This window comes from Streptomyces kryoterrae, from assembly GCF_054072135.1.
This window is the reverse complement of sequence record NZ_CM133358.1, coordinates 1,949,131-2,006,801: the sequence shown is the minus strand read 5'-3', so window position 1 is coordinate 2,006,801 and position 57,671 is coordinate 1,949,131. Positions and strand designations below refer to the sequence as shown.

Annotated in this window: 45 protein-coding genes and 4 pseudogenes (2 of these 49 only partly in view); 34 read left to right on the top strand and 15 right to left on the bottom strand. The window is 71.5% G+C overall.

The window, feature by feature from the left end; all coding sequences use genetic code 11:
- The 8 genes from ACW4TU_RS08320 to mgtA form a co-directional block, all read left to right on the top strand.
- Positions 1-708: the 3' portion of an ATP-binding protein gene (locus tag ACW4TU_RS08320; RefSeq protein ID WP_457426164.1), read on the top strand. It extends 696 nt beyond the left edge of the window; 708 of the gene's 1,404 nt are visible here — the last part of the coding sequence; its start codon lies beyond the left edge, outside the window; the stop codon is at positions 706-708.
- Positions 709-934: 226 nt separating this feature from the next.
- On the top strand, positions 935-1,258 hold the full coding sequence (locus tag ACW4TU_RS08315; RefSeq protein WP_457426162.1) for a hypothetical protein: 324 nt from the start codon (positions 935-937) through the stop codon (positions 1,256-1,258).
- 248 nt (positions 1,259-1,506) lie between these two features.
- Complete coding sequence (locus tag ACW4TU_RS08310) at positions 1,507-2,640, top strand: MFS transporter (protein ID WP_457429980.1); 1,134 nt, start codon at positions 1,507-1,509, stop codon at positions 2,638-2,640.
- A 109-nt stretch (positions 2,641-2,749) separates the two neighbouring features.
- Complete coding sequence (locus tag ACW4TU_RS08305) at positions 2,750-4,510, top strand: glycoside hydrolase family 35 protein (RefSeq protein WP_457426160.1); 1,761 nt, start codon at positions 2,750-2,752, stop codon at positions 4,508-4,510.
- A complete protein-coding gene (locus ACW4TU_RS08300) occupies positions 4,507-6,876 on the top strand; it encodes a beta-galactosidase (protein WP_457426158.1) in 2,370 nt (789 codons plus the stop codon). Before ACW4TU_RS08305 ends, ACW4TU_RS08300 begins: the two co-directional genes overlap by 4 nt.
- Before the next feature lie 263 nt (positions 6,877-7,139).
- Positions 7,140-8,216: a LacI family DNA-binding transcriptional regulator gene (locus tag ACW4TU_RS08295; protein WP_457426156.1), complete on the top strand. Its 1,077-nt coding sequence runs from the start codon at positions 7,140-7,142 to the stop codon at positions 8,214-8,216.
- Between the two features lie 9 nt (positions 8,217-8,225).
- Positions 8,226-8,582: an ArsR/SmtB family transcription factor gene (locus ACW4TU_RS08290; protein ID WP_457426154.1), complete on the top strand. Its 357-nt coding sequence runs from the start codon at positions 8,226-8,228 to the stop codon at positions 8,580-8,582.
- Positions 8,572-11,100 carry a magnesium-translocating P-type ATPase gene (gene mgtA / locus ACW4TU_RS08285; RefSeq protein ID WP_457426152.1) on the top strand — a complete coding sequence of 843 codons (2,529 nt, stop codon included), beginning with the start codon at positions 8,572-8,574 and terminating at the stop codon, positions 11,098-11,100. The genes ACW4TU_RS08290 and mgtA overlap by 11 nt, the downstream gene beginning before the upstream one ends.
- Here mgtA and ACW4TU_RS08280 read toward each other — a convergent pair.
- Complete coding sequence (locus ACW4TU_RS08280) at positions 11,087-12,595, bottom strand: LCP family protein (protein WP_457426150.1); 1,509 nt, start codon at positions 12,593-12,595, stop codon at positions 11,087-11,089. The two genes, mgtA and ACW4TU_RS08280, sit on opposite strands and share 14 nt — an antisense overlap.
- 86 nt (positions 12,596-12,681) lie before the next feature.
- Between ACW4TU_RS08280 and tatA the strand changes: the two genes are divergently transcribed.
- From tatA to ACW4TU_RS08265, 3 genes and pseudogenes are all read left to right on the top strand, one after another.
- The gene (gene tatA / locus ACW4TU_RS08275) at positions 12,682-12,972 is read left to right on the top strand and encodes a Sec-independent protein translocase subunit TatA (RefSeq protein WP_457426148.1); all 291 of its coding nucleotides are present in this window, start codon (positions 12,682-12,684) and stop codon (positions 12,970-12,972) included.
- A 10-nt stretch (positions 12,973-12,982) separates the two neighbouring features.
- A pseudogene (locus ACW4TU_RS08270) lies at positions 12,983-13,120 on the top strand (peptidase E); the annotation flags it as partial.
- 124 nt (positions 13,121-13,244) lie between these two features.
- A pseudogene (locus tag ACW4TU_RS08265) lies at positions 13,245-13,811 on the top strand (Type 1 glutamine amidotransferase-like domain-containing protein); the annotation flags it as partial.
- A gap of 65 nt (positions 13,812-13,876) precedes the next feature.
- On the opposite strand, the pseudogene ACW4TU_RS08260 reads toward ACW4TU_RS08265, so the two are convergent.
- A pseudogene (locus tag ACW4TU_RS08260) lies at positions 13,877-14,293 on the bottom strand (DUF6114 domain-containing protein); the annotation flags it as partial.
- On the bottom strand, positions 14,293-15,024 hold the full coding sequence (locus ACW4TU_RS08255; RefSeq protein WP_457429978.1) for a DUF6230 family protein: 732 nt from the start codon (positions 15,022-15,024) through the stop codon (positions 14,293-14,295). The pseudogene ACW4TU_RS08260 and the gene ACW4TU_RS08255, both read right to left, overlap by 1 nt.
- A gap of 762 nt (positions 15,025-15,786) precedes the next feature.
- On the opposite strand from ACW4TU_RS08255, the gene ACW4TU_RS08250 reads away from it, so the two are divergent.
- A complete protein-coding gene (locus tag ACW4TU_RS08250) occupies positions 15,787-16,446 on the top strand; it encodes a Tat pathway signal sequence domain protein (protein ID WP_457426146.1) in 660 nt (219 codons plus the stop codon).
- 33 nt (positions 16,447-16,479) lie between these two features.
- On the opposite strand, the gene ACW4TU_RS08245 is transcribed toward ACW4TU_RS08250, so the two are convergent.
- On the bottom strand, positions 16,480-17,451 hold the full coding sequence (locus tag ACW4TU_RS08245; RefSeq protein ID WP_457426144.1) for a lytic polysaccharide monooxygenase auxiliary activity family 9 protein: 972 nt from the start codon (positions 17,449-17,451) through the stop codon (positions 16,480-16,482).
- A gap of 385 nt (positions 17,452-17,836) precedes the next feature.
- On the opposite strand from ACW4TU_RS08245, the gene ACW4TU_RS08240 reads away from it, so the two are divergent.
- A complete protein-coding gene (locus tag ACW4TU_RS08240) occupies positions 17,837-19,636 on the top strand; it encodes a S8 family peptidase (RefSeq protein ID WP_457426142.1) in 1,800 nt (599 codons plus the stop codon).
- A gap of 128 nt (positions 19,637-19,764) precedes the next feature.
- Here the strand turns inward: ACW4TU_RS08240 and ACW4TU_RS08235 are convergent, their stop codons facing one another.
- Entirely contained in the window at positions 19,765-20,640 is an 876-nt protein-coding gene (locus tag ACW4TU_RS08235; RefSeq protein WP_457426140.1) for an SDR family oxidoreductase, read from the bottom strand.
- Positions 20,637-21,278 (bottom strand): ScbR family autoregulator-binding transcription factor, encoded by a 642-nt coding sequence (locus tag ACW4TU_RS08230; protein WP_457426138.1) that lies wholly within the window; start codon positions 21,276-21,278, stop codon positions 20,637-20,639. The genes ACW4TU_RS08235 and ACW4TU_RS08230 overlap by 4 nt, the downstream gene beginning before the upstream one ends.
- Before the next feature lie 257 nt (positions 21,279-21,535).
- On the opposite strand from ACW4TU_RS08230, the gene ACW4TU_RS08225 reads away from it, so the two are divergent.
- The 5 genes from ACW4TU_RS08225 to ACW4TU_RS08205 all read left to right on the top strand — a co-directional run bounded on the left by ACW4TU_RS08225 (position 21,536) and on the right by ACW4TU_RS08205 (position 28,144).
- Positions 21,536-22,432: a ScbA/BarX family gamma-butyrolactone biosynthesis protein gene (locus ACW4TU_RS08225; protein ID WP_457426136.1), complete on the top strand. Its 897-nt coding sequence runs from the start codon at positions 21,536-21,538 to the stop codon at positions 22,430-22,432.
- A gap of 71 nt (positions 22,433-22,503) precedes the next feature.
- Entirely contained in the window at positions 22,504-23,154 is a 651-nt protein-coding gene (locus ACW4TU_RS08220; RefSeq protein WP_457426134.1) for a ScbR family autoregulator-binding transcription factor, read from the top strand.
- Positions 23,155-23,258: 104 nt separating this feature from the next.
- On the top strand, positions 23,259-24,464 hold the full coding sequence (locus ACW4TU_RS08215) for a damage-control phosphatase ARMT1 family protein (protein ID WP_457426132.1): 1,206 nt from the start codon (positions 23,259-23,261) through the stop codon (positions 24,462-24,464).
- A gap of 168 nt (positions 24,465-24,632) precedes the next feature.
- Positions 24,633-26,786: a germacradienol/geosmin synthase Cyc2 gene (cyc2, locus tag ACW4TU_RS08210; RefSeq protein ID WP_457426130.1), complete on the top strand. Its 2,154-nt coding sequence runs from the start codon at positions 24,633-24,635 to the stop codon at positions 26,784-26,786.
- Positions 26,787-27,490: 704 nt separating this feature from the next.
- On the top strand, positions 27,491-28,144 hold the full coding sequence (locus ACW4TU_RS08205) for a PDZ domain-containing protein (protein WP_457426128.1): 654 nt from the start codon (positions 27,491-27,493) through the stop codon (positions 28,142-28,144).
- Positions 28,145-28,154: 10 nt separating this feature from the next.
- Here the strand turns inward: ACW4TU_RS08205 and ACW4TU_RS08200 are convergent.
- Positions 28,155-28,905: pseudogene (locus tag ACW4TU_RS08200) on the bottom strand (metallophosphoesterase).
- A 190-nt stretch (positions 28,906-29,095) separates the two neighbouring features.
- Between ACW4TU_RS08200 and ACW4TU_RS08195 the strand changes: the two are divergent.
- Positions 29,096-30,223 carry a M24 family metallopeptidase gene (locus ACW4TU_RS08195; protein WP_457426126.1) on the top strand — a complete coding sequence of 376 codons (1,128 nt, stop codon included), beginning with the start codon at positions 29,096-29,098 and terminating at the stop codon, positions 30,221-30,223.
- Between the two features lie 56 nt (positions 30,224-30,279).
- Complete coding sequence (locus ACW4TU_RS08190; protein ID WP_457426124.1) at positions 30,280-31,212, top strand: aminoglycoside phosphotransferase family protein; 933 nt, start codon at positions 30,280-30,282, stop codon at positions 31,210-31,212.
- A 37-nt stretch (positions 31,213-31,249) separates the two neighbouring features.
- On the opposite strand, the gene treZ is transcribed toward ACW4TU_RS08190, so the two are convergent.
- Positions 31,250-32,995, bottom strand: coding sequence for a malto-oligosyltrehalose trehalohydrolase (treZ, locus tag ACW4TU_RS08185; RefSeq protein ID WP_457426122.1), 1,746 nt, complete (start codon positions 32,993-32,995; stop codon positions 31,250-31,252).
- Between the two features lie 184 nt (positions 32,996-33,179).
- On the opposite strand from treZ, the gene ACW4TU_RS08180 reads away from it, so the two are divergent.
- The 3 genes from ACW4TU_RS08180 to ACW4TU_RS08170 all read left to right on the top strand — a co-directional run bounded on the left by ACW4TU_RS08180 (position 33,180) and on the right by ACW4TU_RS08170 (position 35,675).
- Positions 33,180-33,731, top strand: coding sequence for an FHA domain-containing protein (locus ACW4TU_RS08180; RefSeq protein ID WP_457426120.1), 552 nt, complete (start codon positions 33,180-33,182; stop codon positions 33,729-33,731).
- 163 nt (positions 33,732-33,894) lie between these two features.
- Positions 33,895-35,220 (top strand): M14 family zinc carboxypeptidase, encoded by a 1,326-nt coding sequence (locus ACW4TU_RS08175; protein ID WP_457426117.1) that lies wholly within the window; start codon positions 33,895-33,897, stop codon positions 35,218-35,220.
- Entirely contained in the window at positions 35,217-35,675 is a 459-nt protein-coding gene (locus ACW4TU_RS08170) for an SSI family serine proteinase inhibitor (protein ID WP_457426115.1), read from the top strand. The genes ACW4TU_RS08175 and ACW4TU_RS08170 overlap by 4 nt, the downstream gene beginning before the upstream one ends.
- 61 nt (positions 35,676-35,736) lie before the next feature.
- Here ACW4TU_RS08170 and ACW4TU_RS08165 read toward each other — a convergent pair whose 3' ends face one another.
- The 3 genes from ACW4TU_RS08165 to glgX all read right to left on the bottom strand — a co-directional run bounded on the left by ACW4TU_RS08165 (position 35,737) and on the right by glgX (position 41,997).
- The gene (locus ACW4TU_RS08165; RefSeq protein ID WP_457426113.1) at positions 35,737-36,993 is read right to left on the bottom strand and encodes a M14 family zinc carboxypeptidase; all 1,257 of its coding nucleotides are present in this window, start codon (positions 36,991-36,993) and stop codon (positions 35,737-35,739) included.
- Between the two features lie 346 nt (positions 36,994-37,339).
- Positions 37,340-39,736 (bottom strand): malto-oligosyltrehalose synthase, encoded by a 2,397-nt coding sequence (gene treY / locus ACW4TU_RS08160; RefSeq protein ID WP_457426111.1) that lies wholly within the window; start codon positions 39,734-39,736, stop codon positions 37,340-37,342.
- 101 nt (positions 39,737-39,837) lie between these two features.
- On the bottom strand, positions 39,838-41,997 hold the full coding sequence (gene glgX / locus ACW4TU_RS08155) for a glycogen debranching protein GlgX (protein WP_457426109.1): 2,160 nt from the start codon (positions 41,995-41,997) through the stop codon (positions 39,838-39,840).
- A gap of 190 nt (positions 41,998-42,187) precedes the next feature.
- On the opposite strand from glgX, the gene ACW4TU_RS08150 reads away from it, so the two are divergent.
- The 4 genes from ACW4TU_RS08150 to ACW4TU_RS08135 all read left to right on the top strand — a co-directional run bounded on the left by ACW4TU_RS08150 (position 42,188) and on the right by ACW4TU_RS08135 (position 46,612).
- Positions 42,188-43,012 carry a Tat pathway signal sequence domain protein gene (locus tag ACW4TU_RS08150; protein ID WP_457426107.1) on the top strand — a complete coding sequence of 275 codons (825 nt, stop codon included), beginning with the start codon at positions 42,188-42,190 and terminating at the stop codon, positions 43,010-43,012.
- Positions 43,013-43,078: 66 nt separating this feature from the next.
- Positions 43,079-44,407, top strand: a complete 1,329-nt coding sequence (locus ACW4TU_RS08145) for a copper amine oxidase (protein WP_457426105.1) — start codon at positions 43,079-43,081, stop codon at positions 44,405-44,407.
- A gap of 114 nt (positions 44,408-44,521) precedes the next feature.
- Positions 44,522-45,760 carry an SAV2148 family HEPN domain-containing protein gene (locus ACW4TU_RS08140; protein WP_457426103.1) on the top strand — a complete coding sequence of 413 codons (1,239 nt, stop codon included), beginning with the start codon at positions 44,522-44,524 and terminating at the stop codon, positions 45,758-45,760.
- Between the two features lie 129 nt (positions 45,761-45,889).
- Positions 45,890-46,612: a 3'-5' exonuclease gene (locus ACW4TU_RS08135; protein WP_457426101.1), complete on the top strand. Its 723-nt coding sequence runs from the start codon at positions 45,890-45,892 to the stop codon at positions 46,610-46,612.
- Between the two features lie 129 nt (positions 46,613-46,741).
- Here ACW4TU_RS08135 and ACW4TU_RS08130 read toward each other — a convergent pair whose 3' ends face one another.
- A complete protein-coding gene (locus ACW4TU_RS08130) occupies positions 46,742-47,728 on the bottom strand; it encodes a DMT family transporter (RefSeq protein WP_457426099.1) in 987 nt (328 codons plus the stop codon).
- Positions 47,729-47,822: 94 nt separating this feature from the next.
- Here ACW4TU_RS08130 and ACW4TU_RS08125 point away from each other — a divergent pair, with 94 nt between their 5' ends.
- A complete protein-coding gene (locus ACW4TU_RS08125) occupies positions 47,823-48,725 on the top strand; it encodes a LysR family transcriptional regulator (protein WP_457426097.1) in 903 nt (300 codons plus the stop codon).
- Between the two features lie 113 nt (positions 48,726-48,838).
- On the opposite strand, the gene ACW4TU_RS08120 is transcribed toward ACW4TU_RS08125, so the two are convergent.
- Entirely contained in the window at positions 48,839-49,705 is an 867-nt protein-coding gene (locus ACW4TU_RS08120; protein WP_457426095.1) for a phosphotransferase enzyme family protein, read from the bottom strand.
- A 214-nt stretch (positions 49,706-49,919) separates the two neighbouring features.
- On the opposite strand from ACW4TU_RS08120, the gene ACW4TU_RS08115 reads away from it, so the two are divergent.
- The 3 genes from ACW4TU_RS08115 to ACW4TU_RS08105 are packed head-to-tail and all read left to right on the top strand — an operon-like array spanning position 49,920 to position 52,971.
- On the top strand, positions 49,920-50,858 hold the full coding sequence (locus ACW4TU_RS08115) for a carbohydrate ABC transporter permease (protein ID WP_457426093.1): 939 nt from the start codon (positions 49,920-49,922) through the stop codon (positions 50,856-50,858).
- Complete coding sequence (locus ACW4TU_RS08110) at positions 50,855-51,688, top strand: carbohydrate ABC transporter permease (protein WP_457426091.1); 834 nt, start codon at positions 50,855-50,857, stop codon at positions 51,686-51,688. The genes ACW4TU_RS08115 and ACW4TU_RS08110 overlap by 4 nt, the downstream gene beginning before the upstream one ends.
- Entirely contained in the window at positions 51,688-52,971 is a 1,284-nt protein-coding gene (locus ACW4TU_RS08105; RefSeq protein ID WP_457426089.1) for an ABC transporter substrate-binding protein, read from the top strand. The genes ACW4TU_RS08110 and ACW4TU_RS08105 overlap by 1 nt, the downstream gene beginning before the upstream one ends.
- A 152-nt stretch (positions 52,972-53,123) precedes the next feature.
- Here ACW4TU_RS08105 and ACW4TU_RS08100 read toward each other — a convergent pair whose 3' ends face one another.
- Positions 53,124-55,394 carry an MMPL family transporter gene (locus tag ACW4TU_RS08100; RefSeq protein WP_457426087.1) on the bottom strand — a complete coding sequence of 757 codons (2,271 nt, stop codon included), beginning with the start codon at positions 55,392-55,394 and terminating at the stop codon, positions 53,124-53,126.
- Between the two features lie 237 nt (positions 55,395-55,631).
- Here ACW4TU_RS08100 and ACW4TU_RS08095 point away from each other — a divergent pair, with 237 nt between their 5' ends.
- Together ACW4TU_RS08095 and ACW4TU_RS08090 are read left to right on the top strand one after the other, a co-directional pair.
- Positions 55,632-56,213 (top strand): DUF1697 domain-containing protein, encoded by a 582-nt coding sequence (locus ACW4TU_RS08095; RefSeq protein ID WP_457426085.1) that lies wholly within the window; start codon positions 55,632-55,634, stop codon positions 56,211-56,213.
- Positions 56,214-56,218: 5 nt separating this feature from the next.
- Positions 56,219-56,623: a nuclear transport factor 2 family protein gene (locus ACW4TU_RS08090; RefSeq protein ID WP_457426083.1), complete on the top strand. Its 405-nt coding sequence runs from the start codon at positions 56,219-56,221 to the stop codon at positions 56,621-56,623.
- 15 nt (positions 56,624-56,638) lie between these two features.
- Here ACW4TU_RS08090 and ACW4TU_RS08085 read toward each other — a convergent pair whose 3' ends face one another.
- The gene (locus ACW4TU_RS08085; protein ID WP_457426081.1) at positions 56,639-57,475 is read right to left on the bottom strand and encodes an aldo/keto reductase; all 837 of its coding nucleotides are present in this window, start codon (positions 57,473-57,475) and stop codon (positions 56,639-56,641) included.
- 49 nt (positions 57,476-57,524) lie between these two features.
- Between ACW4TU_RS08085 and ACW4TU_RS08080 the strand changes: the two genes are divergently transcribed.
- Positions 57,525-57,671: the beginning of a ketopantoate reductase family protein gene (locus ACW4TU_RS08080; protein ID WP_457426079.1), read on the top strand. It continues 876 nt past the right edge of the window; only the first 147 of its 1,023 coding nucleotides appear in the window; its start codon is at positions 57,525-57,527; its stop codon lies off the right edge, out of view.

Below are 57,671 nucleotides of genomic sequence, written 5' to 3'. Positions count from 1 at the left end.
CCGACTCCTGCCGCCGGGCTCGTCGCTGAGTCCGCCCCCGCTCTTCCGCCGGCAGGCGCTGCCGCTCTCGCCCCTGCGCCTGCCGCCGCTCTCGTGCCCTCCATTCCCCCGACTCCTGCCGCCGGGCTCGTCGCTGAGTCCGCCCCCGCTCTTCCGCCGGCAGGCGCTGCCGCTCTCGCTCCGGCGCCCGCCGCCGCTCTCGCGCCCGTTCCTCCAACGCCTGCCGCCGGGCTCGCCGCTGCCCCCGCACCCGCTCTTCCGCCAGCGAGCGCTGCCGCTCTCGCCCCGGCGCCCGCCGCCGCTCTCGCGCCCTCCATTCCCCCGACTCCTGCCGACGCGCTCACCGCTGCCCCCGCACCCGCTCTTCCGCCAGCGAGCGCCGCCACCCTCGCCCCGGCGCCCGCCGCCGCTCTCGCGCCCGTTCCTCCAACGCCTGCCGCCGGGCTCGTCGCTGAGTCCGCCCCCGCTCTTCCGTCGGCAAGCGCCGCCGCCCTCGCTCCGACTCCTGCCGCCGCCCTCACCCCCGCACCCGGACCCACCCTCCCCCCGACTCCACCCGCCCCACACGCTGTACAGGCCGCCGTACCCGCCTCCTGGCACCCGTCGGCCCCGCACCGCACCCGGCCCGTCCCCCACTCGGCCGAAGGAATCGCCTCCCATGGACCGTATGGAATGTCAGCACCGCACCCCCCGTACTCCCGCTCCTGACCCGCGCCCGCCCATCCCGCAGGGCCCGGGCACGCACCCGTCCCACACCCCCCACCCGTCCCACACTCCCCATGTACCTCGCCCCCTCCAGTCCGCCCCCCGCTTCACGCCCCCGCCGCTCCACGCACCCCCCTCGACCAGGCCCCCGCACGAGCACCTCGGCCGCCCCGGCCACCTCGTCCTTCCCACCCGGCTGGCCACCGGCCTCGGCTGTGACGCCGTGGGCATGCCCCGTGAGCTCGGGCAGCGGATCATGGACTCCCTGCCCCGCGTCGGCTGTGTCTTCGCCGACGACCGGCGCTGGTGGTGGATCGTCCCGTCCGGCTCCCACCTCGGCGTCACCTGGCCGCCGAGCACCCGTTACGTGATCGGTGCCCAACTGGCCGACCCGTCCTGGACCCGCACCCGGCCGGCGTCCCCGTCCGCCCGGCCCCGGCTGATCCACAGCCCCGAGGGCGACTCCCCGTACACCCCGCCGATACCGCTGTACGTCCTCGCCTGCCGACTGGCCGGCGGCGTTCCGAGCTGGTCGCCCGGCGCGGGCGGCTGATCCCGCCGACTCCTCTGTGAATCCCCCGGGGCGAAAGGCCTCGGGGGATCTTGACGGCACAAATGTTACCGGTAACATTTGTGCCGTCCCCGCACCGGAGCGAGGACCGGGGTCAGCCGCGTTCTCGACCACAGGCGACGGGAGTCCACGTGACCGATCAACCCATCGGACGACCGGCGGTCACCGAGCAGCAGGCCGTCTCGACGCGTCCCACGCCCCCGGACGTTCCGGTCTTCAGCCCCGTCGCCGTGGTCGCCTCCTGTGTCGGCTTCGTGCTGATCGGGGTCATCCAGGCCCTGTACGGTCCGTCGATCCCGGCCTTCCGCGACGAGTTCGGGCTGTCTCCGTCGGCCGCGGGCCTGGGGCTGAGCGCCCACTTCGCCGGCGGGGTCGTCGGGGTGCTCCTCTTCGACCGGCTGTACGTGCGGATCGGCAACCGGCGCGTCCTCGGCAGCTCGTACCTCCTGATGGCAACCGGTGCCGCGGGCTTCGCGCTGGCGCCGGACTGGCCCGTCGCGCTGGCCGCCGCCCTGGTCGCGGGGCTGGGCTTCGGCGGTATCGACTACGGCCTCAACCAGCTCTTCGCGGTCGGCTTCGGCAACCGTTCGACGGCGATGCTGAACATCCTCAACGCCCACTTCGGCGTCGGCGCGATCCTCGGCCCGGCGCTGATCGGCGCGGTCGGCGCCGAGCACTATCCGGCCGTTTTCCTCGCCTTCTCCCTCGCCAACCTGCCCCTGCTGCTGTGCCTTCGAGGCGTACGGGACCACGTGCCGCAGCCGGCCCCCGCGCCCGGGTCCGACACCTCCGGCAGCCCCGGCGGGCAGGTGCTCGCCCGCAGCCTGGGTTCCGTGCTCGGCGTCTTCGTCACTCTCTATGTCCTGCACGTGGGCATCGAGGCCGGCGTCGGCGGCTGGGAGCCGACACACCTGGAGACGGTCGGATACGGGGCCGCGGGCGCCGCCACGGCCACCTCCGTCTACTGGCTGATGATGACCGTGGGCCGATTCCTGGTCGCGCCGCTCGCCCTGCGCTTCTCGCCGCAGACGATCATCGCGGTGTCCTGCGCCGGTATGACCGTCTGCCTGCTGCTGGCCGCCGTACCCGCCCTCGCCCCCTACGCCTACGCGGGCGTCGGCCTCTTCATCGCGCCGATCTTCCCCACCGGGCTGCCCTGGCTGCACCGGGCCGCCCCGCGGGCGCGCAGAGCCGGTGCCGTGGTCATCGCCGCGTCGATGGCCGGGGGAGTGGCCGCGGGACCGGCGCTCGGCAAGGCCATCGAGTGGTCCGGCGTACGGGCCGTGCCGCTGCTGCTGTGCGGGGTGTCGGCGCTGTGCCTGGCGGCCACGCTCTGGCTGATCCGCGCGACCCGGACCCATTGACGCCCTTTATTGACCGCCGTCTGTTGAGCGCCCCCACTGAACGACCGCTGTCGATCACCTCACCTCCAGCGAACCGGCTGGAACCCGCGAACCGAAGGGAAACCCCAGCATGCCCGCCCTGACAACGACGTCCGACGGTTTCCTGCTGCACGGCGAACCGTTCCGGATCATCTCCGGCGCGATGCACTACTTCCGCGTCCATCCCGACCAGTGGGCCGACCGGCTGCGCAAGGCCCGTCTGATGGGCCTCAACACCGTGGAGACGTACGTCCCCTGGAACCTCCACCAGCCCGAGCCGGGCACCCTCGCCCTCGACGGCATCCTCGATCTGCCGCGCTATCTGCGGCTGGCCAAGGCGGAGGGGCTGCACGTCCTGCTGCGGCCCGGCCCCTTCATCTGCGCCGAGTGGGACGGCGGCGGGCTGCCCTCCTGGCTCACCACCGACCCCGGCATCAGGCTGCGCTCCAGCGACCCCCGCTTCACCGGCGCCATCGACCGCTACCTCGACCTGCTGCTGCCGCCCCTGCTGCCGTACCTCGCCGAGTCGGGCGGTCCCGTCATCGCCGTCCAGGTGGAGAACGAGTACGGGGCGTACGGCGACGACACGGCGTATCTCGAACACCTCGCACAGGCCCTGCGCTCACGCGGCATCCGGGAGCTGCTCTTCACCTGCGACCAGGCCAACCCCGAGCACCTGGCGGCGGGCAGCCTCCCCGGGGTGCTCACCACAGGCACCTTCGGCAGCAAGGTCGCCGCGTCCCTGGAGCAGTTGCGGGCGCATCAGCCCGAAGGGCCCCTGATGTGCGCGGAGTTCTGGATCGGCTGGTTCGACCACTGGGGCGAGGAGCACCACACCCGGGACGCGGCCGACGCCGCCGCAGACCTGGACCGGCTGCTCTCGGCGGGCGCGTCCGTCAACATCTACATGTTCCACGGCGGCACCAACTTCGCCTTCACCAACGGCGCCAACCATGACCACGCCTACCAGCCCATGGTCACCTCCTACGACTACGACGCCGCCCTCACCGAGAACGGCGACCCAGGACCGAAGTACCACGCCTTCCGTGACGTGATCGCCCGGCACGCGCCCGTCCCCGACGAGCCGGTCCCCGCGCCGAGCGTCAAACTCCCGCCCACCGTGGTCGAGTTGACGCAGCGGGCGCCCCTGCTGCCGAACGTGGGACTGCTCGCCAAGCCCGTGCGCACCGAGGACCCGGCCACCATGGACGAGCTGGGGCTGCGCGCCGGGTATGTGCTCTACCGCACCACCGCTCCCCTCGCGGGCGACGGGCTGCTGCACTTTGCGGGCGGGGTGGGCGACCGGGCGCAGGTGTTCGTCGACGGGGCCCCCGTCGGCGTACTCGAACGCGAGCGGCACGACGAGTCCCTGCCCGTCCGGATTCCCTTCGCCGGAGCGGCGGTCGACGTGCTCGTGGAGAACATGGGCGGGGTCAACTACGGGCCGCGCATCGGCTCGCCCAAGGGGCTGCTCGGAGCGGTCACCTTCAACGGCGCCGCGCTGCACGGCTGGGACAGCCATCCCCTCACCCTGGACGACCTCAGTGCGCTGCCCTTCGCCCCCTCGGACATGACCCCGGCCGCCCAACCCACCTTCCACCGGGGCACCTTCGAGGTCATCGCCCCCGCCGACACCTTCCTCTCGCTGCCCGGCTGGACCAAGGGCCAGGCCTGGATCAACGGGTTCCACCTCGGCCGCTACTGGAACCGCGGACCGCAGCGCACCCTCTACGTGCCCGCTCCCGTACTGCGCCAGGGCGCCAACGACCTGCTGCTCCTCGAGCTCAACGCCACCACCTCCGCGCAGGCCCTGCTCACCGACACCCCCGACCTCGGCCCGGTGAAGCCATGACCCGCCACATCCTCCGGGTCCCCGCGACCGCCGAACCCCCGCTCACCGGCCACCTCCCCTTCTCCGACGCACCGGGAGCCGCCGACCCGATCGGGGTGACCAACCGCTTTTTCACCCGTGGCGGACGCCCCTGGTTCCCCGTCTCCGGCGAGTTCCACTACACCCGCTGTCCGGCGGGGGAGTGGGAGGAGGAGCTGCTGAAGATGAAGGCGGCCGGGGTGACGGCCGTCGCCAGTTACCTCATCTGGATCCACCACGAGGAGATCGAGGGCCGGGTCCGCTTCGACGGCGACCGCGACCTGCGCCGCTTCGCCGAACTCTGCGCCCGCCACGGCCTGGACCTCATCCCGCGCATCGGCCCCTGGAGCCACGCCGAGGTGCGGGGCGGAGGCCTGCCCGACTGGCTGCTCGCCCGCACCGGCGCACCCCGAACCGACGACCCCGCCTACCTGGAACCCGTACGCGGCTGGTTCACCGCGATCGCCGAGCAGTTGAAGGGGCTCGACCGGGCACACGGCGGCCCGATCGTCGCCATCCAGATCGAGAACGAGCTGTACGACCGGCCGGGCCACCTCCTCACCCTGAAGCGGATGGCGCAGGAGGCCGGGCTGAGTGCCCCGCTCTGGACCTCGACGGCCTGGGGAGGGGTCCAGCTCCCGCCCGACGAACTGCTTCCGCTGTACGGCGGCTACACCGAGACCTTCTGGACGGAGTGGGACGGCGGCTGGTCCGACACCTGCCGCAAGCACTTCTTCTTCACCCACCAGCGCGACGACGAGGGCATCGGCGCCGATCTGCGCCCGACGCGCGTGCGGGGCGGCGAACCGGCGCCGACCGACCGATTCCCCTGGGCCACCTGCGAGTTGGGCGGCGGCATGGCCGTGGCCTACCACCGTCGGCCACGCGTCGACGCCGCCGACATCGGCGCCCTCGGGCTCACGAAGATCGGGTGCGGCTCGGTCTGGCAGGGCTACTACATGTTCCACGGCGGCACCAACCCGGCGGGCGAGCTGACCACCCTCCAGGAGTCCCACGCCACCGGCTACCCGAACGACCTCCCCGTCCTGACGTACGACTTCCAGGCACCGCTCGGCGAGTACGGGCAGTACCGGCCCTCCTACGACGAACTGCGTCTGCAGCACCTGCTGTTGGCGGACTTCGGCGAGCGCATCGCGCCCATGGAGTCCGCGCTGCCCGCGCGAGCGCCTGCCGGGCAGGACGACCGGGAGACGTTGCGGTGGGCCGTGCGGAGCGACGGTGACTCCGGTTTCCTCTTCGTCAACAACCATCAGCCGCACGAGCCGTTGCCGGACCACCCGGACACCTCGTTCACCGTCGAGTTCCCGGACACACCCGAACTGACCTTTCCCAGCGCGCCGGTGACGGTTCCTCGAGGGGCCTATTTCTGCTGGCCGTTACGTCTCGACGTGGCCGGACTCCGGCTCGACTGGGCCACCGCCCAGCCGGTGTGCACGGTCGACGTCGGCGGACGTACCGTCCTGGTGCTGGCCGCCACGGACGGGATTCCCGTCGAACTCGCCCTGGACATTGGCACGTTGAGGTACGTGCACACACCCATGGGGCAGGTTGTGTCCGCCGACGGACGCTTCCTCGTCACCGGACTGCGGCCCGGCACGGACGCCCTCGTCGAGGTCGGGACGCTGGACGGCGGTCAGGTCGGCCTGCTGGTGCTGGACGCGGCGACCGCCCGTACCGCCTACCGGGGCATGGCCTGGGGCGCCGAGCGGCTCATCCTGTGCGGCGCCGGGGACGGTGTCGTCTTCGACGAGCCGGCCGGCGAGGTACGGGTGCACAGCGTGGCGCCGAAGACGTCGTTCGCCGTGCTGCCCGCGCCCGAGAGGCCTCCCGGCGAGAACCCGGAGGTGGCCTCCGACGGCGTGTTCACCCGATACACACTCCCCACGGGCAGCGATCGCGGCACCCTCGACGTGTCCCTCGTCCGGGCCGCCGGGCCCGCGCCCGACACCGTCACCGGCGTACTGGACCGGGCCAGTGCCCCCGCCGACCCGTACTTCGACACCTCCGCAGCCGAGTACCTCATCGATGTTCCGGACGAACTACCGCGCACCGGAACGCTGTTGCGCATCCACTGGACCGGAGACGTGGCCCGCGCCCATGTCGGGGACACACTGGTCGCCGACCAGTTCTTCGCGGGGCGCGTCTGGGAGATCGGCCTCGACCGGCTGCCGGACGACGCACTGCGCGCCGAGGGCGGGCTGCGGGTGAGGGTGCTGCCGTTCGCCGCCGACGCACCCGTGCACCTGCCGGTGCCCGCGCCGGTGGGAGAGGCCGGGATCGCACTGGTGGAGTGGGTCACGGTCCGGACCCACGTGATCGGAGGGTAGGGCGTGTTGTCCGGATCAGGTCGCGGGGAATCGCCGGTGCCCTGTGCGCGCGGGTGAGCGGGGTGTGGTGCGTGCAACCGCACGGCGACGCGGCTGGGGGTCCCCCTCCGCGCGGAGTGCGTGCCACACCCCGCGGCTGCGGCATGATCCGAACAACAGGTCCTGAGAGCCCGTCGGCGGTGACGTCCGTCCGGCGGCCTATCCTGTGGGCCAGCCGGGCGGGGCACTACCGCCACGGGACGAAGCCGAAGGAAGCGACCCCCATGACCCGAAGTGCCGGTGGCGGCGCCGCTCCCAAGGGACGCAGCCGGCGCAACTTCGCGGGCACGAGGCCGGTGATGGACGACGTGGCACGCCTGGCCGGTGTCTCCAAGCAGACCGTGTCGCGGGTGCTCAACGACAATCCGGCCGTCCGGGCAGAGACCCGCGAGTCCGTGCTGGAGGCCATGCGGTCGCTCGGGTACCGGCCGAGCCGCAGCGCGCGTTCGCTGGCCAGCGGACGGACCCGGATGCTCGGGGTGATCTCCTTCGACGCGGCCCGCTACGGGCCCGCCTCCACGCTCACCGCGATCAACACCGCCGCCCAGGACGCGGGCTACCTGGTCAGCTCCATCGCCCTCGACACCGCCGACCGGAACACCGTCGTCCAGGCCGTGGACCGATTGTCGGCGGAGGGCGCCGACGGGGTCATCGCCATCGCCCCGCAGCGACGCGTCGGCAGGGCGCTCGCCGAGGCCCACCTCGACATCCCCCTCGTCGTGATGGACAACGCCCTCGGCGACGACACCCCCATGGTCACCGCCGACTCCCGGGGCGGGGCGCGCCTGGCCACCGAACACCTCCTGGGCCTCGGCCACCGTACGGTCCGGCACATCGCCGGACCGACCGGCTGGACGTCCGCCGAACGCCGGGCGGGGAGCTGGCGCGAGACCCTGGAGAAGGCCGGGGCCGAGGTGCCCGAGCCGCTCGCCGGCGACTGGAGCGCCGACTCCGGCTACGAACTGGGCCGACGGCTCGCCCGCGATCCGGACGTCACCGCCGTCTTCGCCTCCAACGACCAGATGGCGCTCGGCGCGCTGCGCGCCTTCCACGAGGCCGGCCGCCAAGTCCCGGACGCCGTCAGTGTCGTCGGCTACGACGACATCCCGGAAGCCGCCCATCTGCTGCCTCCGCTCACCACCATCCGCACCGACTTCCAGGAGATCGGCACCCGGTCCCTGCGGCTGCTGCTCGCGCGGATCGACGGCCGGGAGGAGCCGGGTGCGGCCTTGGGCGCCGTGGTCTCCGTCATCCCCGCCCACCTCATCGTGCGGCGCAGCACGGGTCCCGCACCGGCCTAAACTGGCTCGGTGGTGACAGGTACGGGCAACGCCGGTTTCGACGATCCGTCCGCCGAGGTGCTGACGGAGGCCGCCGGGGCCTTCGGGCTGCTCGCCTCGCCCGCCCGGCTGCACATCGTGTGGGCGCTGGCGCAGGGCGAGAGCGATGTGACGGGGCTCGCCGAGCGGGTCGGCGGCGCGCTGCCCGCCGTGAGCCAGCACCTCACCAAGCTGAGACTCGCCGGGCTCGTACGGTCGCGACGCGAGGGGCGCCGGCAGGTGTACTTCGTCGACGACCCGGACATCGTCACCGTCGTACGGCTGCTGGTCGGGCGGCTGACCGACCGGGCCGAGGGCACCCCCGTACGGCACCTCCGTGGAGTCTGATCTCCGGACGCCGCACCGGCTCGACAGCTTCCCGCGCGCTCTGACCGACAGCGAGGCCGAGGCGCGGCTGGCGGAGGCCGGGGAGAACGTCGTTCCGGCTGCCCGGACGATCGGCCGGCCCGTCCGGTTCGTACGGAGTCTGCGCGACCCCTTCACCGCCGTACTGCTCTGCCTCGGGCTTGTCTCGGCGGCCGTCACGGCCTGGGGGACGGCCTCGGTGATCCTCTCCCTGGTCGCGGTCAGCTGTGTGCTGCGCGCCTCCGGCGAGCATCAGGCGGAACGTTTCCTCAGTGAGTTGCGCGAGCTGGTCGCCGCTACCGCGACGGTCCTGCGCCGCCCGGCGGCGGGCGGGCCGCCGCTCGCCCGGGAGATCCCGGTCGCCGAACTCGTCCCGGGCGATGTGATCCGGCTCGGGCCCGGTGACCTGGTCCCGGCGGACGTACGGCTGCTGCGCGCGACCGGGCTGACCGTGCACCAGGCGCCACTGACGGGCGAGTCGGCGCCGGTCGCGAAGGACGTACGGCCGGGTGCGGCGGACAGGAGCGGGTTCGCGCGGCCCGAACTGTGCTTCCAGGGCAGTGCCGTCGCCTCCGGGAGCGCCACCGCCGTGGTGGTGGCCACGGGGGCGCGTACGCGTTTCGCGGGCGCGCACGGGGCCGTCGTACTCCGGGACAGGAGCGCCTTCGACCGGTCGTTGCGCGGCGTCTCCCGGGTACTGATCCGGTTCATGCTGCTTGCCCCGCCGCTCGTGCTGATGGCGAGCGGGGCGCTGCGCGGGCAGGGGCCTGAGACGCTGCCGTTCGCCGTCGCGGTGGCCGTCGGGCTGACACCCGAGATGCTGCCGGTCGTCGTCAGCACGTGTCTGGCGCGCGGGGCCTCGGGGCTCGCCCGGGCGCACGGGGTCGTGGTGAAACGGTTGCCCGCGCTGCACGACCTGGGCGCGGTCGACGTCCTGTGCCTCGACAAGACCGGCACACTCACCCGGGACCGGCCATTCGTCGAACGCTCCACGGACGCCGGCGGCCGGGACGACCCCGAGGTGCTCGCGCTGGCCGCCACGGCCGCCTGGTGGACCCTCCAGCTGGCCGACCCGCCCACCCCGGACGCCCTCGACGAAGCGCTGCTGGCGGCGGCGGGACCGGCCGACGAGCGGTACGACGGGGTGGCGGCGCTGCCCCTCGATCCGGTGCGGCGGCCGGCCACGGCGGTGGTTCGGGTACGGGGCCGGCTGGGCATCCATGTCCTGGTCGCCAAGGGCGCGGTCGCGGACGTCGTCGAGCGGTGCGCCCTGGACCCCGCCGAACGGGCCCGGCTTCTCGCCCGCGCCGACGAGGAGGCGGCGGGCGGGCTGCGCCTGCTCGCCGTCGCCACCGCCGAACGGCCCGCGCGCGCCCGCGCGTGGACCCCCGCCGACGTACGCGGCCTGACCTTCCGGGGTTTCGTCACCCTGCGGGACGACCTCGCGCCCACCGCCGCCGGGGCCCTGCGCGACCTCACCGCGCTCGGCGTCGGCGTGAAGATCCTCACCGGCGACCACCCGGGCACGGCCGCCCGCGCCTGCCACGAGCTGGGCCTCGATCCGGGGGAGGTCGTGGACGGGGACACGGTGGTCGGCCTCGGTGACGTCGAACTGGCGGACCTGGTCAGGCGTACGACCGTCTTCGCGCGCTGCGCGCCCGCGCACAAGGCCCGGATCGTCGCCGCGCTGCGGGCCGGCGGGTACACCGTCGGCTTTCTCGGGGACGGGGCGAACGACGTGCCCGCGCTGCTCGCCGCCGACGTGGGGATCGCGCCGCGCGCCGCCGTCGGCGTGGCCCGCGAGAGTGCCGACGTCGTCCTCGGGAAGAAGGACCTCGCCGCCGTCGCCCACGCCGTCACGGCCGGGCGGCACAGCGGCGGCAACATCGCCACGTATCTGCGCGTCACACTCTCCTCGAACCTCGGCAACGTCGTCGCGATGCTCGCCGCCGGGCTCCTGCTGCCCTTCCTGCCGATGCTCCCGGCCCAGGTCCTCGCACAGAACCTGTGCTTCGACACCGCCCAACTCGCCTACGCCTACGACCGGCCCGCGCCCGGCGCCCTGGCCCGCCCGGCCGTTCTGCGCTCCCGGGACCTCCTGCGCTTCCTCGGCGGCTTCGGCGCGCTCAACGCCGTCGCCGACCTCGCGACCTTCGCCGTGCTCGCCCTCGCGCCGCACGGGCCCGACGCCCTGGACGACCGGGCCGTCTTCCACTCGGCCTGGTTCACCGAGAACCTGCTCACCCAGGCTGTGGCCATGCTGCTGCTCCGTGGCGGCGGGGGCCGGGTCACGGGAGCCGTCGGCCGGGCGGCGGCCGGGCTCGCCGCCGTGGGGCTGCTGCTGCCGCTCTCGCGGCTCGGCCCGCCGCTGGGGCTGGCGGGGCTGCCGGGGCCGTACTACGCGCTTGTGGCGGTCGTGCTGGGGCTGTACGGGGGTGCCCTGGCCGTCGCCCGGCGGTGGCGGTTCCCGGCGCGGGCCGCCCGGGTCAGCCGTAGCTGAGGTTCGAGCAGGGGTTGTCGTCCGCCGAGCGGGCTCCCTCGCTGACGTCCTTCGGGATGGCGGTGGGCTGCGGGGCGACTGTGGAGCCGCCCTTGTACGACTGTCCGACGACCACGTTGACGCCCGGCGCCGTCACCGGCTGGATGGCCGCGCCGGGGAAGACCCGGGCCGCCGTCTGGGCGTCGGCCTTGTGCCCGGGGCCGTACTCGATGACGGTCGCCGCGTGGTCCTGGCGGCTCGCGGTCGCTGTGCCGGTGACCGTGAAACCGTCGGAGGTCAGCTCGGCGGCGGCCTTCGCGGCGAGGCCCGTGACGGTGGTGCCGTTGTAGACGGTGACGGTGATTCCCCTGCCGGACACGGGAGTCGCGGCGGGCGTGGGACGGGCGCTCGGCGAGGCCTTCTTCCTGCCGCTCGCGTCCTTGCCGTCCAGGGTGCGGTCCGCCTTGAGGGCGGCCCAGAGGTCGCTCGCGTCGGGTTCGACGATCGCGACGCGCGCACCCTGGTACCGCCAGGGGATGGTGACGAACTTCGTGTTGTGCAGGTCGATGTCCTTCAGCGTCATCGCGAAGGAGATCAGCTTCTGGGCGGAGCCGAGACCGGGGTCCACGGTCAGGGACTTGGTGGCCGCGTCGGCGAGCGGGAGCAGCTTGGCCGGGCTCAGACCGTTGCTCTTCACCTCCTTCAACAGGCTTGCCACGAAGGCCTGCTGGCGCTTGATACGGCCTATGTCGGAGCCGTCGCCGATGCCGTGCCGGATGCGGACGTAGTCCAGCGCCTTCTGCCCGGAGACCGTCTGCTCGCCCTTGCCGAAGAGGAGCTTGCCGCGCGTGGTGCGGTTGGGGTTCAGATCGCGTTGGTACACGTTCTGGGGGAGGCACACCTTCACCCCGCCCACCACCTCGGTCAGCGAGGCGAAGCCCTTGAAGTCGACGACGACGGTGTGGTCGACGCGCAGACCCGTGATGCTCTCGACCGTGTTCTGGGTGCACGCGGGGTTGCCCTTGGCGGTCTCGCCGACCGAGTAGGCCTCGTTGAACTTGACGCCCTGCCGGGCGGTCGTCCACTTGCCGTCGGGCAGCTTGCAGGGCGGGATGGTGACCAGGCTGTCGCGGGGTATGGAGACGGCCACGGCGTTCTTGTGGTCGGCGTAGATGTGCAGCAGGAACGCGGTGTCGGAGCGGCCGATGTCGTTCACGTCGCCGCCGCCGAGCCTGGCGTTGCCGTCGTTGCGTGCGTCCGAGCCGATGACCAGGACGTTCTCGCCCTTGGACGAACCCGCGGCGGGCCGGTTGTCCGAGATGCCGCCCGCGTCGAAGGTCTTGATGTCACCGTTCAGCTTCAGGTAGACCCAGCCGGCGCCGGCCGCGAGGAGCAGCAGGAGCGAGAGGAAGATCGCCAGTGCCAGCCGCCCACGCCGACCCGGCTTGCGCCGCCGGCTGCCCGCGGCGGACCGGGCTCGCGGGGGTACGGCAGGCCTGCTCGTGCTGGTGGTCATCGGCGCCCTTCTCACGTCTCACCCTGGTTGTACAGTTGCGCAAAGTGGCAACTGTTGTGTGAGACGAAGGAAAGGGCGGTGAGGTTGTGCTCCGGAACGGACTGGAACCCTGGCACCTGCTGGTCGTGGCGATCGTGGTCATCGTGTTGTTCGGCTCGAAGAAGCTGCCGGACACGGCACGCGCCCTCGGCCGCTCGATGCGCATCCTCAAGAGCGAGGCGCACGCGCTGAAGTCCGACGGGTCGGCGAGCGGGTCGGCGCGGGAGGAATCCTCGCAGGTGAGCGGCGGTTTCGCTGCCGAACCTGCCGACCATCGGACCGAGCCGGTTGTCGCCGAGCCGGTCGCCGACCGCCGGGAGCCCGTCGCCGATCGATAAGATCATCCGGATGCCCGCTTCTGAACCGACCATCCGCGCGACCTCCGGCGGACGCCGAACCGGCGGCCGGACCATGGTGGCGTTCGACGCCCTCGTGTATCACGCCGTCGACCTCTCCGGCGCCCACGGCCGCGGACCGCGTGTCCTGTAGGTCGGTACGGCCATCGGGGACGCCGAGCGTCACTCAGGATGCCTGGCTTCCCTCGCTGGTCAGGCCTGCTGACCTGCTTTTCTGCTGGGGGTCCGGGGGTCGTCCCCCGGGGGATTGCAGTACCGCCCGTATGGGCGAGGCCGCCCGGGTCGCGGGCTTCGACCTCACACCGCTGCAGCTCTTCCCCATGCCCAACCTGAACGACGTCGAGGGCACGGTGCTCGAACAGGACGTCGTCCGGGTCATGGGCGGCTCGGTGGCGAACCTGCTTGCGGTGTGGCGGGTGCACGGCCTCGACCGGATCATGCGGCGCGCCTGGGAGGCCGGCGTGGTGCTCAGTGGAGTGAGCGCGGGCTCCCTCTGCTGGTTCAGAGGGGGCACCACGGACTCCTTCGGCCCCGGACTCCGGCCGCTGACCGACGCGTTGGGCTTCCTGCCGTACGGCAACGGAGTGCACTACGACAGTGACGCGGGCCGCCGCCCGCTGGTCCACCGGCTCGTCGCCGATGGCACCCTGCCCACCACGCACTGCACCGACGACGGGGTCGGCCTCGTCTACCGAGGGACCGAACTCGTCGAAGCGGTCGCGGAGTTGCCGGGCAGGAGTGCCTACATCGTCAGGTGTGAGGGTGACGCGGCGGTGGAGGAGCGCATCGAGCCACGCAGGCTGCCTTCGCCGTCTTCGTGACCGTCGTCCGCCGCTGCCGGCCCGGTGGAATCCATGGATTCCGTCGCGTCAGGGGCCGCCATGGCGGCCTTGCCCTGCTGCTTCTCCTTGCGCCGCCGGCGGCGGCTGACACGCGGTTCCTGGTCGGGAAGCCAGCCGAAGGCCATGCAACTGCCCACGGCTCCCAGCGCGAGTCCCACGAAGAAGCCACCGAGGTTCGAGGTGACCCACGTGCCCAGCGTCAGCATGATGCCGACGATCGAGTAGAACAGGCGCTGCGCGGGGTTGAAGAGGATCAACAGACCGCACACGACCATCAGCGCCGGCAGCATGAAGCCGGCCAGGCCCTGCATGCCCAGGTGCACGACGATCTTCAGGGAGACCTTCATCGTGACGAGGATCTCCACCCCGCCCAGGGTGAGCAGCAGCCCGCCCAGGAACGGACGGTGGGCCCGCCAGTTTCTGAAGGCGGGCCCCACCCCCTCATGCTCGATGCCGGACATCAGCAACCCGACTCGCTGAAGCTGAGCTTCAGCCCGGGCAGCTTGAACACGGCTGCCGTGGTGGCGTAGTTGGTCGACACCAGGTTGGCGATACGGACGGTGTCCGCCTGCTGACTGAAGACGCCGGCCGGACCCTTGACGCCTGCCTTGCTGAGCGTGCTGGCGTCGTTGCCGATCTCGATGTTGGTGAAGGACGCGTCGCCCGCCTGCTCGGTGCCGTCGAGCGTCAGGTCGGTCGCGGACACCGGAGTGCCGTTGCCGCCCGCCTTGATCAGCAGGTTGATGCCGCCGAGGTCGACGCTCTGGCACAGCTTGGTGATCGTCGCGGTCTTGATCGCGGTGGTGATGACCAGGACCTGGCCGCCGGTGTCGCCCTCGTTCGGGCTGCCCTCGATCATGTGGTCGAGGGCGCCGAACTGCTCGAAGCCTTCGCCCTTCATCTCGGTGGCGGTGACCTTGAACGGCATGCCCGAGATGGCGAACTGAACGCCGAGGGCGCCCTGTGCGGTGAGAACCGCGAGCGTGGCGGCGACCAGGGTGGCCGGCACCGCCATCACGGCGGCACGCCGCGCACGGACCCGCCCGCGTCGTTCGGTGCCCTTTCCGGCACCTTCGAAGAATTCGGACACGTTGGTGGATCCCGCGTCCCCGGCGCCCTCGGAAGCGTTACCGCTTCCTGGCTGCTCGGGGCTGGATCCGGCGGACGACGAGGCGTCCGAGGACGAGGCCATGGCTGCTCCCAGTACATAGTCAACTGCGTCAATGCTGGTCACGCTTCAGTGGCACGTTGTCCTGGCGCGGACAGCGGCTGCGGCGTACGTCTCCTCGCAACTCCCGGCGGTTGCAAGGGCTTTCACGGTTACGCCCCAGTAGCCGCCGAGGAAGTTACCCGTGGTTACTTTCTAGGGTCAAGGGAGTTGTGGAAAAAGGGTGCGGATTATGCTCCACCTGTGACTTCACGGGGTGATCGAAGGCCGTTCGGGGGGTCCCAAGGGCCCTCGGGGGAGTACCGGAGGGGTGTCGCACGGGTCGAGGACGCGCGCCGAAGCCCAAGGGGAAGCCGGCCGGGAAGTTCGCCGGTAAGCATCAACTTCCGTCCAATGTCTTGACGTTGACGGTTCCTCAGGTCTAGAACTCGACCTGGTTTCCCCGGATCCGTGGCGCCGGATCCGCAGCGATGCCAGTCATCGCTCTTCCCGGACTCACAGCTCATTCCGCAGTCCGCCTCCGAGGCACCGGCATGGCCGTTTCCCCCCTGGGCCACCGCCGGTTCGCCCTGTCCCGCCCGGTCCGGCAGGAAGCCTCCCTCCAAGCCTTCCTGCCGGCTACCGGCCGGTTGTCGTTGCCGGTCCGTCACGTACGGAGAAGGCGTCACGGGCCGGCAACGGCGTCATTCCCGCGTCCTTCATGCGTTCCGCACGCGTACTTTCGCGTGCCCCGACCTCTTCGACCACCCCTCAACACCCCCAGTTCCAGAAAGAGGCACCCGCATCATGCGTACTCGCACCCGCTCCGCCCTCGCCCTCGCCGCCGCCGTCGCCGGGCTCTCGGTCGCCGCGGTCACCCCCGCGTCCGCCGCCGACACCGTCCTCACCATCAACAGCGCGGCCGGCGACGCCGTCGCCGTGGGCGATGTCCTCAACGCCTCGCTCGCCACCGGCACCACCGCCACGCTCTACTCCAGCGCGACCGGCACCAGCGGTGTCTCGTGTGCGGCGTCGACCTTCACGGCTGCGGTCACCGACAACCCCGCTGCGCCCGGCAGTGCCACCGAGTCGGTCACCGCGCACACCTTCGGCACGTGCACCAGCAATGTCCTGGGCGTGCTCGGGGTGACCAGCGTGACCGTCAACAACCTGCCGTACACCACCGTGGTGGGCTCCGACGGCTCCGTCTCCGTCACCCCGGCCGCGGGCTCCGTCATCCAGACGACCGTCGTGCTGCGCACCCTGCTGGGCAGCATCAACTGCGTCTACCAGGCTCCCAGCCTGACCGGTACGACCGGCGCCGCCGACAACAGCATCAACTTCACCGCCCAGGCGTTCACCAAGACGTCGGGTTCGTCGCTGTGCTTCAGCAGCGGCTACTTCACCGCCAAGTACGCCCCGGTGACGGACGTGACGCAGGGCGGCGCCACGGTCTTCGTCAACTGACGAACCGTCAATGAACGTCTGGGCTGCCGGTGTTCACCGGCGGCGCAGACGCAGAGCGAGGGCGGCGACCACGGCGAGCAGTACCGCCGCGGCGCCGGCCGCGACCAGGTGCCGTGACCCGGTGCTGTCGGTGGCCGACGCCACCGGCGTGCCGGCCACGGTGCTCCCGGTCTGTGGGGCGGCGGAGTCGGCGGACTCCGCCGCCCGTCCCGTTTCCCCGGTCCGTTCAGGCTGCGCGGTCGGATCGGCCGAAGCGGTGGGCGCGGCAGACCTGGACTGCGCCGCGGGGGAGGCGGTGGCGGTCGGCACGGAGGCGCCGGTGCCGCCAGAGGTGTTGGCAGTGCTCTTCGCTTTCGGGAAAACCACGTCCGAGCACGAGTAGTACGTGTCCGCCGTACTGGAGTTCTGCCAGATCGTGTACAGAACATGGTGGCCGGTACGGTCGGACGGCAGCGTCATCCCGATGCGGTAGGCGTCGCCCGTCATCGCGGGGTCCTTGACCTCGGCGAACGGCCGGTCCGGCAGGTCGGACCAGTTCAGCGGGCCCGACGGGTCGTACCCGGGCTTCGTCAGGAACATCCTGAACGTGCCGGTGTGCGGGATCGTCGAGCGGTACGTCATCGTCAGCCGCGCGCCCGGCGCCAGTGTGGTCGAGGGCCAGTCGGCGCGCGCGAGGTCGAGTCCCCGGTAGGCGGGCAGCCCGCCGCTGCACAGTCGGCCGTCGGGGATCACCGCGCGGTCCCGGCCGTTCACGTCCGCGACCCGCAGGTTGTCCCAGAAGGTGAAGGGCGCCCCGCCGTTCGCCGCGACCGCCGCCCGGCAGGCCGCCGTTCCGGCCAGGCTGCCGCCGTCGGGGGAGCAGGCGTAGGCGCGACTGACCGGCGAGGTCGGGGCGCCGTGCGCCTGGGCGGGACCCGCCGCCGACAACGTGAGCAACAGCGGCGCCGCGAAGGCGGCGGTGCCGGCGAGTACGGCGGCCGAGAGAGTACGGCGCTGGGCGGTCATCCGGGAATCTCCTCGACCAGGGGAAACAGGTCTGCTTTGGGGCAGTACGGGAAGCGGGCGGGCCGCGTTCAATCGGCGGGTGGCGCAGGCAATCCCCCGAAACTTGCCCAACCCGGTCAACCGGCCGTCATACAGGGTCGGTTTCCGGCGTTCGAGGGTGTGGATTTGGCCTGATCGAGGGTTTCCCCTGTATCCGGATGACCTCCTCTTTGCCTACTGTTCCACCACAGCCGCCCCACAGGTAACCCCGCACGGGCCGCTCGCGCTTGGCCGGCCGCCGCGCCGCTTTTCGAACCGCACCCCCCGCCGCTTCGACGACGAAGCGATTCGCCCGCCACTCCCCGCTGCCCGCGCCGCCCGGAGTACGGCCCCGAAAGGCAAGCCCTTGCGTACTTCACCCACCCGTGCCACGGGGCGGAAGCTGATATCCGTCGCCGCGGTCTCCGCCGCCCTCGTTGCCGCGGCCACCACCTCGGTCGCCGTGGCCCAGGAGCCCGTCGCCCCCGGCGCCACCCTGGACGCCGCGCAGGCGGTCGCCGCCCCGGCCGAGCGGCTCATCGTCGGCTACAAGACCGGAGCGGCCGAGGCCACGTCGAACCAGGCCGCCGACGCCGACGCCACCGCCAAGGGCAAGGAGGCCGGCGAGAACCTGGACTTCCAGCGCCGCCTGGGCACCGGCGCGGCCCTCGTCGACCTGGGCGAGGAGCTCAGCAGGACGGACGTCGCCGACGTCATCGCCCAGTACGAGGCCGACCCGCAGGTCGCCTACGTCGTGCCGGACCGCCTCAACAAGCCGATGGCGGACCCGAACGACACCGAGTACGCCAAGCAGTGGGACCTGTTCGAAGCGACCGCGGGCATGCGCGTCCCGGGCGCCTGGACCACCGCGACCGGCACCGGCGTGACCGTCGCCGTCATCGACACCGGCTATGTCACGCACTCCGACGTGGCCGCGAACATCGTCGCAGGCTACGACTTCATCGCCGACTCCGCGGTCTCCGTCGACGGCGACGGCCGCGACAGCAACCCGGCCGACCCCGGCGACTGGTACGCCGCCGGCGAGTGCGAGCAGACCGCGGGCAGCAACTCCTCCTGGCACGGCACGCACGTCGCGGGCACCATCGCAGCCGTCGCCAACAACAGCAAGGGCGTCGCGGGCATCGCGTACAACGCGAAGATCTCCCCGGTCCGCGCGCTCGGCAAGTGCGGCGGCTACGACTCCGACATCATCGACGCGATCACCTGGGCGTCCGGCGGCACCGTCTCCGGTGTCCCGGCCAACACCAACGTCGCCAAGGTCATCAACATGAGCCTCGGCGGGGGCGGCGCCTGCTCCTCGGCGACGCAGAGCGCCATCACCGGCGCCGTGAACCGCGGCACCACGGTGGTCGTCGCGGCCGGCAACGAGAACGCGAACGCCTCCACGTCCAACCCGGCGAACTGCAACAACGTCATCACCGTCGCCGCGACCGGACGCACCGGCGCCCGGGCCTCGTACTCCAACTACGGCTCCGTCGTGGACATCTCGGCCCCCGGTGGTGAGATGAGCACCGGCACCGCCAACGGCATCCTCTCCACGCTGAACTCCGGCGCGAAGACCCCGTCCACCGAGTCGTACGCCTACTACCAGGGCACCAGCATGGCCACCCCGCACATCGCGGGCCTGGTCGCGCTGATGAAGTCGGCGAACCCCTCGCTCACCCCGGCCCAGATCGAGACGGCCATCAAGAACAACGCCCGTGCCCTGCCCGGCAGTTGCTCGGGCGGCTGCGGTGCGGGTCTGGCCGACGCGGCCAAGACCGTGCAGGCCGTGAGCGGCACCGGCGGCGGCACGACGGGGACCGTCTTCTCCTCCAGCACCGCCGTCTCCGTCCCGGACAACGGCTCGGCCGTCGAGTCCTCGATCGCTGTCACCGGCCGGACCGGCAACGCCCCCTCGGCCCTCCAGGTCGGCGTCGACATCACCCACACCTACCGCGGTGACCTGGTCATCACCCTGGTCGCGCCCGACGGCACGACCTACCCGCTGAAGGCCTCCAGCACCTCGGACTCCGCCGACAACGTGAACACCACGTACACGGTGGACGCCTCCAGCGAGACGGCCAACGGGACCTGGAAGCTGCGCGTGCAGGACGTGGCCGCCTCGGACACCGGCAAGATCAACAGTTGGAAGCTCACCTTCTGAACCTCCGGGTTCTCCGGGTGAATCACCCGTCGGCGCAAGTGAACTGACGGTGTGACAGAAACGGGCGGGTCGGCCGGCGTGGATGGACGCCGACCGACCCGTCGCTCTATGTGTGCCCCCGCGCTTTGTCACTCGGCTGTCGGCGGCCACATCCGGTCGCGAAACTCCGCCAGATGCTCCGCCGCCCACTCCCGGTAGCCGCGCGCCGGTCGGCCGAGCAACTCCGCCACCGCCGGTTCCACCTGCCCCTTCGATCCGTCCCTCGCCCGCGCGGCACTCTCCGCGAGGGCGCGGGCCACCGGCTCCGGATACCGTGCGAGCAGCCCCTGCAGCACCTGATGCTCCGTCAGTTCGACGAACTTCAGCGGGCGTTGCAGCAACTCGCCCAGGATCTCCGTCTGTTCCGCCGCGGTGACCCCGGCGGGCCCGGTCAGCGCGTACGCCCGCCCGGCGTGCCCCTCCGGGTCCGAGAGCGCCCGTACCGCCACGTCGGCGATGTCCCGCGGGTCGACGTTCGCGTTCCGCGAGGTGCCGTCGGGGCCCCGGACGACCCCCTCCTCCCGGACGGAGCGGGCCCAGCCCAGGGTGTTGGACATGAAGGCGCGCGGACGCAGGAAGGTCCACGCCAGGCCGGAGGCGCGCAGGAGCTCCTCGTTGTACCGCTGCCACCGTGTGATCAGGTCGGTGGCCCCGGGGTCGGTCACCGCCTGGGCCGACAGCTTCACCACCTGAGGCACCCCCGCCGCCCGGGAGGCCGCCACGAAGTTCTCGTCCTGGGCCGGCGCCAGCGGGTTCGCGGTGACGAGCAGAGCGGACCGTACGCCGGCCAGCGCCGCGCGCAGCCCGGCAGGGTCGTCGAAGTCCCCGCGCACCACCTCGATTCCGGGACCGGCGAGGGTGACGCGGTGCGGGTCACGGGTGAGCAGGCGCAGCGGGCCGGTGCCCGCCAGGCGTTCGGCGACCAGCCGACCGACGGTGCCGGTGGCCCCCGTCAGCAGAATCACGGGACGGGGACCGCGGAGAGGATGCGGACGCCGCGGTCGGCCCGGCTGTCCAGGCCGAGCAGGAGCCCCGGTACCGCGATGCCGGGCAGGATGTGGGACCACAGGACCGAGATGCGGTGCGCGAGGTCCGCCCGGTTGGTCAGGGCCCGCGACATCAACTGGATGCCCGCGAAGCCGCCCACCAGCAGCTCCACCGTGTCCCGCGGCTTCACCGTGGGCAGCAGCTCACCCTGGGCACCGGCCTGTTCCATGAGCACGATCAGCCGCTCCCCCCACTGCCGGAACGGTCCGGTGTGGTCGACCCCGGGGGGTGTCGCCTGGTCCACCGTCAGCCGCACGCTGCCTCGCAGCAGGGAGTCGGTCAGCAGCCGCTGCGCCACGACGAACGTCATGTCGATGATCTCCTGCAGCTTGCAGGGCTGTTCCGGGACCGTGCCGAACGGCACTTGCTCGTCCAGTACCGCCTGCGCGAGCGATTCCTTGGAAGGGAAGTGGAAGTACAGAGCGCCCTTGGTGACATCGGCCCGCTCCAGCACCATCGAGATGGTGGTGGAGGTGTAGCCGTTCTCGTCGAAAACCGCGCCCGCGGCTTCCAGGATCACTCTGCGCGTCCTGATGGCGCGCTCCTGCTTCGCCATAAGAGCCCCTCCCCGGCGCCCGGTTGGCCGGTGTCCGTATCAGTGCCGAGTCGATGCCGTGCTGTTCGTGACGGCGTGTCGTCAGGTGCGCCGGAACCGCCGATCATAGGGCCGCGCCGACTGATCTCGTTGAAAACAAACCGGTCGCCTCGTACTCTATCGCTCACCTAAGCGGGCGCCTTTCCGTCTGCCACGCCATACGGGGGACCGAGGGAGAGACATTGCCTCCAGTGCCGCAGTCTGCCGAAATCCCACTCATGACGGCGGGTGTTCCGCGCCAGCTCGTGCACCGCGCGTCGATCGCGGAGACGTTCCCCACTGGTTGGTCCCGCACGGAAACCGACCGGTTCAGCGTCTCCGCACAGTGGCCGCGTGTCCACTGTTTACACGTGTCGCCGGACCGGACGACATACGATCCGCTGCTTGTCGTGGAGACCGTGCGGCAGGCCGGAACGCTGCTCAACCACACCGCGTACAAGGTGCCGTTGGACCACCGGTTCGTCCTCCAGGAGTTCCGGATCACCACGTTCCCCGAGCACCTGGGCGTGGGGTCGGTGCCGGCCGAGCCCACCGTCGACATCACCTTCTCCGACATCCGTCATCGGGGCAAGCGCCTGGTCTCGGCCCGCTACGAGGCCGACGTACGGCTGGGCGGTGAACCGGTCGCACGCGCCGACGTCGCCTTCACCTGCACCAGCGGCGCCGTCTTCAGCAGGCTGCGCGGTGGGCGTACGGCGGCCACCGTGACCGCGCTGCCCGTTCCGCCGGGCCTGCCCGCCGCCGACGTGGGGCGGGAGTCGGCTGCGGACGTGGTCCTGGCCCGGCCTCGACAGGGCGAAGGTCACTGGCAGTTGCGAGTCGATACCGGTCATGCTGTTTTCTTCGACCATCCCCTGGATCACATACCGGGCATGCTGCTCCTGGAGTCCGCCCGGCAGGCCGTGCTGGCGCGGACGGGCCCCGGCAGAGACCTGATACCCGTGTCCTTCGACACGACCTTCCACCAGTTCGCCGAACTGGACCTGCCCACCTGGATCGAGTCGACGGACGAAGGCGGCGGGGCCCTGAAGGTGGTGGGAACACAGGAGGGGCGCACGGTTTTCGAGTGTGTGGTGGGCGCCGTAGAACGGTCGGCTATCTTGTACAGGGAGTGAGAAACAAACGGCATATCCCGTTTTTCTCAGGGGAGTTCGGGAGCACCGGTAGGTGGGGAGGGGTGTCGCCGATGGCGAGGCAGTTACGCGCCGAGCAGACCCGCGCGACGATCATCACGGCCGCGGCCGACCTGATCGACCGCCATGGATACGAATCGACCAGCCTGAGTGACATAGTCGAGCACGCCCATGTCACCAAGGGCGCCCTCTACTTCCACTTCGCGGCGAAGGAGGACCTGGCCCACGCCATCCTGGAGATCCAGTCCAGGACCTCCCGGCGGATGGCCAGAGACATCGACGGCCGCGGCTACTCCTCGCTCGAAACGCTGATCCGCGTCACGTTCGGGATCACCAGGATGGCCGTCGAGGGTCCGATCGCCAGGGCGGGGCTGCGTCTGGCCGCCGGTGACGTCACCGTACGACCGCCGCTGCGACACCCGTTCCGCGAGTGGTCGGAGATGGCCTCCGGCAAACTCCTCGGCGCGGTCAAGGAGTCCGACGTACACCCGGACGTCGACGTCGACGCGATGGCGCACTCCCTCGTCAGCTTCTTCGTCGGCAGCCGCGTGGTCAGCCGGGCGGTGGAGCCGGTGGCGCGCCAGCCCCGCCGGACGGCGGACATGTGGCGGCTCACCATCCGGGCACTGGTGCCCACGCCCAGGCGGGCGCGGTATCTGGGCCTGGTGGCGCAGCTGGAGCGGGAGACACGGGCGATGGCGTGAGACGGGCGGGGCGGGCCCTCTGATCCGGTGGGGGTTTCGGACCGCCCCGCCTTCGCCCGATGATGTCCCGGGCCGCGTGTTTTCCGGACGGTACGGTGAGGCGCATGCCTGCCTCCGACTCCGTGTCCCCGCCCGTGATCCTCGGCAACGAGCCGGGCTCGTTCCCCTGGAGCGTGCTGGCCGAACGGCATCCCGCGCTCATCCAGAAGGTGCGGGACGCCTTCCCGTACGGCCCGGAGCAGCACCGCGCGCTCGACGCCCTCCTCAAGAACTGCGCCGAGGGTGTCGTCGAACCGCTCCCCGCCGGCGCCGAGGACCGGGAACAGTGGGAGGAGTGGGGCACCCGGGAGTACGCGGGCCGGTCCTGGTTCGACGTGCCGTGGCTGTGGGCGGAGGGTTACTTCTACCGCCAACTCCTCGAAGCGGTCGGATACTTCGGTGGCGGCGGGGGTGGCACGGGTGAGGGTGCCTGGCGTGGGATCGACCCGTTCCGCCCTTTCAAGCTCGCCGAACTGGACGCCCCCGAGACCGACGAGGAGCTGGCCGCGCTCGACGACCTGGTGGGCGGGCCGGAGGAGGAGCAGGCGCGCGCCCTGCTCCACGGGTCGCTGTGGGGCAACCGGGCCGACCTCGGCTTCCGGCTCTCCGGCGCGGACGAGGGAGGGGAGGCGGCTGGACTCGTCGCCGACGACAGCGAGGCCCTCTGGTCGCTGCTCCGGCCCGCCCGATCCGACGCCGGCACGGTGTGTCTGGTCGCGGACAACGCCGGCCGCGAACTCGTCCCCGATCTCCTCCTCCTGGACCACCTGCTGACCCGCGGGTACGCCGAACGCGCCGTCCTGCACGTGAAACCGCACCCGTACTTCGTCTCCGACGCGACCACCGCCGACGTGGTCGACGCCCTGCGCCGGCTGATCCGGGCGCCGGGGGAGGCCGCCGCGTACGGCCGCCGTCTCTGGTTGGCGATGGCCGAGGGCCGGCTCGTGGTCCGCGCCCACCCCTTCTCCTGCGCCCCGCTCCCGTACACGGCGATGCCCGGCGGTCTTCGCGAGGACTTCGCCTCGGCGACGGTCACCCTGATGAAGGGCGACCTGAACTACCGCCGCCTGGTCGGTGACCGTCTCAGGCCCCCCACCACGCCGTTCGCGGACGTCACCACCTACTTCCCCGGCCCGGTGGCGGCCCTGCGCACCCTGAAGTCGGACGTGATCGTCGGCCTCGACGCCCGTACCGAGTCGGCACTCGTCGCCGCGGAGGGGCAGCGCTGGCGGACGAGCGGTACGCGTGCGGTGATCCAGGTGGCGGTGTAGTCGTCGCAGTCGCAGTTGTTGAAGTCGTTGGAGTCCCCTCGGTCCTCGCATGTCGAGTGAACTCACAACGCCGGTCCGGAATCCCGGAATCGGTCCTGATTCACGCGATGGTGTGATCATGTCCTGCCCCGAGGATGGCGCGTCCGGGGCGCGGGTAGGGCCCCGCCCATGACACAGCCGTTCGTACTCCCGCACTTCTACATGCCGTATCCCGCGCGGCTGAACCCGCATCTGGACGAGGCGCGCGCCCATTCGACCGTCTGGGCACGGGAGATGGGAATGCTGGAGGGCTCAGGCGTCTGGGAGCAGTCCGACCTCGACGCGCACGACTACGGGTTGTTGTGCGCGTACACGCACCCCGACTGCGACGGACCCGCCCTCTCGCTCATCACCGACTGGTACGTGTGGGTGTTCTTCTTCGACGACCACTTCCTGGAGGTCTTCAAGCGCAGCCAGGACCGCGACGGCGGCAAGGCCTATCTGGACCGGCTGCCCCTGTTCATGCCGCTCGACCTCTCGACTCCCGTACCCGAGGCGCGGAATCCGGTGGAGGCGGGCCTCGCCGACCTGTGGGCGCGCACGGTTCCGTCGATGTCCGTGGACTGGCGCAGGCGGTTCGCGGTCGCCACCGAGCATCTGCTGAACGAGTCGATGTGGGAACTGTCCAACATCAACGAGGGACGGGTCTCCAACCCCGTCGAGTACATCGAGATGCGCCGCAAGGTCGGCGGCGCGCCCTGGTCGGCGGGGCTCGTGGAGTACGCGACCGCCGAAGTGCCCGTGTCCGTCGCGGAGTCGAGGCCGCTCAGGGTGCTGATGGAGACCTTCTCCGACGGCGTCCACCTGCGCAACGACCTGTTCTCCTACCAGCGGGAGGTCGAGGATGAGGGCGAGCTCAGCAACGGCGTGCTCGTCCTGGAGACCTTCTTCGGGTGCACGACCCAGGAGGCCGCCGACACCGTCAACGACATCCTCACCTCACGGCTCCACCAGTTCGAGCACACCGCGCTCACCGAAGTACCCGCGGTGGCCCTGGACAAGGGCCTCACGCCGGACCAGGTCGCCGCGGTGGCCGCGTACACGCGCGGGCTGCAGGACTGGCAGTCCGGCGGCCACGAGTGGCACCTGCGCTCCAGCCGGTACATGAACGAAGGGGCCCTGGAGGAGTCGCGGCCGTTCGGAGTCGGCGGGTTCGGCACGTCCGCCGCCAACATCGGCGCGCTCCTGGCCTCGGCCGGCGCCGAACGCCTGCGCGCCTACACGCACGTGCCCTACCAGAAGGTCGGTCCGTCCCTGCTGCCGGATTTCTACATGCCGTTCGGGCTCACTCTGAGCCCGCACCTGGACGGCGCCCGGTCCCGTCTCGTCGACTGGTCGCACGGCATGGGCATCCTCCAGGAGGGCGTCTGGGACGAGGACAAGCTCGCCGCGGCCGACCTGCCGCTGTGCGCGGCCGGCATCCACCCGGACGCGACGGCCGACGCCCTCGACCTCAGCTCCGCCTGGCTGGCCTGGGGCACCTACGGCGACGACTACTACCCCCTCGTCTTCGGCCACCGCCGTGACCTGGCGGCGGCCCGTCTGTGCACCGAGCGCCTCTCCGCCTGCATGCCCATCGAGGGCGACGGGTTCCCCGTTCCGGTCAACGGCATGGAACGCGGCCTGATCGACCTGTGGCGGCGCACCACGGTCGGGATGACCGCCGAGCAGCGGCGCACGTTCCGTGCCGCGGTGGACGTGATGACCGAGAGCTGGGTGTGGGAACTGGCCAACCAGATCCAGAACCGTGTCCCCGACCCGATCGACTACCTGGAGATGCGCCGCGCCACCTTCGGCTCGGACCTCACGATGAGCCTGTGCCGCGTCGGCCACGGCCGGACCGTCCCGCCGGAGGTCTACCGCAGTGGGCCCGTCCAGTCGCTGGAGAAGGCGGCCGCCGACTACGCGTGCCTGATCAACGACGTGTTCTCCTACCAGAAGGAGATCGAGTACGAGGGCGAGATCCACAACGGCATCCTCGTCGTCCAGAACTTCTTCGGCTGCGACTACCCGACCGCGCTCGGCATCATCCACGATCTGATGACCCAGCGCATGCAGCAGTTCGAGCATGTCGCCGCCCATGAATTCCCCGTCCTGTACGAGGACTTCAGGCTCACGGAGGAGGCGCGCGCGACCATGGACGGCTATGTGGCCGAACTGCGGAACTGGCTGGCCGGCATCCTGAACTGGCACCGGGAGGTCCCCCGCTACAAGGCCGACCACCTGGCCAACAGGTCCCACGGCTTCCTGCCGGACCGCAGTTCACCAGTGCCGGTCGGCTGAGGGCTCCCTGCCCGCCGGTCGGCAGTCGGCCGGGAGTCCGGGGCCGGTCCCGCGCGCGTGCCTCCCGGCCGGCGTCCGGGGCCGGCCCCGCTGTCCGTCGGCCGAGGTCGCGGATCCGCTCCGTCGTCTCCTCGGCGAGTTCCCGTACTCCCGTGGCGGCGGCGTTCCCCGAGAGGTCGCCGAGTGCCGCGTCGGCGGAGGTCGGCAGGGCGCGAGCCTCCTCCGGAAGTTCCGCATCGGCCGGCCGGCCGACGGGCGGGTCAGGGCGTAGGGCTTTTCGGCGATGGAACGGCCGAGGTTCACCCCGTGCAGAGCCGCAGGGAAGTGTCCCGGGGGCCGGTCGGTGTGGCGTGCGGGGTCCTCGACGCGGCCGTGGCCCGCGGCAGCAGACCCACCTCCCGCGTGAAGGGGGGCCGGCATCGGACGGGCCGACACCGGCCTCCGGGCCGGGTCCTGGAGGCCGGCGGACAGACGCCGGGCGCGGACGCGGCCCGTTCGGTGGCGGAACAGCTCTGTCGCCGCAGTCTCAGCCGCAGCCGGAGGGCGTGAGGCGGTCATTCCGCAGACCGCAACAGCGGACCGTCCTCTGGACGCGCCGTGTTCGGACGCCTATGGCTGCCCATGTCCGACCCCGCGTCAGTCTCACTCGTTCGTGGCTCGTGGTGCGCCTGTGCGCCGGGTAGAGCACCTGGCGGAGGCGAACCATGGAACAGACTGCGCTGCGTCCCAAGCCGATGCCCGGTCAGGAACCGGCCGGCGGCACCACATCCCGCCCGGCCCGGCGCCCGCATGCCGCGCGCCGGCGCGGCCGACGGGTGACGACCCTTCTGCTGGGCCTGTTCATCGCGACCGTCCTGGTTCTCGCGGGGGTCGGCCTCGGCACGCTCGGAGCCACGGTGATCGGCATGAGCAAGCTCGCGGACCTACGGCGAGAGGCGGGAGAGGGCGGGGACAAGGGGCGGCCGGGGGAGCGGGCAGGTGCGCGGGGCGGCGCGCCCGCAGGGGCCGATTCCCCTTCCCGGCCCGCTTCCGGTGCGGGCCCTTCCAAGTCGCCCTCGGGCAGCGCGAGCTCGGCCTCCTCGCCCTCGGCCGTGACCTCGACGCTCGGTGTCGAGGCCGTGGACGCCGAGAAAGCGGGAGCCCTGCTCGTCGGCGTCCATGTGCCTGGCCCGGGCTACACCGCCGGCCTTGTCCGGGGCGACGTACTCCTCGCGTTCGGCGGGACCCGGATCGACTCGGCCTCCGATCTCGCCCGTGTGGTCGCCCACGCCCGTCCGGGTTCGGGGATCACCCTCACGGTCCTGCACCGCAGCGGCGGCTACCAGCAGCTGGTGGCGATTCCGGGCGTCGTCATCTGACCGCCCTCCCTCACGCGGCCATCCTGAAATGGCTGGTCAGCCGCCCGCTGTCGTCCAGCTCACGAAAGGCGAGGCCGACCGGCGCGTCCCGGTCCGCGGCATTCTCGCCCTTCCAGGGCGCCGGAGGGTCCAGGTCGCCCCCGGCCGACGAGCAGCGGCCGGCCGGCGAAAGTCGTGGCCGCCGGTGTGTGCGTGGCCGGTGATGAGCCCGGCGATCTGCGGCCGGAGCCTCATCAGGGCGGCCGGTCCGCCGGGTCGGTCCAGCCGGCAGGCGTCCGGGAGCGGGTGGTGCAGGGCGACGGGCGGAGGGTGGAAGGTGAGCAGCGCCCGGGACGCCGTCGTCCAGTTCGTCGAGCGTCCCGTCGATCCAGTCGTACGTCTCGTCGTCGAGGGCGCCTTCGTCGCTGCCCGGCACGCTGGAGTCGCACATCAGGACGGCGGCGTCGTCGAAGACGTGCGCGCTGTTGACCGGCCGCTCGGTGGCGGGCAGTCCGATCAGCGCCTTGCGGTAGGGCGCGCGGCTGTCGTGGTTGCCCGCGCAGGTGGGCGCCGGGAAGGGCGCGTCGCCGGTGCGCAGCCCGAGGATGTGCGCTGCCTCCTCGTACTCGGCCTCTGTGCGTGGTCCGCGATGCCCCCGGTCACCAGCAGCGCGTCCGGGTGCCCGGCAGCTCCCACCGCCGGTCGCGCACCTGTTCGGCGCGCGCCGTCGACCGCGCGGTTCTGTCGAGGTGCAGATCGCTGATGTGAGCGAGTACGAGCATGACCTTCCGCCTCCCGTAATGGTTCGGGTGGATCTAAGCGTTAGATCTAATGGTTGCTCAACTTCCATCCGTTAGTTTGAGGGGGCGGGGCAGGTGACGCGGGTGGTGGGGGCCGTCAATGGGCTCGCGCCGCCCCGTGCATCCGGGCAGGATGCTGCCCGTAGCCCCTTGCCGTCTCATGGAGGCCCGGATGACCGGCAGCACGCCCGCGCCCTTCACCGCCGACGACTACCGGGCCCGGATGCGGCGCGCCGCACGGGCGGCCGAGGACGCGGGCCTCGCCGGGCTCCTGGTGGCACCCGGACCCGACCTCGTCTGGCTCACCGGCTACGCGCCGACCGCGGTCACCGAACGCCTCACCCTGCTCGTACTGGCCGCCGGACAGGACCCGGTCCTGGTGGTCCCCGCCCTGGAGGCCCCGGACGCGGCACACGCGGCGGGCGCGCCCGCCCTGACCCTGCGCGACTGGACCGACGGCAAGGACCCGTACGCGGCCACCGCGACCCTCCTCGACGCGGCGGGCCGCTTCGGGGTCAGCGACAACGCCTGGGCACTGCACCTGCTGGCACTCCAGCAGGCGCTGCCCCGCAGCACCTACGTCTCCCTCAGTGAGGGACTGCCGATGCTGCGCGCGGTGAAGGATTCGGCGGAACTGGCACGCCTGGCAGCCGCGGGCGCGGCTGCGGACGCAACGTACGAGGAGATCCGGAAGGTTCCCTTCGGCGGACGCCGGGAGAGTGACGTCGCGGGCGATCTGGCCGATCTGCTGCGGCGGTTCGGGCACTCCCAGGTCGACTTCACGATCGTCGCCTCCGGCCCCAACGGCGCCAATCCGCACCACGAGGCCGGCGACCGCGTCATCGAGCACGGCGACATGGTCGTCCTCGACTTCGGCGGCCTTCTGCAGGGCTACGGCTCCGACACCTCCCGCACGGTCCACGTCGGCGAACCGGACGCCGAACAGCGCCGGGTCCACGACATCGTGCGCGAGGCCCAGGAGGCGGGCTTCCGGGCCGTGCGGCCCGGCGCCGCGTGCCAGGACGTCGACCGGGCGGCCCGCGCGGTCATCACCGGGGCCGGGTACGGCGAGTACTTCATCCACCGCACCGGCCACGGCATCGGCGTCACCACGCACGAGCCGCCGTACATGATCGAGGGTGAGGAACTGCCCCTCGTCCCCGGCATGTGCTTCTCCGTCGAGCCCGGTGTCTACCTGCCCGGACGCTTCGGCGTACGCATCGAGGACATCGTCACGGTCACCGAGGACGGCGGCCGGCGCCTCAACAACACGACCCGAGAGCTGGTCACAGTGGACTGACCGCACACCAGGAGCCCACCCCCGCCCCCACCCCCTCGGACGACAGCGGCGCGACCATGACCCAGGCACCGACACCCACCGCGGACACCGTCCGCCGACTGGTCCGTTCCCTGCTCGCGGACGGCACCGTCGGCACGGGCGGACCCGACGTCCGGCCCGCCGACGCGGACCGCACCACCTGGTGGGTCGGCTCCCGGCACGTACTGCGCCTGGCCCCCGACCGTGAGGCGTCCGCGCGACTGCGCCGCGAACCGCGCCTGCGCGACCTCGTACGCCCGCACATCGGCGTCGCCGTCCCCGTCGCCGTGGCGCACGGCGAGTGGGCCGACGGGCTGGCCTACACGCTGGACACCAGGGCGCCCGGCGGCTCGGCCGAGGAGCACGACGTCTCCGCCGTCGGCGAGGCCGACCTGGCCGCACTGCTCGCGGGGCTGCGCGAGGTGCCCGTACGCCAGGCCGAGACACTCGGTGTGCCGCGGGTCGGGCCACGATCCCTGGAGGCGCTGCGCCGGGCCGCCGAAGGCGCGGCCGAACGTCTCGCCGCGGCCGACGAGTTCGACCCCTCGCGGCTCCACCAGCTGACCCCGTCCGCGACCACGCAGCTCGCCGCACAGGCCGGTACGGCGGTCCTCGTCCACCATGACCTCAGGGGCGAGCACCTCGTGGTGAGCGCCGACGGGCGGGTGCGCGGCATCCTCGACTGGACCCACGCGGTCGTCGGCGACCCGGCCGAGGACATCGCCCGCCTCGCCCTCGCGGTCGGCTCGCCCGCCGCCGTACGGGCCGCCACCCTCGCCGGGTACGGGGCCCGCCCCTGTCTGCGCGGCCTGTGGCTCGCCCGCTGCGACACGGTCGTCCGGCTCGCCGAGAGCCTCGCCGGCCGCGAGGCCGGCCCGCTGCCGCTGCTCAGAGTCCAACTGCGGCGCGCGTGGGAGGCGATCCTGCTGGAGCGGGTGACGGAACTGCGCGAGGAGGACGAGCAGGGGTAGTTCGCACCACCACCGGCTTACCCCGGCTCACTCGGGCTCACCCCTGCTCCAGCACCACGCAGGACTCCCCGGGAACGTGCAGCAACCCGTCGGCGCCCGGCAGTTCGACCGGTTCCCAGGCGGCCAGCACCCGCGCCCGTCGCGGGCCCAGGGGGATCGCCGCCGACTTCGGGGCGAGGTTCGCCACGACACGTACGTCACCGCGCCGGAAGGCGAGCCAGCGGGCCTCCTCGTCGTACGCGACCTTGATGTCCGACAGGTCCGGGTCCGTGAGGTCGGGCTGGGTGTGGCGCAGGGCGATCAGGTCCCGGTACCAGGACAGCACGCGTGCGTGCGGCCCGCGTTCGGGCTCCGACCAGTCGAGGCAGGAACGGTCACGGGTCGCCGGGTCCTGAGGGTCCGGCACATCCTCCTCGGCCCAGCCGTGCGACGTGAACTCCCGCCGCCGGCCCCGCCGTACGGCCTCCGCGAGCTCCGGGTCGGTGTGGTCGGTGAAGAACTGCCACGGGGTGCCCGCCGCCCACTCCTCGCCCATGAACAGCATCGGCGTGAACGGCCCGGTGAGCATCAGGGCGGCGCCGCAGGCGAGCAGCCCGGGGGAGAGGGAGGCCGAAAGGCGGTCCCCCTGGGCGCGGTTGCCGACCTGGTCGTGGGTCTGCGTGTAGCCGAGCAGCCGGTGCGCGGCGACGCCGGTGCGGTCGAGCGGGCGGCCGTGCGCACGGCCCCGGAAGGACGAGTACGTGCCGTCGTGGAAGTAGCCGCCCGAGAGCGTCTTGGCGAGCGCGGCGAACGGGGCCCGCGCGAAGTCCTCGTAATAGCCCTGCGACTCACCGGTCAGTGCCGTGTGCAGGGCGTGGTGGAAGTCGTCGCTCCACTGCGCGTGCAGTCCGAGACCGCCGCCCGCGCGCGGGGTGACGATCCGCGGGTCGTTGAGGTCGGACTCGGCGATCAGCGACAACGGCCGGCCCAGGTCGGCGGCGAGGGCGTCCACGGCCTTCGACAGCTCCTCCAGGAAGTGACACGCGCGCGTGTCCCGCAGCGCGTGCACCGCGTCCAGCCGCAGTCCGTCGATCCGGTAGTCGCGCAGCCAGGCCAGCGCGCTGCCGAGCAGATACGCGCGCACCTCGTCCGAGCCGGGCGCGTCCAGGTTCACCGCGGAGCCCCAGGGTGTCTGATGCGTGTCCGTGAAGTACGGGCCGAAGGCGGGCAGATAGTTGCCGGACGGTCCCAAATGGTTGTGCACGACGTCCAGGACCACGCCGAGACCGAGGGCGTGCGCCCGGTCGACAAAGCGCTTCAGCGCCTCGGGTCCGCCGTACGGTTCGTGCACGGCCCACAGCGAGACCCCCTCGTACCCCCAGCCGTGCCGCCCCGGGAACGGGCACAGCGGCATCAACTCGACGTGGGTGACGCCCAGTTCCACGAGGTGGCCGAGCCGCTCGGCCGCCGCGTCCAGCGTGCCCTCCGGCGTGTACGTGCCGACGTGCAGCTCGTACAGGACCGCGCCCGGCAACGCGCGCCCCGCCCACTCGGTGTGCCAGGTGTGGCGCCCGTGGTCGACGACGGCGCTCAGCCCGTCCGGACCGTCCGGCTGGCGGCGCGAGCGTGGGTCCGGCAGCACGGGGCCGTCGTCCACGGCGAAGCCGTAACGCGACCCGTCGCCGGCCTCGGCCTCGCCGGACCACCAGCCCGTGCGCTCGGGATCGCGCTCCAACGCGCGCGTGCCCGAGTCGCACTGGAGCGTCACGCGACCGGCCTGCGGTGCCCACACCTCGAAGTGCACGGACCAATCCCCTTACTGTGCCGAGTGGTGCTCACCGGGACGTAGCCCGTCCCATGGTGCTTCAAACGCCGACGGTCCGCGCTTGAATCTTCACGTTTGCCGGGAGTGTCGTCAGGTCGGCCCAGCGGGCCGCCGTTTCGGCGTTCTGTGGACACCCCGCGCGCGCTGCCCGACAATCACGAACGTGACGTCGTCCTTCGAGTTCCACACGTACCCGCCGCGCCTCTCCGACGCGGAGCGCGACCGGGCGCTGAAGGCGCTCCGGGAAGGGGTCGCTCTCGGTCAGCTCTCGCACGACACGTTCATCCGGAGGATGGAACTGGCGCTGGCCGCCCGCCGGTCCGACGAACTGGCCGTCCTCACCGCCGACCTGCCCACCGAGAACCGCCTGTCCCGCCTGGTGTTCGGGACGGTCGAAGCGGTCTCCGGCTTCACGGTACGGCTGCGCAGGGCCTGGCAGTCGGAGCGGCTCCCCAAGCTGCTGCTGCCCCACCCCGGCAACGGCCACCCGCTGCGGATAGGGCGCGACCCCGCCAACGGCCTGCGACTCACCCACGAGACGGTCTCGCGGGTCCACGCCGAACTCCGGCACCAGGGCGACCTGTGGGTGCTGCGTGACCTCGGCTCGACCAACGGCACGACAGTCAACGGGCGCCGCGTGATCGGCGCGGCCGTCGTCCGGGCCGGCGACCAGATCGGCTTCGGGAACATGGCGTTCCGCCTCTCGGCGGATTGAGTCCACCCGCGCGGGGCTGCTCTTCAGGAGCAGTTCACTTTGCGTGCTGTGGTGTTGACGTACCCCCGGAGTCGTGACTGACTGTGCGTGCACCATGTACACCAAGTGAACCGACGGCCCGCCGTGGAGGTTTGTCCTGTCGTCGCTCCTCCGCTACCCGTCCGTGGACGAGCTGGCCGACCGGGCCGCCGCACTCGTCGCCCGCCACCCCGCCGACGCCCGGCTGCGCACCGTGGGCACCTCGCGCGCGGGCACGCCCCTGTGGCTGCTGTCCGTGGGGCACGGCAGCCGCCAGGCCCTGGTCGTCGCCGGGCCGCACGCCAACGAGCCCGTGGGCGGCGCGACCGCCCTCCGGCTGGCCGAACGGGCCCTGGCCGACCCCGGACCCACCGTCCACGCGGACGCCACCTGGAACCTGCTGCTGTGCCTCGATCCCGACGGCTCGCGCCGCAACGAGGGCTGGCTCGCGGGTCCCTACACCCTCGGTCACTACTTCCGGAACTTCTTCCGGCCCGGCTTCCTGGAACAGCCCGAGTGGCTGCCCGACGGCGCGGCAGCCGCCGCCCTGCCGGAGACCCGCGCACTGCTCGCCCTCCAGGACGAACTGCGGCCGTTCTTCCAGTGCTCGTTGCACGGCGTCGACGTCGGCGGCGGCTTCGTGGAACTCACCCGCGACCTGCCGGGTCTCCCACAGCGCGTCGCGCAGACGGCGGCCCGGCTCGGCATCCCGCGCGAGCTGGGCCCGTACGACACCCTGTACTGGCCCAGTCTGGGACCCGCCGTGCACCGGATACCGCCGCCGAGGCGTGGCGACCTCGCCGCCGCCATCACGGAGGCCGCCGTCGAGTCGACCTGGTTCCATCCGCACCGGTACGGCACGGTGACGGCGATCGTCGAGGCGCCCATGTGGGGCGTGGCCGCCGTGGAGGACGACACGCCGCCCGCCGACGCCGACGCGGTGCTGCGCACCGTCAGTCACACGCTGCGCCACGACACTCGGTATCTGGAGGTGGCCCTCGGACGGCTGCGGCCCCACCTCGCGCGCGCGGCGGACGCGGACCGTCTCCTCGCCCCGGTGGACGACTATCTGCTGGTCTGCCCCGGTCTCGCCGACGCCTGGGACCCCGACACGGACGACGGCACCGCCCGCCCGTTGCCACCGCTCAGCACCGCCCACCTGGCCGCCCTGCGCATCGCCGGGCGGCGGCTGGCGCTGCGTACGGCGGGGCTGCTGCACCAGCTGGCGCGCGAGGCCGGTCCGGGGGCCGCCGACGTCCTGCGCGCGCTCGACCGGCTGATCGACGAGTGGTGCGCCGACTACCGCGACGGCTGCGGGGCGCGCTGGATACCGGTCGCCCGTCAGGTGGAGTACCAGTCGCGGGTGGCGCTCGCCGCGTTCGAACTGGCGGGCCACCGCACGCACGCGGGCTCACGTTCGGGTGAGCCGGGCTGGGGTGCGGGGGCCGGGGTGCCGATGCACAGGGAATGACCCACACGATCAGCAACGGCAACACGAGCAAGCCCGTCCGGATCATCAGGCCCGTCGGCCCCGCGCGAGCGGTACGCGGTGCCCTGCTGGCCGTCGGCCTCCTCCTCGCGGGCTCCACCCCGGCCCAAGCGGTCTCCCAGGAGGACGTCCGGGGCAACTGGTTCTACGTCACCGTCAGCCGGGGCGAGCCGGGCGCCACCGACACCCACGGCACTCTGATGCTGTGCGACCCGCCCCTGGGACACGCGCAGGCGGCCCGGGCCTGCGCGGAACTCGCCGCGGTGGACGGCGACATCGGCGCCATCCCGCCGAGGAAGACCCTCTGCCCGATGCTCTACGCGCCCGTCACCGTGCACGCGGAGGGCGAGTGGAACGGCCGCCCGCGGAAGTACGACAGGACCTACTCCAACGGATGCGAACTGGGGGCGAGGACCGGGGCGGTGTTCGCCCTGTAGGGACCCTCGGGGTGCTCTGGAGGGCGCGCGTTGTCGCCTGACCACCGCCGACTGTTGCCGGCTACCGCCGGGGAGCCCCCTCGCGCGCGTGCCGCGCCGCGGCCACCACCGTGCGGGCCTGGTGCTCGACCTGATGCTCCAGGGGCACCCAGCGGGCCCGGAAGCGGTCCATGAAGGCATCGCTCCAGGCCGCGACCAGGTGTTCGAGGCGCGGTGCCGCACGGTCGTCGGTCTCCCGCAGGACCCGCAGCAGCATCGCGGCGGCCCGCAGCGGCAGCCGGCGGCCGAACGCGTCCACGCTGCCGACGTACGCCATCGTCGTGTCGGCGGGCGGCGTGTGCGTCCAGTCGGCGGCCAGCCCGGGCACCAGCTCCAGCGCCCACTGGGCCGCCCGCAGCAGGGGCCCCTCGGCGCCGGGCAGGCGGGGCAGCGCGTCGCCGAGGACCCGTTCGACCTCCGTGCCGTCCCGCAGCAGGCGGCTGGCCAGCCGCCGTATCGCCGCCGCCGGCGCGGGATGCGGGGCCGGGTCGTCCACCAGGTCGCTCGCCCACATCGGCACCTCGACGACCGCCGTGAGACCGCCGTACCGGTGGGCGTGGTACCAGGTGCTGTGCCGCGCGTCGTCCGGCATGCTCGGGTACGCCACGTCCGAGCCGGGCGCCGGCATCACGTGCACGCCGGGACCCGACGCGGGCCAGCCCGCCGCGTCCGAGGCGCCGGTCTCCACCGGGATGTGCAGCTCCGCCGCCGACTTGGCGAACGGCTCGGCGAGCCCGGGGACGTCCTTCGTCAGCTGCACCCAGCTGCCGCCCACGTCGGTGCCGTGCAGGGTGACCTGGAGATACGGCCGCAGCTCGTCGATGACACCGGTCAGGGCACGGGTCTCCGGCGGCAACCGGTCGGGCGGCAGTACGGAGGGCGCCCACTCCGGCTGCTCGGGCCCGGCGGGCCGGTAGAAACCGAGGTGGTAGTCGAGCAGGCTGCGCGGCGCCGGTGTGACGTGCAGGCTGGCACCGTCCGGGTCCGCGCACAGCAGGAAGTGCCAGGCGGTACCCGTCCGCAACTCGCGGTCGTGCACGGCCCGTTCCGCGAGCGCCAGGAGCGTGGAACCGCCCGTGGGTTCGTTGGCATGGGCACCCGCTACGACCAGCACGGCGTGTCGTGCGTGGCCCACGGACAGCAGGTACAGGGGCCGTCCGGCGCGGGAGGTGCCCACCTGCCTGAAGGCGCACAGGCCGGGCCGGTGAGCCGCCAGCGCCCGGGCGGACGAGACGATTTCGTTCACACTGGGGTAGCGCTGCTCCGGCAGGAGACTCACCCCCGTCTGGTCCACCCTGCGTCGCAATCCGCAGTACCCCATGGCGTCCAGGAACTGTCAAGGAGGTGGTGGGGCGGCTCCAGGGGGCGCCAAGGAGCATTCACCGCCGACGGGAACGTCTTACAGGGACATCTGCCGTGCGGGACGGCCGTACACCGCCCTCCGAGGATGCGAACGGGCGTCGGCGGCCCGGCACCAAGGGGGCGACGGTGCTCACCACCACGCGCTGGTGATCCCGCACGGGCGCCGGGAGCGTGCGCCTCTGTGAGCCGGGCGCTTGTGCACTCACACAGGCGCGCGGCGAAGTTCCGCGCCCCCGCCCCGCCCCCGTCTCCGCCCTCGTCCCTCACTCCTCGCCGACACGCTCCAGCAGCGCCACCGGCAGCCGCGCGAAAAGCTCCTCCACGCGCGCGTGCCCGGTGAACTCCCGTTCCGGAGCCAGCAGATCGGCCCACCGGCCCGGCGGCAGCGGCAACCGGGTGTCGTGCCAGCCGCCGGTGTCAGCCAGCCGCAGGGACAGCCGGGTCACCGCCGTGACCACCTCCCCGGAGCGCGCGAACGCCACACAGTGCGCCGCCCCCGGGCCTTCCGCGACGAGCGGCGTGTACGTCGCCGTGTCGCCGAACACCGCCGGGCGCCGCGCGCGCAGCCGCAGTGCCGTCGCCGTCAGCTCGTCCTTCTCGCCGGGGGCCTCGGGAGGGAACCGGACGGGACGGCGGTTGTCCGGGTCCACCAGGGCCCGGTACTCGCTCTCCGTGCCCTGATAGACGTCCGGTACGCCCGGCATCGTCAGGTGCAGCAGGGCCGCGCCCAGGACGTTCGCCCGGATGTACGGCTCCAGGACGCTCCGCAGCGCGGCCACGTGCTCACCGGGTGCCCCGCACGGGCCCGCCGCCACGAACGCCGCCACCGCCTCCTCGTACGCCGGTTCCTGCTCCGTCCAGGCGGTGTGCAGGCCCGCCTCCCGGACGTGCTTCAGCAGGGCGCCCTGGAGGCGCTCGGCGTCCGCCGGGCCCAGGCCGAAGGCCGTCTGCCAGGCCGCCCACGCCAGCTGCGCGTCGGGCACGCCCGCACCGGAGCGCGTGACCTCCGCGAGGACGTCGGCCCAGCGCTGCGGGCACTCGGTGAGCACGGCCAGTGCCGCGCGTACGTCGGCGCTGCGCTTCGTGTCGTGCGTCGACAGCACCGTCCCCGTGGCCGGCCAGTCGCGCTGCACGCGCGCGCAGTAGGCGTGGAAGTCCTCCGGGGCCACCGCGGGACTGCCCGGGCCGCCGCCCACCTCGGTCGCCGACAGCAGCGGCACATAGCGGTAGAACGCCGTGTCCTCGACGGACTTGGCCCGCAGCGCCGACGAGGTCTGCGCGAACCGCTCCCGGAACTCCACCTGCTCGGGCCCCACAGTGTCCTTGCCGTCGGCCCGCCCGAGCAGCAGGTCCCGTACGACGTCCACGGCCCCGCCCTCCTCCGGGACGGTGAACGCCTGCCGGGCCTCCGCCGCGGCCTCCTCGGTGACCACGGAGGCCGTGTCCCCGGGGGTGTAGGGGCGGTAGACCTCCATGCGGACCAGCAGTTCGCGCAGCGCGGTACGCAGGGCCCAGGGGGCGCGGTCGCGCAGCGCGGGGTCCGGGGAGGCGGCGCAGAGACGGTCCGCCACGCGGGTCAGCCGCTCCACCTCGGTGGCCAGCTCGTGCGTCACCACCTTGTACGCGGCCCGCCGTACCGTCGCCTCCCAGTGCCCGCCCCGGTCGGCCTGAGGGGCCGCGAACCGCCGGTACTGGCCGAGGAGCTCGCCCGCGCCCGCCGGGTCCGTGAACAGACCGTCCAGGTGCCGCAGGGCGTCGTAGCCGGTGGTCCCCGCGACCGGCCAGCCGGCCGGCAGGTGCTCTCCGTCGGCCAGGATCTTCTCGACCACCGTCCAGCGGCCTCCGCTCGCCTCGTGCAGACGGCGCAGATATCCGCCCGGGTCCGCGAGACCGTCCGGATGGTCGACCCGCAGCCCGTCCACCACCCCGTCGGCGAGCAGCTCCAGCAGCTTGCCGTGCGTCGCCGCGAACACCTCGGGGTCCTCGACCCGCACCCCGATCAGCTCCGAGATGCTGAAGAAACGCCGGTAGTTGAGCTCGGTGCGCGCCAGCCGCCACCACGCCGGGCGGTACCACTGGGCGTCGACGAGCTGCGGCAGCGGCAGCTCCTCGGTGCCCTCGCGCAGGGGGAGGACATGGTCGTAGTAGCGCAGGACGTGGCCGTCGTACCCCAGGTGCGCGTCCTGCCAGTGCTCGACCTTCAGCTGGTCCCACACCGTGCCGAGCGGCTGCCCGAGCACCGGCAGCAGCAGGCGCCCACCCTGCGCCTCCCAGTCGATGTCGAACCACCGCGCGTACGGTGACCCGGGGCCCTCCCGGAGCACCTCCCACAGGGGGCGGTTGTGACGCGGGGACATGGCCATGTGGTTGGGCACGATGTCCGCGACCAGGCCGAGACCGTGCTCCCGCGCGGTGCGCGCCAGCGCGCGCAGCCCGTCCTCGCCGCCCAGTTCACCACGCACGCGCGTGTGGTCCACGACGTCGTATCCGTGCGTCGACCCCGGGACGGACTCCAGGAACGGCGACAGATGCAGATGCGAGACGCCGAGCGACGCCAGATACGGCACGGCCGCCGCCGCGGCAGTGAACGGGAACGCGGGCTGGAGTTGCAGCCGATAGGTCGCTGTGGGCACGACCGGGTCAGGACGCTCAGGTGTCATGGGAACCTACGTACCCGCCCTACCGCCTTTCGTGTCATCGACTCCCGCGGACGGCCGCCGAAAACGGCCCTCCACGCGCGCGTGGAGGGCCGTAGGACGGACTAGGCCGGACGTTGGAGCACCGTCAGGCTGTGGTCCACCAGGGTGAGACGGTCGCCCGCCGCCACCTTCGCGCCCGTACCCGGTGCCACGCCCTCCGGGCGGGCCGTGTCGACCACGACCTGCCACTGTCGGCCGTGGTTGACCGGCACCACGAACTCCAGGGTCTTCGGCGAGGCGTTGAACATCAGCAGGAACGAGTCGTCGGCGATGCGCTCCCCTCGGGAATCCGGCTCCGAGATGGCGTTGCCGTTGAGGAACACGGTCAGCGCGCCCGCCTGCGCAGAGTTCCAGTCGCGCTGGACCATCTCCTCGCCCGCCGGAGTGAACCAGGCGATGTCCGACAGGTCGTCGTGGGTGCCCTCCACGGGGCGGCCGTGGAAGAAGCGCCGTCTGCGGAAGACCGGGTGGTCCTTGCGCAGCCACACCATCGCGCGCGTGAAGTCCAGCAGTTCGGCGGAGCCGGAACCGGAACCGGATTCGTCGCCGTTGCCGTCCCCGTCCCCGTCCCCGGCGCCGGGCCACGGGACCCAGGAGATCTCGTTGTCCTGGCAGTACGCGTTGTTGTTGCCGCCCTGGGTGCGCGCGAACTCGTCGCCGTGGCTGATCATCGGCACGCCCTGGGACAGCATCAGTGTCGCGATGAAGTTCCGCAGCTGGCGCGCCCGCAGGGCGAGGACGTCGGGGTCGTCGGTCTCGCCCTCCGCGCCGCAGTTCCAGGACCGGTTGTGGCTCTCGCCGTCCCGGTTGTCCTCGCCGTTGGCCTCATTGCGCTTCTCGTGGTAGGACACCAGGTCGTTGAGCGTGAAACCGTCGTGGCAGGTCACGAAGTTGATCGAGGCCAGCGGACGGCGGCCGTCGTCCTGGTAGAGGTCCGAGGAGCCCGTCAGCCGGGACGCGAACTCCGCGAGCGTGCGCGGCTCGCCCCGCCACATGTCCCGCACGGTGTCGCGGTACATGCCGTTCCACTCGGTCCACAGCGGCGGGAAGTTGCCCACCTGGTAGCCGCCCTCGCCCACGTCCCACGGCTCGGCGATCAGCTTCACCTGGGACACCACCGGGTCCTGCTGGACCAGGTCGAAGAACGACGACAGCCGGTCCACCTCGTGGAACTGCCGGGCCAGCGTGGCCGCGAGGTCGAAGCGGAATCCGTCGACGTGCATCTCGGTGACCCAGTAGCGCAGCGAGTCCATGATCAGCTGGAGCACGTGCGGGGACCGCATGAGCAGCGAGTTCCCGGTGCCCGTGGTGTCCATGTAGTAGCGCTGGTCCTCGGCGAGCCGGTAGTACTGCGCGTTGTCGATGCCCCGGAAGGACAGCGTCGGGCCGAGGTGGTTGCCCTCCGCGGTGTGGTTGTAGACCACGTCCAGGATGACCTCGATACCGGCCTCGTGCAGCGCGCGCACCGCCGACTTGAACTCCAGCACCTGCTGGCCGCGGTCACCCCAGGACGCGTACGCGTTGTGCGGGGCGAAGAAGCCGATCGTGTTGTAGCCCCAGTAGTTGTTCAGGCCCATGTCCACCAGCCGGTGGTCGTTCACGAACTGGTGCACCGGCATCAGTTCCAGGGCCGTGACACCCAGCTTGGTCAGGTGTTCGATGATCGCGGGGTGGGCGAGCGCCGCGTAGGTGCCGCGCAGCTCCTCGGGCAGCGCCGGGTGGCGCATCGTCAGGCCCTTCACATGGGCCTCGTAGAGCACCGTGTGGTGGTACTCGGTGCGCGGGCGCCGGTCGTCACCCCAGTCGAAGTAAGGGTTGACCACCACCGACGACATGGTGTGCGGCGCCGAGTCGAGGTCGTTGCGCCGCTCGGGCTCGTCGAAGTGGTAGCCGTACACCTCCTCGCCCCAGGTGACCGAACCGCTGATCGCCTTCGCGTACGGATCGAGCAGCAGCTTCGCCGAGTTGGTCCGCTGGCCGTGCTCGGGCGCGTACGGACCGTGCGCCCGGAAGCCGTACCGCTGCCCCGGCATCACACCGGGCAGATACGCGTGCCGGACGAAGGCGTCGCTCTCCCGCAGCTCCACCGCGGTTTCCGAGCCGTCGTCGTGGAGCAGACACAGCTCGATCCGGTCGGCGGCCTCCGAGAAGACCGCGAAATTGGTGCCGGCGCCGTCATACGTGGCACCGAGTGGGTACGCCTCTCCTGGCCAGACCTGCATGTGCTCGACTCTCTCAGTTGTGGTCCATCGCTGGGGCCTACTCCACTCCGAGTCTCCCCGAAAGTGATGGAACCACCTACGACTTACGTCCCTCTTACCGGTCGACCAGTGCGTACCCGCATACCCGGGTATGTCAAAACAATTCTTCTTCACGTACTCCCTGGGCTGCGAGGGGGAGTAAGGGGACAACGTGCGCAAGATCGTGCGCCGCCACCTGGGCAAGGTGGTGGCGGGTACGGGGATCGCGGTGGCCGGTACGGCCCTGATGGTCGCCGTGACGCTGCCGGGGTCGGCGGGGGCCGACGAGTCGGGCGGCACCGGCACCGCCGGGAACGCCGCGAGTACGGGCGGTGGCGCGGGACAGTCCGCGCAGGAGCAGGCCGCGGTACAGCCGGGGGTCGTCGAACAGGTCCCCGCCGAGGGCGAGAAGGGCGAGGGCCGTGACCCGCTGACCGACGGCGAGATGGCGCGGGTCGAGCGGATCGTCCTGAACCGGCAGCTCCTCGACTCCAGTGAGAACGTCGAAGGCGGGCGCGGCCCGCAGCGGATCGGCATCGACCTCGCCGACCCCGAGTCCGCCGAGACCGGCGACCCGAACGCGCCCCGGCGCGCGGACGTGTCGTACTACGACTACAAGGACGACACCCTGGTCACCAGGACCGTCAACCTCGACACCGGCAAGGTCGAGCGGACCGGCACCCAGCACGGCGTACAGCCGCCGCTGAGCCGCGCCGAGACGACCGAGGCGACGAAGCTCCTGATAGCCGACCCGCTGGGCGCGGGCCTGAAGGCCGACTACAAGGACGCCACCGGCACGGAACTCACCTCGCCGGACCAGCTGCTCGTCAGCAGCATGGTGTACCGGGCGACTCCGGGCGCCCAGCCCGCCGAACTCGACACATGCGGCGACCACCGCTGTGTGCGGCTCTTTCCGAAGGTGAGGAACGGGGCGTGGATCGACGCCCGTTCACTCGTGATCGACCTGAGCGCCCGCAAGGTGACCAGGCTCCGCTGACCCGGGCCTTTCGCACCCTCGCCACTCTCCAGACCCTCTTCTCTCCTCCCAGGGAGTCTCTTCGTCATGCGTGTCAACAGAAACAGCCGTACCCGGGGACGGGCGACGGCCGGACTCGTGGGCCTCTGCGCGGTCGCGCTGTCCGCCGGCCTCACCACGGCGGCGGGACCGGCCGCCGCCCAGCCGAAGGCCGGCCCCGTGCCGCCCGCCGAGTGCAGCGCGCCCTACCGCATCGAGCAGAAGCTCGCCACCGGCACCACCTGGCGGATGTGCTGGCGCTACGAGAGTGAGGCCGGGCTCGTCCTGGAGAACGTCTCGTACCAGCCCCCGGGCGAGTCCCAGCCGATCAAGGTCCTCAACTCGGCGAAGCTCGGCCAGATACACGTCCCCTACGACGACGGGAAGGCCGAGTACAGCGACCTCACCCAGGCGGGCTTCGGCCAGGGACTGATGAACATGGCGCCCGGTGAATGCCCCGGCGGCACCATCAGGACCGTGAAGGTTCCCGAGGCCTGGGACCCGGACAACGCCAACGTCAAGGGCCTGTGCACCACGACCCGTTCGCGCGGCCACGCCTACCGCATGCAGAGCGACACCGGGAACAAGGTCTGGCAGACCCAGGGCAAGGACCTGCTCGTCTACACCGTCAACCAGGTCGGCTGGTACGAGTACATCACCGAGTGGCGCTTCCAGGACGACGGCACCGTCAACATGAACGTCGGCGCCACCGGCAGCCTCTCGCCCGACGACTACGACGCGGGCGACGGCCGCGGCTGGCCCCTCGGCAAGGGCGCCAAGGCGTACGCCACCAGCCACAGCCACAACGTCTTCTGGCGGCTCGACTTCGGCCTCGACGGCTCCTCCAAGGGGAAGGTCGAGCAGTACGACTCCGTGGTCAGCCCGCCCGCCGCCGGCCAGGAGGGGCCCACCAACAAGACGACCCGCACCCAGGTCAAGAAGGAACTCGCGGGCGACGCCAAGAACATGCGCTGGTGGCGTGTGGTCAGCGCCACCGGCAAGAACAAGGACGGCCACGCGCGGTCGTACGAGATCGTCCCCGCCGCCACCACCAAGTACCCGGGCCGCAGCTTCACCCGGCACGACGTCTACTTCACCGAGTACAACAAGTGCGAGCAGTTCGCCAGCGACAACCTGGGCGACTGCGGGGCCGGAGCCAAGAAGTCCGTCGACGGATGGGTCAACGGCCAGACCCTCACCCACCCGTTGGTCTGGGTGAACGTGGGCTTCCACCACATAGCCCGGGACGAGGACCAGCAGCCCATGCCCGTCCACTGGCAGGGCTTCTCCATCGTCCCGCGTGATGTCACGGCTATGAATCCGCTCACTCCCGCCGGGCTGGCCAACCAGAACGGGCATGTCGAAAGCGGTAGTTGAGAAACGACCCTGTCCATCCTGCTGCACCGTCGACCGCTCCCGGAGTACCCTTCCTTGATCGTTGGCCGGGATCGGCCACGGGGAGAGCTCGGGGGAGCGGAAGGCGGTGCGCGGGTGGGCTCGGGAGGGCTGGAGCTGCCCCCTGGTGACGAGGGTCACGAGGGGAACTCCACAGAGGTCCCGCCCGGCGCGGTGTCCCTGGCACGGCCGATGGAGACGGGTTCCATCGGCCCGGAACTGGACTGGGACGCCGAGGCCTGGCACGAGGTGCGTACGCGCGCGCAGCGGGCCGGCCGGGCCTACATCTGGCTGAACCTGGTCGAACAGCGGCTGCGCGCGGTCGTGGCCGCCGTCCTGCGCCCCATCTACGAACCCGTCCACGGCGACGAGTGGGTGGTCGCCGCCGCCGGACCGGCCGGCCAGGAGTGGGTGCAGCGTGCGGTCGCCGTACGCGAAGTCAGCCGCCGCAAGGGCTACTTGCTCGACCCGGCCGACGACAACGTCCTCAGCTTCCTGACCCTGCCGCAGCTGCGCGAGCTGATGGTGCAGCACTGGCCGTGCTTCGAGCCGTACATCGACGAGCGCAGGGACGTCGAACTCGCCCTGGACGAGCTGGAGGTCACCCGCAACGTCGTCTCCCGCAACCGGGCCCTGTCCGAGGCCGTCCTGAACCAGGCCGAGCGGGCCTCGGGCAAGCTCCTGGAGACCCTCGGCACGGGCGGCGACGTGCCCTCCGCGCGCCGCCTGCCGGTGGACGCGGTCGAGGACCTGGTCGGCGAACGGTACGGGGACGTGGTCGCCGTACACACCGACCGCGTACGGCTGATGCGCCAGTTCCCGGCCGAGGACATCTTCGGCGGCGCGCGGCGCCTCGACGCCATCGGTATCGGCCTCAACCTGCTCGTACAGAACTTCTCCGGGCGGCGGCTGGTGCGGCTGGCGGAGTCGGGCTGCCGGGTGCGGCTGCTGTTCCTGAACCCCGCGTCCAGTTCGGTGAAGCGGCGCGAGCGGGAACTCGGCCTCAAGCGGGGCGAGTTGAGCCGGGCTGTGGAGATGAACATCCTGCACATGCGCCGGGTGCGGTCGAAACTGCGCGACCCCGGTGCCTTCGAGATCCAGGTGTTCGACGAGACGCCCCGCTTCACCGCCTACCTCGTCGACGGGGACGGCTCGGACGGGGTCGCGATCGTGCAGACGTATCTGCGCCGGACGCGGGGGATGGAGGCGCCGGTGCTGGTGCTGCGGGGCGGGAGCCGGTTGGTCAAGCCGGGCGAGGCGGAGGAGAGCGGCCTTTTCCCGACATATCGCGAGGAGTTCGAGGTGGCCTGGGCGGATTCGCGCCCGGTGTCCTGACTTGTTCGACCTCTCCGGCCTGCTCGTCTTCCGTAAGCGGAACGCGGTCCTCTGATTGTCAGTGGCTCGTGGGATCGTGGAGACCACTGGGGGAAAGCACCACCAAGAAGGCAAGAAGGGGGGCCGGGCATGGGCTGGCACCATGAGCTGCTGATCGGTTTCGACCTGGAGACGACAGGGACGGACCCGACCGAGGCACGCATCGTCACCGGCGCGGTGATCGAGGTGAGGGGCGGTGAGCCGCTCGGCCGCCGGGAATGGCTGGCCGATCCGGGAATGGAGATCCCGGCGGACGCGGTGGCCGTGCACGGCATCACCAACGAGCGCGCGACCAGCGAGGGCCGACCGGCCGACCAGGTCGCGGACGCGATGGCGGACGTGCTGGCGACGTACTGGAAGACAGGTGTACCGGTGGTCGCCTACAACGCGAACTTCGACCTCACCCTGCTCTCCGCGGAGTTGCGACGGCATGGCCTGCCGTCCCTGCGGGAGCGGCTGGGCGGTCTGGAGCCGGCGCCCGTGATCGACCCGTACACGATCGACCGCTCCGTCGACCGCTACCGGCCCGGCAAGCGCAACCTCGAAGCGGTGTGCAGGGAGTACGGCGTCTCGCTGGACGCGGCTCACGACGCGTCGGCGGACGCGTTGGCGGCGGCGAGGCTGGCGTGCGCGATAGCCGAGCGGCATCCCAAGGTCGCGGCGCTCGGGCCGGTGGAGCTGCATCGGCGTCAGATCGAGTGGTACGCGGAGTGGGCGGCGGATTTCCAGAGCTTCCTGCGGCGCAAGGGGGAGGCTGACGCGGTGATCGACGGGACGTGGCCTGTGCGGGAGGTGGTGGGCGGGGTGGTTTGAGGGGGAGTTTTCCCACCCACCCGCCGGTTTCCAGTCCGTTTGCCGGGTGCCCTCGAACTTCTCGGGGCCGGTCGGCATTTCCAGCCCGTCTGGGGGTCCCCCTCTGGGGGAGTTTGAGGACGAGCGCGTTCAGCGCGATGGGGGGTCTGGGGGCGCAGCACCCAGGGACAGGATGGGACGGGTAGGGGCGGCGCGGGCGAGATGCCTGGCCTGTGTCGCGCGGTGGGCGCGTTCCACCGACTGGCCCCAGTACGTGCCCGTGACCATCAGCGTCGCCCCCAACGCCGTGAGCGGCGTCAGATGCTCGCCGCCCAGGGCGATCCCGATCGCGGCGGCCCAGATCGGCTCCGTCCCCAGCAGCAGGCTGGCCCGGCTCGCCGATGTCCGCTGCACGGCCCACGTCTGGGCGAGGAACGCGAACACGCTGCAGAACAGGGCGAGATAGAGCAACTGCGTCCACGTCCCGGAGTCGGCGCGGACGAGCGCCGGCAGGTCGGGAGCGGCGACCGGCAGGAACAGGGCCGTGCCGATCACGGTCTGGAGCGTCGTGAGGTGGAGCGGACGGACCGGCCGGCCCGAGGTCAGGCGTCCGACCAGGGCCACATGGACCGCCCGTATCAGCGCAGCGCCCAGCATCAGCAGGTCGCCGAGGCGCGGTGCGTGGAAACCGTTGCCGGACATGAGCAGGCCGACGGCCAGGACACAGACGCCGGCGGCGGCGTAGAAGGCCGGGGGCAGCCCGCCGGGGTGTCCGGCGCGGTCGAGGAGAGGGGTGAGCACGATGGTCAGGCTGATGATCAGGCCCGCGTTGGCGGCGGTGGTGTGGGCGACCCCGTACGTCTCCACGACGAGGACGGCGGCCTGGGTGATCCCGAGCGGCAGCCCGGCCCGCACCTCTTCCCGGGTCCACAGGCGAAAGCCGCTGCTCTGCTCCCGTTCCTTCCTCCGCCCAACGGCGACCAGGCCGAGACAGGCGAGCGCGGAGAGGGCGTACCGCGCGAAAAGGACCACGAGAACGGGCAGGGCGGAGGTGGCCGTCTGGGCGGACAGATAACTGGAACCCCAGACGAGCGCGACCAGGAGGAGTACCGCGTCGGTACGGCGGGAGTCGGACACGCGACTACGGTGCACCGGCAGGAACCCTGAAGGCCAGGGCCAACTTCTTAAACGATCTTTTAGTTTCCCTACACTGTCCATCTACACTGGCCCCATGGACGAACGTCAGCTGCGGATCCTGCGCGAACTCGGTGAGCTGGGCAGCGTCACCGCGGTCGCCGACGCTCTCCTCGTCACGCCCTCGGCGATCTCCCAGCAACTGCGGCTGCTCCAGCGCGCCATCCCGGTCCCGCTCACCGAACGACAGGGGCGACGGCTGGTGCTGACCGACGCCGGTCAGGCGCTGGCGGGCGCGGCGACCGAGGTGGAGTCGGCGCTGGCGCGGGCCCGGCACACCGTCGAGGAGTTCCTGGACCGGCCGGACGGTGAGGTGTCCGTGGCGGCTTTCCACAGCGCGGGCGCCGCGTTCTTCCCGCTGCTGCTGCGGGCCCTCGCCGGACCGGACGGGCCGGTGCTCGCGCTGGCCGACGAGGACGTGACGCAGGACGACTTCCCGCCGTTGACCAGGGAGTACGACCTTGTCCTCGCCCACCGACTGGACCACGCCCGACCCTGGCCGCGCACGGTGGCGGCGACCCCGCTGCTGCGCGAACCCCTCGACGTGGCCATGCCCGCCGACCATCCGCTGGCCGCCAAGCGACGACTGACCCCCGGCGATGTGGCCGACCAGCCCTGGATCGCCGTACACGACGGGTTCCCGGTCATGGCGACGATCGAGGCCATCGCCACCGCGGCGGGCCGTCGGCTCCATCTCGCCCACCGCATCAACGAGTTCGCGGTGGCGGCGGAGGCGGTGGCCGCCGGGGGAGGCCTCGCGCTGATGCCCCGCTGGACCTCCCGCCCCCACCCCGCCCTCGTTCTCAGGCCCCTGACCGGCATCCAGGCCAGACGCCGCATCGACGCCCTGCACCGCCCGGAACGAACGGCCCGCAGGGCGGTCCGAACGGTACTGACGGAACTGCGGCGAGCGGCACAGACAATCAGGGCCGAGGAGTAGAGCTCCCGGCAGCGGCGCGAGGCTGTGACACATGCGGCTCCGCCGCGCGGGCGCGACCAGCCACTGACGACCCGCACCCGCCGGACAACAGCAAGCCGAAAACCGCTAGGCGCTCAGAACGGATACCACCGCACAGTCGAATCCCCCTCCCGCAATGACTTCACCCGCCGCGAGAACTCCGCCAACGCCTTCGGATTGACAGGCGCATGCTGCGCCACCCACGCACAACTGGCCGTCTCCCGCGCCCCGCGCAGCACCCCACACCCCTCCCACTCCCGCACGTCCCACCCGTACGCCTCCGTGAACGCGTCGTAGGACTCGGCGGGCAGGGCGTACCGGTCGTGGGAGAGAGCCATGACCACCAGGTCGTGTTCACGCAGGTCGGCGGAGAAGGTCTCCAGGTCGACGAGGACCGGCCCGTCGGGGCCGATATGGACGTTGCGGGGAAGCGCGTCGCCGTGGATCGGGCCGGGCGCCAGCCGCGGGGTGAGCGCGGCGGCGGCCGTGGCGAAACCGTCGCGGCGCTCGCGCAGATAGGCAGCGTCCGCCGGGTCGATCGCGTCGCCCGCGAGCCGCAGCCAGCGTTCGACGCCGCCCAGGAGCTCGCGGGGCGGCAGGTCGAAGGAGCGGGGAAGGGGCAGAGCGTGCACGATCCGTAGGAGTTCGGCCAAATCCCGGGACCCGGCGGGGCGTACGGGATCGGGCAGCCGGTGCCACACCGTCACCGGGTGGCCCTCGACGAGGTGCGCCTTCGGGTCGGCCGCGCGTACCGCCGGGACGTCTGCGCCGGCGAGCCAGAGCGCGATGTCCAGTTCCCGCCGCGCACGGTCGAGGAGTTCGGCGTCGCGGCCCACCTTGACGACCAGGTCACCGGCGGCGAACACCGCGTTCTCGCCCAGTGCGAGGAGCCGTGCGTCCGGCGCCGCGCCGGTCAGTACGCCCGCCGTGGCCAGTACGTCCCGGGCCTGTGCCTCGTCCATCGTCCGCCTTCCGCGCAGTCACTCGTACACAACTGAGTCCGGTTGTGCACGGCTGTGTATGCCCATGTACATCCGCGAACGACGTCGGGTTCACGCCATCCGCCGGTCAGTGTCGCATTCGCGCTGGTGGAGGCGTGTGCGCGGTGCCTTGACGGGTGAGATGGGCTTCACGACCATGACGGGGCCACCTCGGGCGACCAAAGGAGCCGATCACGTGACATGGGTGACCGGGGCGAGGCGGCAGGCCGAGCGCGCGACCCGCGCCGGACCGGGCGGCAGCCGGATCACCGGCCATGGCGCCTGGTTCCTCGTCCTGCCCGCGCTGATCCCGATCCTCGTCCTGAGCGTGGGACCGCTGCTCTACGGGATCCTGCTGGCGTTCACCGACGCCCAGTCCGGCCGGACCGCGTCCACGCGGTGGATCGGCACGCTCAACTTCCAGGACCTGCTGCACGACACGCTGTTCTGGGAGTCGTTCCGGATCGGGCTGGTCTGGGCGGTCGGGGTGACCGTGCCGCAGTTCCTGCTGGCCCTCGGCCTCGCCCTCCTCCTCAACCAGGAGTTACGACTGCGCTGGCTGGCCCGCGCCCTCGCGATCATCCCGTGGGCGATGCCCGAGGTCGTCGTCGGCATCATGTGGCGGCTCGTCTACAACGCGGACGCCGGTGTCCTCAACGAGACGCTGCGCGACCTGGGCCTGGGTGACGGACGCGACTGGCTCAGCGGCCTTACGACCGCGCTGCCCGCCGTCGTCGTCGTCGGTGTCTGGGCGGGGATGCCGCAGACGACGGTCGCCCTGCTCGCCGGGCTGCAGAACACACCGCGTGAACTGCACGAGGCGGCGGCCATGGATGGCGCCGGCGCCTGGCGCCGCTTCCGGACGGTCACCTGGCCCGCCCTGCGGCCGGTCGCGCTCGCCATCACCGCCCTCAACCTCATCTGGAACTTCAACTCCTTCGCCCTGGTCTACGTCCTGACGAACGGCGGCCCCGGCGGCCGTACCCGACTGCCCATGCTCTTCGCCTACGAAGAGGCCTTCCGCTACGGCCAGTTCGGCTACGCGGCGGCGATGGGCTGTGTGATGGTCGCGCTGATCTCCGTCCTTCTCGCCCTGTTTCTCGTCGGCCGGCTGAGGGGAGGTGACGAGAGTTGAGGACGAGCACGAGCGCCCGCGTCGGCCAGTACGCGGCCCTCCTCGCCTACCTCGCCTTTCTGGCCCTCCCGTTCCTCTGGCTCCTGTCCACCGCGTTCAAGTCCCCGCGCGAACTGGGCAGTCTGCACCCCAGCTGGATCCCGGAGCACCCCACCCTCGACAACTTCCGTCAGGCCTTCGACGAACAGCCGCTGCTGCACGCCGCGTTGAACTCCCTGCTTGCCGCTGCCTCGGCCGCCGTGGTCGCCGTACTGCTCGCGACACCGATGGCGTACGTCATGGCCAGGCACCGCACCCTGCTCGGCCGGGCGGCGACCGGGTGGGTGGTGGTCAGCCAGGCGTTCCCGTTCGTGCTGGTGATCATCCCGCTGTTCCTGGTGCTGAAGAACCTGCGGCTGATCGACTCCGTCTTCGGGCTGGTGATGGTGTACGTGGTGTGGTCGCTGCCGTTCGCGCTGTGGATGCTTGTCGGGTATGTACGGGCCGTGCCCGCCGAGTTGGAGGAGGCGGCGGCCGTCGACGGCGCCGGACGCCTGCGCACCCTGGTCTCCGTCACCGCGCCGTTGCTCGCGCCGGGGATCGTGGCGACGGCACTGTTCGCGTTCATCACCGCCTGGAACGAGTTCTTCTTCGCCCTGGTGCTCCTCAAGACGCCGGAGAAACAGACCCTGCCGGTCGTTCTCACGCACTTCATCGGCGCGGAGGGTGTGGCTGACCTCGGTCCGCTGGCCGCCGCCGCGTTCCTGGCGACGCTGCCCTCGCTCGTCGTGTTCGCGCTCATCCAACGCCGTATCACGGGCGGTATGACGGCCGGGGCGGTGAAGGGCTGATGCGCACGCGACGGCTCATCACCCTCGTCCTCATGCTGCTTCTCGCCGGATGCACCGGCGGCGGGGACACCGGCGCGGACGGCGGCAGGATCACCCTCCGCTTCCAGTCCCTCGCCTGGCAGGACGAGTCCGTCGCCGCCAACAAGGCGCTGGTGAAGGAGTGGAACGCGACTCATCCGGACGTCAAGGTCGAGTACGTACAGGGAAGTTGGGACAGCATTCATGACCAGCTGCTCACCTCCTTCGAGGGCGGTGAGGCCCCAGACATCATCCATGACGCCTCGGACGACCTCGCGGACTTCGCGTACGGCGGCTACCTCGCCGACCTGAGCGAGTTGCTGCCCGAACGGCTCAAGTCCGACATCCCGCAGCGCAGTTGGGAGACGACGACCTTCGGGGACGGCGTCTACGGCGTGCCGTTCCTCCAGGAGCCGAGGGTGCTGATCGCCAACGCGACATGGCTGAAGGGGGCTGGTGTGCGCATCCCGACCCCCGAACAGCCATGGAGCTGGCCGGAGTTCAGGCAGATCACCCGACAGCTCAGCGGCGACGGCAAGTACGGCGTGGCCTGGCCGCTCAAGGAGCCCGTCTCCGCCACCCTCAACCTGTCGCTGTCGGCGGGCGGGCAGCTGTTCCACCGGGGTGCGGACGGCAAGGTGACCGTCCGGTTCGCAGCGCCCGAGCAGGTGGTCCCCCGTACGATCCACGACCAGGTCAACTCCGATGACAGCGCGTCGGGTTCGACGCTGGGCAGCGGCGGCTCCGACACCCTGCCCGGGTTCTTCGGCGGCCGGTACGCGATGGTCCCGCTCGGCTTCTCCTACCGCCAGCAGATCGCGCAGCAGGCGCCGAAGGGCTTCGAGTGGCAGGTGCTGCCCGCACCGGCGGGCGCCGACGGACTGACCCAGGGCGTCAGCCCGCAGACCCTCTCCATCGCCGAGGACAGCCGGCACCAGCGGGAGGCTGCCGAGTTCATCGACTTCATGCTGCGCCCCGAGAACATGGTCCGACTCGCCCTCGGCGACTGGATGCTCCCCACGGGCACCCAGGCCCTGAAGTCCCCTTCCCTGCGGACCCGGAAGGACGGCTGGGCCACGGGCACCGCCCTCGCCACCCACCTCCGCTCGGCCCCCGCCCAGTCCGTGCGCGGCTACCCGGAGTGGAAGGACAAGGTCGCGACACCCGCCTTCCAGGAGTACTACAGCGGGGCGATCGACCTCGCCGAACTGCGAAAACGCCTGGAGGACGACGGAAACCTGGTGCTGGCCCGCTATCAGCGCTGAGACCCGGCCCCGATCGGGTCGCGCGCCCGAGAAGTCGGGTCGCGCCAGGCAGGGAGGATGAACGAGAAGAGGGCCCGTTGGCTCCCCGGTGACCAACGGGCCCTCAGATCAAGGGACTTGCCCAGTGTGCGAAGGGTGGGCGGGAGGAGCGCTCAGACTCCTACCCGCTTGCCCTCCACGGCCGGCGGCGGAGGCGGCGACACGGGCTCCGGGGCCTCGTCGTGCGTCAGGTCCGGCAGCCGGTTCAGCCACTTCGGGAAGTACCAGTTGCGCTCGCCGAGCAGGGCCATCACCGCGGGCAGCAGCACGCCCCGGATGATCGTCGCGTCGATGAGCACCGCGGCCGCGAGGCCCACGCCCATCTGCTTCATGGACTGCATCGACAGCGTCCCGAAGATGGCGAACACGGCGACCATGATGACGGCGGCACTGGTGACGACCCCGGCCGTGGTGACCACCCCGTGCTGGATCGCGTCCTTCGTCGTACGGCCCCGCATGTGTGCCTCGCGGATACGGGAGACGACGAACACGTGGTAGTCCATCGACAGGCCGAACAGGATCACGAACAGGAACAGCGGCAGCCAGGTGATGATGGCGCCCACGCCCTCGGCGCCCACCAGCGAGGCGCCCCAGCCGTGCTGGAAGACGGCGACCAGGATGCCGTAAGCCGCCCCGACCGAGAGCAGGTTGAGCACGATCGAGGTGATCGCGATCGTCAGGGAGCGGAACGACAGGAGCATCAGCAGGAAGGCGAACACGACCACGAAGGCGAAGACCGGGGCGACCGCGCCGGCCAGCTGGTCGTTGAAGTCCTTCGAGCCCGCGACCTGCCCGGTGATCGGTGCCTGGAGGCCGTCGACCTTGCCGAGGGTGGCCGGGCGTACCTCGTCGCGCAGCTTGTCCAGGCTCTCGCCCGCCTTGTCCAGGTCGGAGCCGCCGACCAGCGGGACGTACACGAAGGCGATGTTCTCGGCGTCGTGCAGCTTGATGTCCACCGGGCCGCCCGAGGCACCCGAACTGACCGCCAGTTCACGGAAGTCGGCGAGCGCGGACTTCACGTCGGCCGCGTTGATGTCCTTCGCCTTGACGATCACCTCGGCGGGATCGGAGCCGCCGGGGAACGCGTCGTTGACGCGGTTGTAGGTACCGACGATCGGCAGTGAGTCGCCGAACTCCTGGTCCAGGGTGAGGTTCTGGGTCTTCATGCCGAGCGCGGGCGCGGCCACGGCGAGCAGCGCGCCGGCAGCGACCACCAGTGAGATGGCCGGCCTGGCGAGGACGACCTTCAGCACGGCCGTCCAGAAGCGGCTCTCCCCGTTGCTCTTCCCGTTCTTCCCGTTCTTGCGCCGCTTGTCCGGGTGCAGGAACGGAATCCGGCCCCACTCGACGCGCTCGGCGAGCAGCGACAGCAGCGCCGGAAGGACCGTCACCGAACCGACCATCGCGACCGCCACGACCATCAGCGAGGCCAGTCCCATCGCCTCGAAGGTGGCGAGCCCGGTGAACAGCATGCCCGCCATCGCCACGCACACCGTGACACCGGAGACGATGATCGCGCGGCCACTGGTCGCCGCGGCGATCTGGAGCGCGGCCTCGGGACTGCGGCCCGCCGCCCGCTCCTCGCGCTCCCGGCGCAGATAGAACAGGCAGTAGTCGACGCCGACGGCGAGACCGACGAGCAGCATCACGGAACTGGCGGTGTCGTCCATCGGCTGGAGGTGGCTGACGATGCCCATCAGGCCCATCGTCGCGATGATCGCGGTGACCGCCAGTGCCACCGGCAGCAGCGCCGCGACCAGCGCGCCGAACGCGATCAGCAGAATGCCGAGGGCCACCGGCACGGCGGACAGCTCGGCCTTCTTGAAGTCGTCCCCGAAGGCGTCGTCGAACGTCTTGTTCATACTGGCGCCGCCGATCTCCTCGATCCGCAGCTCCGAGTGGTCCTTCTGGACGGCCGCGACGGCCTTCAGCACCGGCTCGACCCGGTCGCCCGCCGTCTCGGCGTCGCCCCGCATGTCGAACTGGACGAGTGCGCTGCGCCCGTTCTTCGAGAGGGTGTCCGTGTCGTACGGCGACTGGATGTCCGTGACCTTGCCGGTCCGGTCGACCGCCTTCATGACGTCGGCGACCGCGGCCCGGAACGCCGCGTCCGTGGCCTTGGCGCTCGCGCCCTTGGCCTGGATGAGGACGGTCTCGCTCGCGGGTTCGTCGATCCCGGCATCCTCGATGATCTTGGCGGCCATGTGGGTCTCGCCCCCCAGCTGGTCGCTCTCCTTGACCTCGACGCTACCGGCGGCCGAACCCAGGCCCATCGCCAGGACGACGAACAGCACCCAGATCCCGACGGCCGCCCAGCGATGCCGGGCGCTCCAGCCACCTGCCCGGGCGGCTATGCCCCGGACCCGCGTATTTCCGTTCCCCATGACCGGCTTGCCCCCTCGTATGAGGTGACAGCCCCCTGCCATCACCTTTCATTTCGAAGGTATGGGCTGGGTAAGAGCATCTCCTCGTGCTTGCCGGTGAGCTGCGGTCGGCCGGAGTCCTCCCGTCGGACACCGGTGTCTCCCCACTGGGTAGGACACAGGCCCCCTACATCTAAAAGGCGATCTCGGGGTGATTCATCAGGGGAGACTGTCAGCGGGCCGCCTTAAGGTGAGCGGATGACGACAGGTGAGCAGGCGACGACGACCTACGCGGCGCTGTTGCGCGGCATCAACGTGGGCGGCAACAAGAAGATCCCGATGGCCGAGCTGCGCACGCTGCTGGAGGGCCTCGGGTACGACGCCGTGGGGACCTACCTCCAGAGCGGCAACGCGGTGTTCGCCGCCGGTCACGGGGACGAGGAGTCCCTCGCCGGGGAGATCGCGAAGGTCATCGAGCAGCACTTCGGATTCACCGTCGACGTGATCGTGCGCGACCACGCCCACCTGCGGGCGATCAGGGACAACTGCCCATTTCCCGCAGCAGAGTTGGAGGCAAAGCAACTCCACGTCACCTACTTCTCCGTCCCCGTCGACGCGACCCGCTTCGCGGACATCGACCAGGCCGCCCACCTCCCCGAGGAGTTCCGGCTCGGCGACCGCGCGCTGTACCTGTACGCACCCGACGGACTCGGCCGCTCCAAACTCGCCGAGATGCTCGCCAAGCCCCGGTTCCTGAAGGGCCTGATCGCGACCACCCGCAACTGGAACACCGTCGTCAAGCTGGTGGAGCTGACCGAGGACGAGACCCCGGGGAAGTGAGACCGATGCCCGACCACGACCTCGACCGTGACCGGGAGCGCGACCCCGCCGTGGAGGCCGCCATCGAGGCCGAGCTGCGGCTGCTCGACCCGGAGGTCCGCGGCTCACTCGAGCTGACCGGCGCGCTGCTTGACCCCGGGTTCCACGAGTTCGGCGCCTCGGGCCGGCACTGGGACCGGGCGTCGATCATCGCGTCCCTCGCCGCGACCACCGAACCGGGCGCCCGCCCCTTCGCCGTCTCGCACATGAAGGGCGTACGACTCGCGCCCGACGTGGTCCACCTCACCTTCGACACCGAGAGCAACGGCCGCCGCGCCCACCGGAGTTCACTGTGGCGCCGGAACACCGAGGGAGACGGCTGGCTGCTGTACTTCCACCAGGCGACCCCGTTCGGCGACACCGGTCAGTGACGCAGGGCCACTGACCTACCGGCTGTCCAGGCGCGCCAGTTCGTCCCCGGACAGCCGTACGGCCGCGGCGTCCAGGTTCTCCGCCAGGTGTACGAGGGAGCCGGTGCCCGGGGTCGGGCAGAGCACCGGGGAGCGGTGCAGCAGCCACGCCAGCGCGACCTGGGCCGGGGTCGCTCCGTGCGCGGCGGCGATCTCCGCGCACACCGGGTCGGCCGCCAACTCGCCGTTGCCCAGCGGAAACCACGGCAGGAACGCGATGCCGTGCGCCTCGCACAGCTTGAGCAGCGGCTCGGAGGAGCGGTCGAGGAGGTGATAGCGGTTCTGGACGGACGCGATCGACGTCAACTCCCGGGCCGCGCCCAGCTCTTCGACCGTCACCGAGTCGAGGCCTACGTGCCGGATCTTGCCCTCCGCGCGCAACTCGTCGAGGATGCCGAGCTGTTCGGCCATCGGGACGCGCGGGTCGAGCCGGTGCAGCTGGTACAGGTCGATCGTGTCGAGGCGCAGCCGCCGCAGACTCGCCTCGCACATCGCGCGCAGCCGCTCCGGCCGGCCGTCGATGTGCCAGGCGTCGGGGCCGGTCCGCACGACACCGCCCTTGGTCGCGACCAACACCCCGGCCGGGTAAGGGTGCAGGGCCTCGGCGACGACTTCCTCGGCGATCGACGGGCCGTAGTTGTCGGCGGTGTCGATCAGCGTCACACCCCGGTCGACGGCCCGGCGCAGTACGGCCACCGCGTCGCCAGGGGCGCCACGCGGGCCCCAGTAGCCGGGGCCGGTCAGCTGGGCCGTGCCGTAACCGAGGCGACGGACCGGAATCCCGCCGCCGATGGTGAAACTTTCCGAAGCCATGCGACGGACGCTACCTGTGCTGTGCACGCACCATGGCAGGCTGGCCGCTATGCGCTACGTCATCATCGGAGCAGGGGCGGTCGGCGGTGCCATCGGCGGGCGGCTGGCCGGGGCGGGCCACGAGGTGGTCCTCGTCGCCCGGGGGGCGCAGTACGAGGCGCTGCGCGCGCACGGGCTGCGGCTGGTGACGCCGGGC

What these genes read in the sequence shown, in the direction of transcription:
- ACW4TU_RS08315 (WP_457426162.1), top strand. Translation starts at nt 935, where the DNA reads ATGCCCCGTGAGCTCGGGCAGCGGATCATGGACTCCCTGCCCCGCGTC.
- ACW4TU_RS08305 (WP_457426160.1), top strand. Translation starts at nt 2,750, where the DNA reads ATGCCCGCCCTGACAACGACGTCCGACGGTTTCCTGCTGCACGGCGAA.
- ACW4TU_RS08300 (WP_457426158.1), top strand. Translation starts at nt 4,507, where the DNA reads ATGACCCGCCACATCCTCCGGGTCCCCGCGACCGCCGAACCCCCGCTC.
- ACW4TU_RS08295 (WP_457426156.1), top strand. Translation starts at nt 7,140, where the DNA reads ATGACCCGAAGTGCCGGTGGCGGCGCCGCTCCCAAGGGACGCAGCCGG.
- ACW4TU_RS08280 (WP_457426150.1), bottom strand. Translation starts at nt 12,595, where the DNA reads ATGACCACCAGCACGAGCAGGCCTGCCGTACCCCCGCGAGCCCGGTCC.
- ACW4TU_RS08255 (WP_457429978.1), bottom strand. Translation starts at nt 15,024, where the DNA reads ATGGCCTCGTCCTCGGACGCCTCGTCGTCCGCCGGATCCAGCCCCGAG.
- ACW4TU_RS08250 (WP_457426146.1), top strand. Translation starts at nt 15,787, where the DNA reads ATGCGTACTCGCACCCGCTCCGCCCTCGCCCTCGCCGCCGCCGTCGCC.
- ACW4TU_RS08245 (WP_457426144.1), bottom strand. Translation starts at nt 17,451, where the DNA reads ATGACCGCCCAGCGCCGTACTCTCTCGGCCGCCGTACTCGCCGGCACC.
- ACW4TU_RS08230 (WP_457426138.1), bottom strand. Translation starts at nt 21,278, where the DNA reads ATGGCGAAGCAGGAGCGCGCCATCAGGACGCGCAGAGTGATCCTGGAA.
- ACW4TU_RS08225 (WP_457426136.1), top strand. Translation starts at nt 21,536, where the DNA reads ATGACGGCGGGTGTTCCGCGCCAGCTCGTGCACCGCGCGTCGATCGCG.
- ACW4TU_RS08220 (WP_457426134.1), top strand. Translation starts at nt 22,504, where the DNA reads ATGGCGAGGCAGTTACGCGCCGAGCAGACCCGCGCGACGATCATCACG.
- ACW4TU_RS08215 (WP_457426132.1), top strand. Translation starts at nt 23,259, where the DNA reads ATGCCTGCCTCCGACTCCGTGTCCCCGCCCGTGATCCTCGGCAACGAG.
- cyc2 (WP_457426130.1), top strand. Translation starts at nt 24,633, where the DNA reads ATGACACAGCCGTTCGTACTCCCGCACTTCTACATGCCGTATCCCGCG.
- ACW4TU_RS08205 (WP_457426128.1), top strand. Translation starts at nt 27,491, where the DNA reads ATGGAACAGACTGCGCTGCGTCCCAAGCCGATGCCCGGTCAGGAACCG.
- ACW4TU_RS08195 (WP_457426126.1), top strand. Translation starts at nt 29,096, where the DNA reads ATGACCGGCAGCACGCCCGCGCCCTTCACCGCCGACGACTACCGGGCC.
- ACW4TU_RS08190 (WP_457426124.1), top strand. Translation starts at nt 30,280, where the DNA reads ATGACCCAGGCACCGACACCCACCGCGGACACCGTCCGCCGACTGGTC.
- ACW4TU_RS08170 (WP_457426115.1), top strand. Translation starts at nt 35,217, where the DNA reads ATGACCCACACGATCAGCAACGGCAACACGAGCAAGCCCGTCCGGATC.
- treY (WP_457426111.1), bottom strand. Translation starts at nt 39,736, where the DNA reads ATGACACCTGAGCGTCCTGACCCGGTCGTGCCCACAGCGACCTATCGG.
- glgX (WP_457426109.1), bottom strand. Translation starts at nt 41,997, where the DNA reads ATGCAGGTCTGGCCAGGAGAGGCGTACCCACTCGGTGCCACGTATGAC.
- ACW4TU_RS08145 (WP_457426105.1), top strand. Translation starts at nt 43,079, where the DNA reads ATGCGTGTCAACAGAAACAGCCGTACCCGGGGACGGGCGACGGCCGGA.
- ACW4TU_RS08135 (WP_457426101.1), top strand. Translation starts at nt 45,890, where the DNA reads ATGGGCTGGCACCATGAGCTGCTGATCGGTTTCGACCTGGAGACGACA.
- ACW4TU_RS08125 (WP_457426097.1), top strand. Translation starts at nt 47,823, where the DNA reads ATGGACGAACGTCAGCTGCGGATCCTGCGCGAACTCGGTGAGCTGGGC.
- ACW4TU_RS08120 (WP_457426095.1), bottom strand. Translation starts at nt 49,705, where the DNA reads ATGGACGAGGCACAGGCCCGGGACGTACTGGCCACGGCGGGCGTACTG.
- ACW4TU_RS08105 (WP_457426089.1), top strand. Translation starts at nt 51,688, where the DNA reads ATGCGCACGCGACGGCTCATCACCCTCGTCCTCATGCTGCTTCTCGCC.
- ACW4TU_RS08100 (WP_457426087.1), bottom strand. Translation starts at nt 55,394, where the DNA reads ATGGGGAACGGAAATACGCGGGTCCGGGGCATAGCCGCCCGGGCAGGT.
- ACW4TU_RS08095 (WP_457426085.1), top strand. Translation starts at nt 55,632, where the DNA reads ATGACGACAGGTGAGCAGGCGACGACGACCTACGCGGCGCTGTTGCGC.
- ACW4TU_RS08090 (WP_457426083.1), top strand. Translation starts at nt 56,219, where the DNA reads ATGCCCGACCACGACCTCGACCGTGACCGGGAGCGCGACCCCGCCGTG.
- ACW4TU_RS08085 (WP_457426081.1), bottom strand. Translation starts at nt 57,475, where the DNA reads ATGGCTTCGGAAAGTTTCACCATCGGCGGCGGGATTCCGGTCCGTCGC.